38 protein-coding genes and 2 pseudogenes (2 of these 40 only partly in view) are annotated in these 57,671 nt (G+C 64.6%); 10 read left to right on the forward strand and 30 right to left on the reverse strand.

Features of this window, described 5'->3' with window-relative positions; genetic code table 11:
• The 15 genes and pseudogenes from RZV17_RS09565 to RZV17_RS09635 form a co-directional block, all read right to left on the reverse strand.
• A protein-coding gene (locus RZV17_RS09565; protein ID WP_355608895.1) for a methyl-accepting chemotaxis protein crosses the window boundary here: on the reverse strand, window positions 1–1,427 show its 5' portion. The gene continues 1,045 nt to the left of window position 1, outside the view; the window shows 1,427 of its 2,472 coding nt (coding positions 1–1,427); its start codon is at window positions 1,425–1,427; its stop codon lies off the left edge, out of view.
• 107 nt (window positions 1,428–1,534) lie between these two features.
• Window positions 1,535–3,793, reverse strand: a complete 2,259-nt coding sequence (locus RZV17_RS09570) for a methyl-accepting chemotaxis protein (protein ID WP_355608898.1) — start codon at window positions 3,791–3,793, stop codon at window positions 1,535–1,537.
• A 362-nt stretch (window positions 3,794–4,155) separates the two neighbouring features.
• Window positions 4,156–6,408, reverse strand: coding sequence for a methyl-accepting chemotaxis protein (locus RZV17_RS09575; protein ID WP_355608901.1), 2,253 nt, complete (start codon window positions 6,406–6,408; stop codon window positions 4,156–4,158).
• Between the two features lie 347 nt (window positions 6,409–6,755).
• Window positions 6,756–9,359 (reverse strand): annotated as a pseudogene (locus RZV17_RS09580) (methyl-accepting chemotaxis protein); the annotation flags it as partial.
• A gap of 196 nt (window positions 9,360–9,555) precedes the next feature.
• A complete protein-coding gene (locus RZV17_RS09585; protein ID WP_166744962.1) occupies window positions 9,556–11,733 on the reverse strand; it encodes a methyl-accepting chemotaxis protein in 2,178 nt (725 codons plus the stop codon).
• Between the two features lie 299 nt (window positions 11,734–12,032).
• Window positions 12,033–12,566: a hypothetical protein gene (locus RZV17_RS09590; protein ID WP_184372439.1), complete on the reverse strand. Its 534-nt coding sequence runs from the start codon at window positions 12,564–12,566 to the stop codon at window positions 12,033–12,035.
• 298 nt (window positions 12,567–12,864) lie between these two features.
• Window positions 12,865–15,135 (reverse strand): methyl-accepting chemotaxis protein, encoded by a 2,271-nt coding sequence (locus tag RZV17_RS09595; protein WP_355608905.1) that lies wholly within the window; start codon window positions 15,133–15,135, stop codon window positions 12,865–12,867.
• A 304-nt stretch (window positions 15,136–15,439) separates the two neighbouring features.
• Complete coding sequence (locus tag RZV17_RS09600) at window positions 15,440–17,704, reverse strand: methyl-accepting chemotaxis protein (protein WP_355608908.1); 2,265 nt, start codon at window positions 17,702–17,704, stop codon at window positions 15,440–15,442.
• Window positions 17,705–17,948: 244 nt separating this feature from the next.
• Window positions 17,949–19,952, reverse strand: a complete 2,004-nt coding sequence (locus tag RZV17_RS09605; protein ID WP_166748528.1) for a chemotaxis protein CheA — start codon at window positions 19,950–19,952, stop codon at window positions 17,949–17,951.
• Window positions 19,953–19,985: 33 nt separating this feature from the next.
• On the reverse strand, window positions 19,986–20,351 hold the full coding sequence (locus tag RZV17_RS09610) for a response regulator (protein WP_002806565.1): 366 nt from the start codon (window positions 20,349–20,351) through the stop codon (window positions 19,986–19,988).
• Window positions 20,348–20,656, reverse strand: coding sequence for a lipid asymmetry maintenance protein MlaB (locus RZV17_RS09615; RefSeq protein ID WP_039413671.1), 309 nt, complete (start codon window positions 20,654–20,656; stop codon window positions 20,348–20,350). Before RZV17_RS09615 ends, RZV17_RS09610 begins: the two co-directional genes overlap by 4 nt.
• A 97-nt stretch (window positions 20,657–20,753) precedes the next feature.
• On the reverse strand, window positions 20,754–22,049 hold the full coding sequence (locus RZV17_RS09620) for a chemotaxis protein CheW (protein WP_355608911.1): 1,296 nt from the start codon (window positions 22,047–22,049) through the stop codon (window positions 20,754–20,756).
• Window positions 22,046–22,828, reverse strand: coding sequence for a ParA family protein (locus tag RZV17_RS09625; RefSeq protein ID WP_047696185.1), 783 nt, complete (start codon window positions 22,826–22,828; stop codon window positions 22,046–22,048). Before RZV17_RS09625 ends, RZV17_RS09620 begins: the two co-directional genes overlap by 4 nt.
• Window position 22,829: 1 nt before the next feature.
• On the reverse strand, window positions 22,830–23,804 hold the full coding sequence (motD, locus tag RZV17_RS09630) for a flagellar motor protein MotD (protein WP_355608914.1): 975 nt from the start codon (window positions 23,802–23,804) through the stop codon (window positions 22,830–22,832).
• Between the two features lie 7 nt (window positions 23,805–23,811).
• Window positions 23,812–24,552, reverse strand: a complete 741-nt coding sequence (locus tag RZV17_RS09635; RefSeq protein ID WP_039565224.1) for a flagellar motor protein — start codon at window positions 24,550–24,552, stop codon at window positions 23,812–23,814.
• An 802-nt stretch (window positions 24,553–25,354) separates the two neighbouring features.
• On the opposite strand from RZV17_RS09635, the gene RZV17_RS09640 reads away from it, so the two are divergent.
• Entirely contained in the window at window positions 25,355–28,510 is a 3,156-nt protein-coding gene (locus tag RZV17_RS09640) for a TonB-dependent receptor (RefSeq protein WP_355609287.1), read from the forward strand.
• Between the two features lie 601 nt (window positions 28,511–29,111).
• Here RZV17_RS09640 and RZV17_RS09645 read toward each other — a convergent pair.
• Window positions 29,112–30,256, reverse strand: a protein-coding gene (locus tag RZV17_RS09645) for an IS3 family transposase (protein WP_184440652.1) whose coding sequence is annotated in 2 segments (ribosomal slippage) — window positions 29,112–30,019 and window positions 30,019–30,256 — 1,146 coding nt in all. Because the reading frame shifts where the segments join, the coding sequence is not laid out codon by codon here.
• Between the two features lie 235 nt (window positions 30,257–30,491).
• On the opposite strand from RZV17_RS09645, the gene RZV17_RS09650 reads away from it, so the two are divergent.
• The 9 genes from RZV17_RS09650 (at window position 30,492) to RZV17_RS09690 (ending at window position 37,463) form a co-directional block, all read left to right on the forward strand.
• Window positions 30,492–30,803, forward strand: a complete 312-nt coding sequence (locus tag RZV17_RS09650) for a helix-turn-helix domain-containing protein (RefSeq protein WP_179455313.1) — start codon at window positions 30,492–30,494, stop codon at window positions 30,801–30,803.
• Window positions 30,769–31,773: a reverse transcriptase family protein gene (locus RZV17_RS09655; protein WP_179455315.1), complete on the forward strand. Its 1,005-nt coding sequence runs from the start codon at window positions 30,769–30,771 to the stop codon at window positions 31,771–31,773. Before RZV17_RS09650 ends, RZV17_RS09655 begins: the two co-directional genes overlap by 35 nt.
• Window positions 31,774–31,976: 203 nt before the next feature.
• Window positions 31,977–33,064, forward strand: a protein-coding gene (locus RZV17_RS09660) for an IS3-like element ISXcd1 family transposase (RefSeq protein ID WP_355603727.1) whose coding sequence is annotated in 2 segments (ribosomal slippage) — window positions 31,977–32,229 and window positions 32,229–33,064 — 1,089 coding nt in all. Because the reading frame shifts where the segments join, the coding sequence is not laid out codon by codon here.
• Between the two features lie 88 nt (window positions 33,065–33,152).
• Complete coding sequence (locus RZV17_RS09665) at window positions 33,153–33,488, forward strand: SymE family type I addiction module toxin (protein ID WP_355608919.1); 336 nt, start codon at window positions 33,153–33,155, stop codon at window positions 33,486–33,488.
• Window positions 33,489–33,573: 85 nt separating this feature from the next.
• Window positions 33,574–34,191 carry a hypothetical protein gene (locus RZV17_RS09670; RefSeq protein WP_355608922.1) on the forward strand — a complete coding sequence of 206 codons (618 nt, stop codon included), beginning with the start codon at window positions 33,574–33,576 and terminating at the stop codon, window positions 34,189–34,191.
• Window positions 34,192–34,292: 101 nt separating this feature from the next.
• Window positions 34,293–34,994, forward strand: a complete 702-nt coding sequence (locus tag RZV17_RS09675; RefSeq protein ID WP_355608925.1) for a hypothetical protein — start codon at window positions 34,293–34,295, stop codon at window positions 34,992–34,994.
• Between the two features lie 104 nt (window positions 34,995–35,098).
• Window positions 35,099–36,001, forward strand: a complete 903-nt coding sequence (locus RZV17_RS09680) for an XVIPCD domain-containing protein (RefSeq protein ID WP_355609290.1) — start codon at window positions 35,099–35,101, stop codon at window positions 35,999–36,001.
• A 353-nt stretch (window positions 36,002–36,354) separates the two neighbouring features.
• Window positions 36,355–36,537, forward strand: coding sequence for a hypothetical protein (locus RZV17_RS09685; protein WP_355608928.1), 183 nt, complete (start codon window positions 36,355–36,357; stop codon window positions 36,535–36,537).
• Window positions 36,534–37,463, forward strand: a complete 930-nt coding sequence (locus RZV17_RS09690; protein ID WP_355608931.1) for a serine hydrolase domain-containing protein — start codon at window positions 36,534–36,536, stop codon at window positions 37,461–37,463. Before RZV17_RS09685 ends, RZV17_RS09690 begins: the two co-directional genes overlap by 4 nt.
• Before the next feature lie 73 nt (window positions 37,464–37,536).
• On the opposite strand, the gene RZV17_RS09695 is transcribed toward RZV17_RS09690, so the two are convergent.
• The 14 genes and pseudogenes from RZV17_RS09695 to RZV17_RS09760 all read right to left on the reverse strand — a co-directional run.
• Window positions 37,537–38,568, reverse strand: coding sequence for a DUF6624 domain-containing protein (locus RZV17_RS09695; protein ID WP_355608934.1), 1,032 nt, complete (start codon window positions 38,566–38,568; stop codon window positions 37,537–37,539).
• 307 nt (window positions 38,569–38,875) lie between these two features.
• Window positions 38,876–39,159, reverse strand: a pseudogene (locus tag RZV17_RS09700) (IS4 family transposase); the annotation flags it as partial.
• 233 nt (window positions 39,160–39,392) lie between these two features.
• Window positions 39,393–40,325: a hypothetical protein gene (locus RZV17_RS09705; RefSeq protein WP_355608937.1), complete on the reverse strand. Its 933-nt coding sequence runs from the start codon at window positions 40,323–40,325 to the stop codon at window positions 39,393–39,395.
• Entirely contained in the window at window positions 40,322–40,549 is a 228-nt protein-coding gene (locus RZV17_RS09710; RefSeq protein WP_355608940.1) for a hypothetical protein, read from the reverse strand. Before RZV17_RS09710 ends, RZV17_RS09705 begins: the two co-directional genes overlap by 4 nt.
• A 736-nt stretch (window positions 40,550–41,285) precedes the next feature.
• Entirely contained in the window at window positions 41,286–42,944 is a 1,659-nt protein-coding gene (locus tag RZV17_RS09715) for a chemotaxis protein CheA (protein WP_166750969.1), read from the reverse strand.
• A gap of 2 nt (window positions 42,945–42,946) precedes the next feature.
• A complete protein-coding gene (locus RZV17_RS09720) occupies window positions 42,947–43,573 on the reverse strand; it encodes a protein phosphatase CheZ (RefSeq protein ID WP_047696084.1) in 627 nt (208 codons plus the stop codon).
• Window positions 43,573–43,965, reverse strand: a complete 393-nt coding sequence (gene cheY / locus RZV17_RS09725) for a chemotaxis response regulator CheY (RefSeq protein ID WP_014507662.1) — start codon at window positions 43,963–43,965, stop codon at window positions 43,573–43,575. Before cheY ends, RZV17_RS09720 begins: the two co-directional genes overlap by 1 nt.
• Window positions 43,966–44,000: 35 nt before the next feature.
• Window positions 44,001–44,768: an RNA polymerase sigma factor FliA gene (locus tag RZV17_RS09730; protein WP_039414775.1), complete on the reverse strand. Its 768-nt coding sequence runs from the start codon at window positions 44,766–44,768 to the stop codon at window positions 44,001–44,003.
• A complete protein-coding gene (locus RZV17_RS09735) occupies window positions 44,765–45,649 on the reverse strand; it encodes a MinD/ParA family protein (protein WP_005996239.1) in 885 nt (294 codons plus the stop codon). Before RZV17_RS09735 ends, RZV17_RS09730 begins: the two co-directional genes overlap by 4 nt.
• Window positions 45,636–47,318 (reverse strand): flagellar biosynthesis protein FlhF, encoded by a 1,683-nt coding sequence (flhF, locus tag RZV17_RS09740; protein ID WP_355608945.1) that lies wholly within the window; start codon window positions 47,316–47,318, stop codon window positions 45,636–45,638. Before flhF ends, RZV17_RS09735 begins: the two co-directional genes overlap by 14 nt.
• A gap of 637 nt (window positions 47,319–47,955) precedes the next feature.
• Window positions 47,956–50,028, reverse strand: a complete 2,073-nt coding sequence (gene flhA / locus RZV17_RS09745; RefSeq protein ID WP_179455426.1) for a flagellar biosynthesis protein FlhA — start codon at window positions 50,026–50,028, stop codon at window positions 47,956–47,958.
• Window positions 50,029–50,045: 17 nt separating this feature from the next.
• Window positions 50,046–51,176 carry a flagellar biosynthesis protein FlhB gene (gene flhB, locus RZV17_RS09750; RefSeq protein ID WP_355608948.1) on the reverse strand — a complete coding sequence of 377 codons (1,131 nt, stop codon included), beginning with the start codon at window positions 51,174–51,176 and terminating at the stop codon, window positions 50,046–50,048.
• 293 nt (window positions 51,177–51,469) lie between these two features.
• A complete protein-coding gene (locus RZV17_RS09755; RefSeq protein WP_355608951.1) occupies window positions 51,470–54,391 on the reverse strand; it encodes a diguanylate cyclase in 2,922 nt (973 codons plus the stop codon).
• A gap of 417 nt (window positions 54,392–54,808) precedes the next feature.
• Window positions 54,809–57,671, reverse strand: the 3' portion of a protein-coding gene (locus RZV17_RS09760; RefSeq protein ID WP_355609293.1) for a diguanylate cyclase. 5 nt of this gene lie beyond the right edge of the window; 2,863 of the gene's 2,868 nt are visible here — the last part of the coding sequence; the start codon falls outside the window, past its right edge; its stop codon occupies window positions 54,809–54,811.

Here is a 57,671-nt window from a genome sequence, read left to right on the forward strand (position 1 = left end):
AGCAGCCTGATCTCGCTGTTCATTGCCCACAGATTGCGCTTGACCGTGTCCATGGTGTCGGTGAGCACGGCCTTTTCGCCGGGCAGGCGGTCCATGTCCTGACTCAGGTCGCCGATGGCGTAGCGCGACATGATCTGCGCCAGCTGCAACGTCACCGCGACATGCGAGCCGACCAGCGCATTGGTGTCGTGCACCATGGTGGCGTAGGCGCCGGGGAAGCTGTCGGCCTGCATGCGGTAGCTGATCTGGCCGGCGTCATGGCGCTGCGCCATCTCGCTCTGTGCCGCCAGCACGCGCTGCAGCTGCTCCTGCATCCTGCGCATGTTGTCGAGCAGCTGGCCGGTCTCGTCGTGGCTGGGCGCCACGATGCGCTCGTCCAGGTCGCCGCGCGCGATGTTGGCCGCCACTGCCGCGGCGCGGCGCACGTTGCGGGTGAGCCGGGACAGGGTGTACCAGCACAGCGTGGCGATCAGCAGCGCGAGCAGCGACAGCCCGGCGATGGCCTGCCACATGGCATTGCGTGCATCCGCCAGGTGCCGCTGGGACTGCCGCTGCAACGCCTGCAGCGAGGTGCTGCTGAGGTCCTGCATGGCCTGGCCAAGTGCATCCAGCGCAGCATTCCATTGCGTGTCGGCCTGGGTGTCGCTGCCGTCCAGCGCGGTGGCCAGCGCCGCCAGTGCTGCAGTGGCGCGCGTGGCTTCGGTGCGGGCCGCATCGGCCAGGGCGGGGTCGGGCTGTTCCAGCAGGCCCATTGCCTTGTCCAGCTCATGGCGGAAGCGCACGTGGTGCCGCTGCAGCTGGTTGAGCTGCTCGCGCAGCATGGCGCGGCTGTCGCCGGCCTGCGATGGATCGCTGGCCGCATCCAGGCGGGTCAGCGATTCGGTGGCATCGGGGCTGTAGATCAGCGTGGCCACCACCAGGTGGTAGCTTTCGATATACGGGGTGTAGACCAGCTGGCTGTCGTCGCGCAAGGCGTCGAGCGCAGCGAAGGCCTGTTCGCTCACGCCGGCATAGGCATTGGCGTCGGCACCGGCGAGATGGCGTTGTTGCAGCGCCAGCAGTTGTTTCTGGCTGCGTTCGAAGCCGGGCATTGCCGCCGTGGTCACAAGCAGTTGCTGCAGGTCGCGTTCGGCCCGGCTGGATGCCGCGCTGGCGGCGCTGCCGCTGTCGACATGGGCCGCATGCAGGTCGGTGATCAGGCCCAGCATCTGTCCGAGCGGGCCATAACTGCGTAATTCGTTGCTGCTGATGGTGACGCTTTCATTGAGCTTGCCGCTGTACAGCAGCACCGGAATGATCAGCCCCACCAGCGCCAGCACACCGATCGCGCCGAGTTTTCTGGCGATGGCCAGATCATCCCAGCGGCTGGTCCAGCGGCGCGGGGAAGGGGGATGGGGCTGCGGCAACTGCGCGGGCGAAGTGGTCATCGATGCGTCTCATGGGCGTACGCAGGCTATCGGCAGATACCAGTTATGCCTTGAGCCGGCCGGCATCGCTGCCGACCGGAACCGTTCAGCCAGTCCTGCTCGCTTGCTCAGAACTCCTGCCAGCTGGTGTCGTTGCTGGACGCGGTGACCACCACGCGCGGCTTGGAGGCAGCAGTGCGCCCGGCCGCGGCAACCTGCGCCTTGAGCACGGCACTCACCGCCGGCCGCGCCGGGACCGCACGCACCGGCGACGGCGGCGCCAATGCATGGCCGGTGTCGGTCTTGAACACCGCCACGGCCTCGGTCAGCCCGACCGCCTGTTCTTCCAGTGCACGCGCCGCGGCGGTGGCTTCTTCCACCAGGGCGGCGTTCTGCTGGGTGGTTTCGTCCATCTGGGTGACGGTCTGGTTGACCTGTTCGATGCCCGAGGACTGCTCCTGCGAGGCGGCGGAAATCTCGCCCATGATGTCGGTGACGCGCTGCACGCTGGAGACGATCTCGCCCATGGTCTTGCCGGCGTCGTGCACCAGCACCGAGCCGTCGGCCACGCGCTGCACCGAGTCGTCGATGAGGTCCTTGATCTCCTTGGCCGCGCCCGAGGAGCGTTGCGCCAGGGTGCGCACTTCCGAGGCCACCACCGCAAAGCCGCGGCCCTGTTCGCCGGCGCGTGCGGCTTCCACCGCTGCGTTCAAGGCCAGGATGTTGGTCTGGAACGCGATGCCGTCGATGACCGAGATGATGTCCGCGATCTTCCTGGAGGAGGCTTCGATGCCGCTCATGGTCTCGACCACCTTGCTGACGATCTCGCCACCCTGCGAGGCCACGCCGGCGGCACCAATCGCCAGCTGGTTGGCCTGGCGTGCGCTTTCGGCATTCTGTTTGACGGTGGAGGTGAGCTCTTCCATCGAGGCGGCGGTTTCTTCCAGATTGGCGGCCTGTTGCTCGGTGCGCTGGGACAGGTCCTGGTTGCCGGCGGCGATTTCGCTGGCGGCACCCTTGATCGAGATGGCCGACGCCTTGATGCCGGTGACGATCTCGGCCAGCTGCACGGCGGTGGCATTGGCATCGTCGCGCATCTGCGCAAACACCCCGTGGAAGTCGCCGCTCATGCGCGCGGTCAGGTCGCCTGCGGCAATGGACTGCAACAGACCGGATAGCGACTGCAGGTTGCCGTCGGCGGTGGACATCAAGGTGTTGAGGCTTTCCACCATGACCCGGAAATCGTACTGGAAGCGCTCGGCGTCGCCGCGTGCGCTGAAGTCGCCATTGGCCGCGGCCTGCGCCAGGTGCTTGATCTGGGTGTTCATCGCGCCCAGGTTGAGCTTGACCTGCTCCATGGTCTCGGTGAGCACGGCCTTCTCGCCGGGCAGCTTGTCCATGTCTTCGCTGAGGTCGCCAATGGCATAGCGGCCCATGATCTGCGCCAGCTTCATCTTCACCGCGATATGCGAGGCCACCAGGTTGTTGGTGTCGCTGGCCATGCGGCCGTATTCCCCCGGGAACGCATCGGCATCGATGCGGAAGCTGATCTGGCCTTCGTCGTGGCGGCGGGCCATGTCGGTCTGCGCAGCCAGCAGGTTGCGCAGCTGCTGCTGCATCTTGTGCATGGCCTTGAGCAGGCGGCCGGTTTCATCGTTGAACTTCGTATCGACGTCGTTGTCCAGCTTGCCGCCGGCAATCGATTCGGCTGCGCGGGTGGCGCGGCTCAACGGTGCGGTGAGGCTGCGGGTGATCAACAGGCCCAGGGTGCCGCTCAGCAGCACCACCAGCAGCGTGCCGCCGATCAGCAGCTTGCGCGAGTCGTCCATCGACTTCAGCGCAACAACCGATGCGTCGGCAGCCATCTTGTCCTGCAGTGCGATGTTCTCGGCGATCTTGTCCTGCCAGCCCTGCATGGCCGGCGCGGCCTTGGTGAGCAGCAAGGGCAGGGCTTCGTCGCTATGGCCGGTCATCACCAGGTCCATCACCTTGTCGTTCAACACCTTGACCTCGGCACGGCGCGCGTCGATCTCGGCGCGCAACACCTTGCCCTGGTCCGAGGGCGGCATGGCATACAGCGCTTCGCGCGCCTTGTTGTAATCGGCACGTGCCGACTGGATGATGGCGATGAACTGGCGATTCTCTTCATCGGTGGTGGGCAGCACCACATTGCGCAGCTGCATGCCGATAATGAAATTGGCGTTGATCATGTCGTTGGACAGCCGGATCTTCACCATGTTCTGGTGCACGATGTCGTCGACCAGGGCGCGTGCCGATGACAGGCCGCGATAACCGATGAAGGCAATCAGGCCGGACAGCACGATCAGCACGGCAAATGCCGCCGCCAGGCGCGGGCCTACGTTGTACCGCTGGAGTAATGCAGTCATGACAAAGTCCTGGAAGGCTCGAGATGGTAGGAGCGACCCAGTGACGCCACAGCCTGCTGCGTGACATGTCGCTAAGACGAATAACGGCGGCATTGTGCAAAGACTTTATACCTGGGTAATGGAAAATGTATAAATCAGGTCGGTGTCGTGAAAGGCTTCAAGGATGTGTCCGTTCTATATATTGGTTGAGTGGACTAATAACTGGCGAGCTCTGCAGTTGATTTAATACAGTAATTGAATGTGCTCGATATAGAAGTATTGGATTGATTGACTGCCGGGTCCGCTTTGCTGCGGATGTAGCCAATAAAAAAGCCGCGCTCCTGCGAGCGCGGCTTTGATGAAACTCGCATTGAAACTGGGGCTTAGAATTCCGCCCAATCCGACTCGCTGGACGGCGCCGCTGCAACCGCGCTACGCGCTGCAGGACGCGCCGCACGCGTTGCGACCGGCGTGCTGACCGCAGCCGGTCGCTTGGCGGTGATGTGGCGCACCACCGGCGTGGCGCGGGTCACCGCTTCCAGGTCGGCCGACAGGCGGAACAAGGCCACCGCTTCGGTGAGCTGCTGTGCCTGTTCTTCCATCGAGCGCGCGGCGGCGGTGGCTTCTTCCACCAGCGCGGCGTTCTGCTGGGTGGCCTCGTCCATGTGGGTCACGGTCTGGTTGACCTGCTCGATGCCGGCCGACTGTTCCTGCGAGGCGGCGGAGATCTCGCTCATGATGTCGGTGACGCGCTGCACCGAGGAGACGATCTCGCTCATGGTGCTGCCGGCCTGGTTCACCAGTGCCGAGCCTTCGGCCACCTTGCTCACCGAGTCGTCGATCAGGCTCTTGATTTCCTTGGCGGCACCGGCCGAACGCTGCGCCAGCGTGCGCACTTCCGAAGCCACGACCGCAAAACCGCGGCCCTGTTCGCCGGCACGCGCCGCTTCCACGGCCGCATTCAAGGCCAGGATGTTGGTCTGGAAGGCGATGCCGTCGATGACGCTGATGATCTCGGCGATCTTCTTGGACGAGGTTTCGATGCCGGACATGGTGGTGACCACCTGGCCGACCACGCTGCCGCCGTGCGATGCCACGCCTGCCGCACCAATCGCCAGCTGGTTGGCCTGACGCGCGTGTTCGGCATTTTGTTTGACGGTGGAGGTGAGCTCCTCCATCGAGGCGGCGGTTTCTTCCAGGTTGGCGGCCTGTTGTTCGGTACGCTGCGACAGATCCTGATTGCCCGCGGCGATCTCGCCGGCCGCCGTATTGATGGCCAGGGTGGAGTGCTTGATGCGGCCCACGATGTCGGTCAGGCGTTGCACGGTGGCGTTGGCATCGTCACGCAGACGCGCGAACACCCCATGGAATTCGCCGTCCATGCGTGCGGTCAGGTCGCCATCGGCCACCGCGCCCAGCAGCTGCGACAGCTTGCCCAGGTTGCGATCGCTGACTTCCATCATCGAGTTCAGATCCGCCACCATCACCGCGAAGTCGTACTTGAAGCGTGCCGCATCGCCGCGGGCGCTGAAGTCGCCAGCCGCGGCTGCCTGCGCCAGCTGCTTGATCTCGGTGTTGATCGACAACAGGCTGGCCTTGGCCGCATCCATCGCTTCGTGCAGGATCGCGCGGCTGGCCGGCAGACGGCGGGCGTCCTGGGTCAGGTCGCCTTGTGCGTACTGGTTGAGGATGCGCACCGAGTCGGTGATGGCATCCAGATGTTCGAAGATCATGGTGTTGATGCCGCCGGCCAGCGTGCCGTACACGCCGGGGAAATCTTCCGGCATGCGGTGGGTGATGTCTTCGGCCGCATGCAGGTGCGACATGCGCGCGGTCTCGTCGGAGAAGCGCCGCAGCATCAGGGTCATGCCGCCGGTGGCGTCCAGCATCTGGCCGATTTCGTCCTTGCTGGTCTTGCCGATCTGCACGCTGAGATCGCCCCGCGACACTGCCTGGATGGCGCCCAGCGCCCTGGACAGCGGGTTGGTGATGCTGCGTGCAATCAACCAGCCAAAGGTCACCGACAGGGCCGCCATCAGCAAGGTGCCGATCAGCAGCACCGCACTGGTCAGCTTGAACGAGGCGCTGCTGGCCGCAACCATGTTGGCCAGTGCAGTGGACTGCTCGGCGTACATCTTGTCGATGGTCTGGAACAGCACCTTGCGGATGTCGCCGGACTGCTTGTTCGCCAGGATCGCCGCGGCGTAGTCGGGCTGCTTGTACAGCGCACGCAGTGTCTTGTTGGCCTCGAAGTAACTTGCGCTTTCCTTGGCCAGCTTGTCGTAGCCGGCCTTCAGCGGGGAGCCGGCGCCGACCTTGGCCTCCAGTGCCTTCTGTGTCTGGAGGTAGCTGGCCTGGATCTCGTCCATGCGGGTGAGAAAGTAGGCGTAGCGCTCGGGATTATCCAGATTGACGAACTGGCCCGACTCGTAGATGCGGAATTCGCCACCGAAGGCGCGCAGTTCCGACAGCCTGCTCAGCACCGGCACGACATTTTCATTGATCAGCACGGCCTGCTGCTGCATTTGCTTCATGCGCGAGAAGCCCAACCCACCCAGCAGGGCGGTGAGCACGGCACTCAGGCAGAACGCAAACATCAGTTTGCGGCGGATGGGCCAATCGTTGAACTTGTTCATCATGTACTCCGGGCGATGCAAGGCGATGTGTGTCCTGCACGCTAACGGCCCGGGGCCCGGATTCTTTACTTTGCAAGGATGAACGCGGCGTGTTCGGCGACGCGCCGCGTGCCGATTTGCGATGAAGCGCGCCGCGAAAGACGCGGTGCGGCGTCTAACCATGCCGTGCGCGGCAGGTCATCGTGACGTCTCACACAGCGCAGCTGCCGCGCCCGTGGCCGGGCACGACAGCGGGCGGTTCAGACCCGTGGGCGCGATGGCCTGGATGCAGGGTGGGCGGCGATGGCGGTGAGCGTGGGCCTGCCGGTCGATGCGGTGGCTGGGGACGTATCGGCAAGCGTGAAGCGCGACACCGCCTGCGCGAGCTGGCCGGCCTGTTCTTCCATCGCACGCGCGGCGGCGGTGGCTTCTTCCACCAGTGCGGCGTTCTGCTGGGTGGCTTCATCCATCTGGGTGACGGTGAGGTTGACCTGCTCGATGCCGGCGGACTGCTCCTGCGAGGCGGCGGAGATCTCGCCCATGATGTCGGTGACGCGCTGCACGCTGGCCACGATCTCGGCCATGGTGGTGCCGGCCTGGTGCACCAGATGCGAGCCTTCGCTCACCTTGTGGACCGAATCGTCGATCAGGTGCTTGATCTCCTTCGCGGCGCCGGCAGAGCGCTGCGCCAGCGTGCGCACCTCCGAGGCCACCACCGCAAAGCCGCGCCCTTGTTCGCCGGCGCGCGCGGCTTCGACCGCCGCGTTCAAGGCCAGGATGTTGGTCTGGAAGGCGATGCCGTCGATCACGCTGATGATTTCAGCGATCTTCTTCGAAGAGACCTCGATGCCGGACATGGTGGTCACCACCTGCGCCACCACCGCGCCGCCATGCGCGGCGACATCGGCCGCGCCGATGGCCAGTTGGTTGGCCTGGCGCGCATGCTCGGCGTTCTGCCTGACGGTGGAGGTGAGTTCTTCCATCGAGGCAGCGGTTTCTTCCAGATTGGCGGCCTGTTGCTCGGTACGTTGCGACAGGTCGCTGTTGCCGGCAGCGATCTCGCTGGCTGCGGCATTGATCTGCGTGGCCGAGGTCTGGATACCGGAGACGATGCTGGTGAGCTGCGCCACCGTGGCATTGGCATCGTCACGCATGCGTGCAAACACGCCTGCGAACTGCCCATCCATGCGCACGCTGAGGTCGCCTTCGGCCAATGCGCTGAGCAGGCTGGAAATGCGCTCCAGTCCTTGCGAGGTGGTTTCCAGCAAGCCGTTGAGCTGACGGCCGAATTCCAGATAGAAGCCGTGCTTGTCATCCAGCGCCAGGCGCTGACCGAAGTCGCCCATCAAGGCAGACTGCACCAGTGCGGCCACTTCTTTTTGCGTGCTCACTTCGGCACTGACGTTGCGCCACAGCAGCATGCTGCCGCTGCGATGGCCGTCCGGCGCGTACAGCGGAGTCATGGTCAGGTCCAGGGTCACCGGGCCGAAGGTGTAACGCTCGGACACGGTGGACTGCAATTGCTGCAATTGCTGCGTGCGCGCCCTGCCGTCGGCGTCGGTGCCGAACACGTATTCCAGCGGCTTGCCGACCACCGCATCGGCGCTGAAACCGGCCTGGCCCTTGGCATGGAAAGCCGGTTCGCCATGCTTGAACGAGGTGTGCAGCGCTTCGGTGATGAATACCGCATTGTGGTGTTCGTCGGACAGCAGCACTTCCATCTCGGAGTGCTCCAGCGCGGTGCGGATGCGCAGGTTTTCGTTGGCAACCGCGGTGTCGCGCTCGATGCGCGCGCGCAGATCGTTCTGCATGCGCTGCATCGCGCCCATCAGCCGGCCCACTTCATCCTGGCGTTGCACGGCGATCTGGTTGTCGAGCTTGCCCGAGGCGATCGCGTCGGCCACGCCCACCGCCGACTCCAGCGGACGCACCACCTGGCGACGCAACAGCAGGAACAGCGCGCCGCTGAGCACCACCGCCGAACCCAGCCCCACCAGCAGGATCGTCCACAGCAGGCGATGCGCCTGCTGCATGATGGCCGCGTACGGCACCACCACGCCCAGCGCGAAACGTTCCTGCGCCTTGCCGATCTGCAGCGGCACATAGGCACTGACCATGCCGGCCGCGTCGGGGGTGAAATCGACCGAATCCTTGCCAGCCTTGATGGCCTCCAGCATGGTGCGGTGTCGTGCATCGGTCAGCGGCTTGCCGATGCGCGTGCTGTCGCGCGAGGACAGCACCACGCCGGCGGGCGACAGCAGCTCCACATACCCGCTGTCCATCGGGCGCAGGGCGCCCAGGCGCTGTTGCAACGCCGCCAGTGCCACGTCCACCGTCACTGCGCCCAGGTAGGTACCGTCGTGCAGGATGGGCGTGGACAAGGTGGTCATCAGCACGGTCTTGCCGCCGATCTTGTAATCGTACGGTTCGGCCACGGTCTGCCGCAGCAGGGCGCGCGGCTTGAGATTCCAGTCACCCAGGCCGGGAGTTTCGTAGTCGGTGAGCGGCTCACGCACCAGGGTGTGGCCGTCGCGTCCCCAGTAGGTCATGAAACGGCCGGTGGCGTCATGGCCCTGGGTATTGGCAAAGGCGCTGTCCTTGCCATCGAAGGCCTGCGCTTCCCACAAGGTGCCCATGCCCACCCATTCGGGATGGTCCTGCAATTGATCGTGCACCACCGCGGCGGCGGTGTCGCGGCTGATGCCACCGTTGGCGCGCTGCACCAGCAAGGTGGTGGCCAGGGATTGACCGGTGGTCAGCGCCTGACCCAGTTCGCTGCCGATCTGCTCGGCCTGGTAGCGCGCAGCGTTCTGCATCGTGGCCTGCGCCGATGTACTCAATGCGCCGCTGCTTTGCCAGTAGGTGATGGCCGCGGTCAGCCCGAAGCACAACGACGCAATGACCGCAGTGCCGAACATCAGGCGATACGCCAGGCGTCCGCCGAAACGTGAGTGCGTGGAAAGCGAAGTCATGGGTGTGGCCGCGGAGAAGGGAGAAGGCCCCGCCGGGGCGGGGAATCTGCAGGCAAAGCAGGCAGCGCACCTGCTGTTCGACCGCCGGGCAGGTACGGCTGCGATCAGAACCCGGCATGGCGCGCGCGCCGGCTGCCATCCGGACGCGCGGTGCGCGCCCACTGGAGCTCACGCGCGCGACACCCGTCGGCCGCGGCTAGTAGGCGGCCAGCGCCACGCGCTTGGGTGCGCGCGCACCCACACTGCCGTGGGAGCTGGCCGTGGTCGCCACCACCCGGAAGATCGACACCGCATCGTCCAGTTGCTGCGCCTGCTGCTGCATCGCATTGGCCGCGGCGGTGGCTTCTTCCACCAGTGCGGCGTTCTGCTGGGTGCTCTCATCCATCTGGGTGACGGTGAGATTGACCTGCTCGATGCCGGCGGACTGTTCCTGCGAAGCGGCCGAGATCTCGCTCATGATGTCGGTGACGCGTTGCACCGAGGACACGATCTCGGCCATGGTCTTGCCGGCCTGGTCCACCAGCGCCGAGCCCTGCGCGACCTTGCCGACCGAATCGTCGATCAGGTGCTTGATCTCCTTGGCCGCACCGGCAGAGCGCTGCGCCAGGGTGCGTACTTCCGAGGCCACCACCGCAAACCCACGCCCCTGTTCGCCGGCGCGTGCCGCTTCCACCGCGGCATTGAGCGCCAGGATATTGGTCTGGAACGCGATGCCGTCGATGACGCTGATGATCTCGGCGATCTTCTTCGAAGAGTGTTCGATGCCGGACATGGTCTCCACCACCTGGCTCACCACCTGGCCGCCCTGCGAGGCCACGCCGGCGGCACCGATCGCCAGCTGGTTGGCCTGGCGCGCGCTTTCGGCGTTCTGCTTGACGGTGGAGGTGAGCTCTTCCATCGAGGCGGCGGTTTCTTCCAGGTTGGCGGCCTGCTGCTCGGTGCGCTGGGACAGGTCGTTGTTGCCGGCAGCGATCTCGCTGGCCGAGCCGGTGATGGAGGCGGCGGCCTGCTGGATGCGCCCGACGATGCCGGCCAGCTGGGTGGCGGTGGTGTTGGCATCGTCACGCATGCGCGCAAACACACCGTGGAACTCGCCGTCCATGCGTGCGGTCAGGTCGCCCTCGGCCAGTGCGGTCAGCAGCTCGGACAGCTTGCCCAGATTGCGGTCGCTGACCTCCATCATGGCGTTGAGGTCGTTGATCATGCGCGCCGAATCGTGCTTGAAGCGCGCGGCATCGCCACGTTGGCTGAAATCGCCGTTGGCGGCGGCCTGCGCCAGGCGCTTGATCTCGTTATTGATCGCCAGCAGGCTGGCCTTGGCTGCATCCATGGCTTCGTGCAGCACCGCACGCGTACCCGGCAGGCGCGCCGCGTCGCGCGACAGGTCGCCCTGCGCGTATTCGTTGAGGATGCCGATGGCATCGACGATGGCATCCAGGTGCTCGAAGATCATGGTGTTGATGCCGCCCGCCAGTTCGCCGTAGACGCCCGGGAAGTCGGTCGGCATGCGGTGGGTGACGTCGTCGCCGGCGTGCATGTGCATCATCACCTTGGTCTGCGCAGAGAAGCGCTCCAGGGTATGCACCATGTCGTCGGTGGCCTTGAGCATCTGGCCGATTTCGTCATTGCCATGCTCGGCGGTACGCACGCTCAGGTCGCCGCGCGCCACGCCCTTGATCGCTGCCAGGGCACGCGAGACCGGCTCCAGGATCGAGTTGCCGATCATCCAGCCCACCAGCAGGTTGAGCAGCACCAGCACCGCACCGGCCAGCGTCACGATGCCGGTGAAGGCCAGCGCCTGCGACTGGGTGTCGTCCAGGTAGACACCGGTGCCGATCACCCAGCCCCACGGCTTGTACAGCGCCGCGTAGGAGGTCTTCTGCACCGGGTCCTTCTGCCCGGGCTTGGCCCAGGTGTAATCGACATAGCCGCCGCCGGCCTGCGCGGCGGTCACGAACGCGGGAAAGATGCGCTTGCCGTCGGGGCTGAGCACGTCGTTGAGCGGCTTGCCATTGAGATCCGGGCGGGTGGGATGCATCAGCATCACCGGCGCCTGGTCGGTGACATAGATGTAATCCACACCGCCGCGTGCACGCATGGTCGACAAGGTGTGCAGCGCAGCCTTCTTGGCGGCGTCGACGTCCATCTCGCCCTTTTGCGCGCGCTCGGCATAGCCGTTGACCACCGCGATCGCCATCTCGATCTGGCTCTTGAGGCCGTCGCGACGGGTGTCGGTGAGGTCCACGTACTGCATGCGTGCCGCGATCACGGCCAGGATGATGATGCCCAGCGCAACCAGCGCCGTCTGGGCGAGGAATTTGCGCTTGAGCGGCACATTGGCCAACGTCTTTGCGAGCGAGCTCTTGAACGTCATGACAGGTATCCAGCGAGAGGATTGTGACCGGGATAAGTCGAATAGCGACCCATTGGGAAAAATGTTGAGCATCGCGTGACGCTGTTTGTGCTAGCGCGGCGCACAGCCGGTTTTCAGCGCCATCCGGGCGCTCGAGCGTTCGACCGACGCGATGCCCCGCGCCGATGCATGCGCTCACGCGCGGCGCACCGCACATCGCACACCTCGCTCTGCAGGACAGAGCGCATGGCATGCGCAGCGTGGGGGCTGGCAGACAGCGATGCAGGGAGAGCGGCCGCCTGGCCGCACATCGGGCGAGCTCAGTGCTGCGGCGACGCGCCGACCGGGGTGATCGAGGCCTGCAGGTTCTGCAGTTCGGTCCACAGCAGCTGGCGGGTGTCGCCGGCATGGCCCAGCGCCAGGGCCTGGGCGTCGTGCAGATCGCCGTCATGCAGGGCGCGATTGGCCTGGCGGTGCTGCGCAAGATACTGGCCCAGCTGCTGCTGCACCGCTGCAAACTGGCGCGCCTGTTCGCCCTGCGGCGCGCTGGCCTGGAAGTAGCCGGCATGGCGTGCGATGCGTTGGCGCAGGTTGCCCAGACGCTCGTCGTAGGCCTGCACGCGCGCCGGGTCCTGCGCCGCGGCCAGCTGGGCACGCTGATCGTTGCGCAGCTGCACCAGGTCCACGGCAAGCGACTGCAGTGCGCTGACCGGCACGTTGTCGAGCAAGACGGACACCGGGGCGGCCGGCGCGGCGAAGGAGGGCGGCAACGACACGCCCGCGGCCAGCACGGCAACGGCAAACACGGCGCCCAGCACGTTGCGGGCAGAGCGGATGGGATTGGCGGTGTGCATGCGGGACGTCCTTCAACGATGTGCGGGCGATGTGGCCCTCAGTGCCATGTGTATCGGCCGCAGACGCTTGTGCTTGATCACCTTTCGACCAACGGCACTGCAGCGTGGTGAATTGTTGGCTTGGTGAAGTGCGCGGCGATGGAGTCCTGTGGCCGGATAGCAGAACGCCCCGGGGTGACCGGGGCGTTTCGACGGATCGTGAAGCGCCGGGTTGTGCGCTGCCTGGCGCTGTTGCGTCGGGCCGTCTCCTCAACCCAATCCCTCTCCCGGGGGGGAGAGGGGTTCAGCAGCCGTGGACTTAAAACTCGCGCCAGCTCGCATCGTTGTCGGCAGCGACTGCCAAGGCCGGCCGCTGCGCCGCGGCGGATCTGGCTGTAGGCCTGGCCGTCGCAGATCCGGGCTGCCGGGGAGCGACCGTCGAGGCGACGCTTGCCAGGTGTCGCGGGGCAGGGCGGTGCGTTGCCGCCGGCTGCGTTGCGCCGGGATGGATCTTGAAGATCGACACGGCATCGGCCAGCTGGCCGGCCTGTTCTTCCATCGCCCGCGCGGCCGCCGTGGCTTCTTCCACCAGCGCGGCATTCTGCTGGGTGGCTTCGTCCATCTGGGCTACGGTGAGGTTGACCTGTTCGATCCCGGCCGACTGTTCCTGCGAGGCGGCGGAGATCTCGCCCATGATGTCGGTGACGCGCTGCACGCTGGCCACGATTTCGCTCATGGTGGTGCCGGCCTGGTCCACCAGCGCTGCGCCTTCGGCCACCTTGCTCACCGAGTCGTCGATCAGGTGTTTGATCTCTTTCGCTGCACCGGCAGAGCGCTGCGCCAACGTGCGCACTTCCGAGGCCACCACCGCAAAGCCGCGGCCCTGGTCGCCGGCGCGCGCCGCTTCCACCGCCGCATTCAAGGCCAGGATGTTGGTCTGGAAGGCGATGCCGTCGATCACGCTGATGATGTCGGCGATCTTCCTCGACGAGATCTCGATGTCGGCCATGGTCGCCACGACCTTGTCGACCACGGCGCCGCCCTGCGAGGCGACCGCAGCGGCGCCAATGGCGAGCTGGTTGGCCTGGCGGGCACCTTCGGCATTCTGCCTGACGGTGGAGGTGAGCTCTTCCATCGAGGCAGCGGTTTCTTCCAGGTTGGCGGCCTGCTGTTCGGTGCGTTGCGACAGATCGTTGTTGCCGGCGGCAATTTCGCCGGCCGCAGTATTGATCGAAGCGGTGGCGTGCTGGATGCGTCCGACGATGCCGGACAACTGATCGGTGGTGGCGTTGGCATCATCGCGCATCTGCGCGAACACGCCATGGAACTGGCCGTGCATGCGCTCGGTCAGGTCGCCGCCGGCAATGGCCTGCAGCACCTTGGACAACGCACCCAGATTGCCGTCGGCGGTGGCCATCAACTGGTTGAGGCTCTGCACCATCGCCAGAAAATCGTGCTGAAAGCGCTGCGTATCGCCACGCACGCTGAAATCGCCATTGGCCGCGGCCTGCGCCAGCAGCTTGATTTCGTCGTTCATCGCCGAAAGATTGCGCTTGACCGCATCCATGGTGTCGCTGAGCACGGCCTTTTCGCCGGGCAGGCGGTCCATGTCCTGGCTCAGGTCACCAATGGCGTAGCGCGACATGATCTGCGCCAGCCGCATCTTCACTGCAATGTGCGATTCGACCAGGGCGTTGGTGTCGCGCACCATGCTGCCGTATTCGCCGGGGAAGGCGTCCTGGTCCATGCGGAAGCTGAGCTGGCCTGCCTCGTGCCGGCGTGCCATTTCCTGCTGTGCGGCGGCCACGGCCTTGAGCTGATCCTGCATGCCGCGCATGCTGGTCAATAATTGACCAGGCTCATCGCCGGGTTGCGGGCCGATCGGGTTGTCCAGTTCACCGTGTGCGATCGCCTCGGCGACCTGTGTGGCCTGCCGGAGCGGGCGTACCAGGCTGCGCGAGATCAGCCACGCCAGTGCGGCCGCCAGGCCGGCGGACACCAGGCCGAACGCAATCAGGGCACGGTTGGCCAGCGCGACGCTGCTCAGGATGGTGTCGGCACCGGCGGCATTCTGCTGGTTCTGCAGTTGCACCGCTGCGGCAATCGCCTTGGAGCGGCGTTCCAGCAACGGTTGCGCCTGGCCGCTCAACAGTTGCTTGGCACCGTCCAGGTTGCCCTCGCGCACCATGCCGAGCAAGCGGTTGTTGGTGGCGCGCGCCGCGGTCAGGCTGTCTTCGATGGCCTGGCGTGCGCGCATGCCGTCGGCGTCGGTGGGCAGCTGCTTGAGCGCGTCCCATAGCTGCGCGTAATGCGTGCGGTTGGCCTTGAGCTGGGCATCGACGGCGGGCAACTGCTGCGGCGTCGCCAGCATGAAGTCGCGCATGTAGCGCTCGCCAAGCATGTTGCTTTCACGCATCTGGTTGAGCAACGCGGCCTTGCGGTTGTTGACCTCGATGATGATGGAGACCTGGTTCTTGACGGTCTTGAATTCGTACAAGGCCAGGGTGGTGGAGCCGGCCAGCAGCACGATCAGCAACGCGAATGCCAACGCCAGGCGTCGCCCGACGGTCAGGGAATGCAGGAATGTCATGGTGTTCTCTTGGGGAGGGTGGGAAAGAGATACACCGGTAGCGTGCGCTAGCCTGAATTCTTAAGTCCTGATGCTGCACTGCAGCATGCTCGCGTTCAGTCGTGTGGCAAGTGCAATCAGCGCTGCAGCGGCACTCAGCGCGCGCGCGTAGGCCGCGCCCGGCGAGATGTGCGGCGTCGATGATCGGCACTCGTGGTGATGGACGAGTGGGTCACTGCATCCCCCGCAGAAACCATCAAGCCCCGGCATCGCTGCCGAGGCTTGATCGTGAAGGCTGCAATGGCCGCCGAGGCGGGTGCGGGCGTCAGAACTCGTGCCAGCTGGTGTCGCCGTTGGCAGCCGCTGCCAGGGCCGGGCGCGCCGGACGCATGGTGGCTGTCGGCGTGGCGGCCGCGGCACGCTTGTCGGCTGGCTTTTTGACGGCCTTGACCGGCGACGGAGCGGGGCGGGCCACTGCCGTCGCCACGGCGGCGGTGGGCTGAAGCTTGAAGATCGCCACCGCGTCGGACAGCTGGCCGGCCTGTTCTTCCATTGCGCGTGCGGCGGCGGTGGCTTCTTCCACCAGCGCCGCGTTCTGTTGGGTGGCTTCATCCATCTGGGTCACGGTGAGGTTGACCTGCTCGATCCCGGACGATTGCTCCTGCGAGGCGGCGGAGATCTCGCCCATGATGTCGGTGACGCGTTGCACGCTGGCCACGATGTCGGCCATGGTCTTGCCGGCCTGGTCCACCAGCGCCGAGCCTTCGGTCACCTTGCTCACCGAATCGTCGATCAGGTGCTTGATCTCCTTCGCGGCGCCGGCGCTGCGCTGCGCCAGCGTGCGCACCTCCGAGGCCACCACCGCAAACCCACGCCCCTGTTCGCCGGCACGCGCGGCTTCCACCGCCGCGTTCAACGCCAGGATGTTGGTCTGGAAGGCGATGCCGTCGATCACGCTGATGATCTCGGCGATCTTCTTCGAAGAGACTTCGATCCCGGACATGGTGGTCACCACCTGCGCCACCACGCTGCCGCCCTGCGAGGCGACCGACGCCGCGCCAATCGCCAGCTGGTTCGCCTGGCGTGCATGCTCGGCATTCTGCTTGACAGTGGAGGTGAGCTCTTCCATCGAGGCGGCGGTTTCTTCCAGGTTGGCTGCCTGCTGCTCGGTGCGCTGCGACAGATCCTGGTTGCCGGCGGCGATTTCGCTGGCGGCGGTATTGATCGAGGTGGTGGCGTGCTGGATGCGCCCGACGATGCCCGACAGCTGCTCGGTGGTGGCATTGGCGTCGTCGCGCATCTGCGCGAACACGCCATGGAACTGCCCGTGCATGCGTTCGCTCAGATCGCCGGCGGCAATGGCCTGCAGCACCTTGGACAGCGAGGCCAGGTTGGCGTCGGCGGTGGCCATCAGCTGGTTGAGGCTGTCCACCATGGCGTGGAAGTCGTACTGGAAGCGCTGCGCATCGCCGCGCACGCTGAAATCGCCGTTGGCGGCGGCCTGCGCCAGCGTCTTGATCTCGCGGTTCATCGCCGAGAGATTGGCCTTGACGGTATCCATGGTGTCGCTGAGCACGGCCTTTTCGCCGGGCAGGCGCTGCATGTCCTGGCTCAGGTCGCCGATGGCATAGCGCGACATGATCTGCGCCAGGCTGTTCTGCACAGTGACATGCGCGCCGACTAGGCTGTTGGTGTCGTGCACCATCGTGCCGAAATCGCCGGGAAATGCCTGCGGATCCATGCGATAGCTGATCTGTCCGGCGTCATGGCGTTGCGCCATCTCCGACTGGGCGGCCAGCACGGCCTGCAACTGTTGCTGCATGCCCTGCATGCTGTGCAGCAATTGCCCGGCTTCGTCGCGGCTGTCGACCTGGATGACGTTATCCAGCTTGCCCTGGGCGATGGCACCGGCCACGCGGGTCGCACGGCCGAGCGGGCCGGCGATGCTGCGGGCAATGAACCAGCCCGCAAACGCGGCCAGCAGCACCGCCAGGGTCATCGCTGCAACCATCACCTGTACCGAGCGTCGATAGGCTGCTTCGGCCTGATCGATCTCGTTGGTCATGTGTGCGGTATTGAACTTGGTGAGCTCCACCAGCTTGGCGAACAGCTCGCGCCGCGCCGGACGCGATTGCTCGTCGGACACGGTATTGGCGGTCACCAGATCGCCGGCGCGCACCGCGGCGCTGAGCGCGGCGTTGGCCTTGTAATAGTCGGCCAGGGTCAGCTTGACCGCCTCGTACAACTCGGTCTCCTTGCCCGGCGTGGTGGTCTTGGCATAGGCGCTCTGCGCGGCGTCCACGTCGGCACGCGCCTTGTCCATGCGTTCGAAATAATTCTGCACCGCCTTCGGGTCGTCGGCGTGCGCCAGCTGGGCCAGCTCGTAGGTGCGGAATTCGCCAAGCAGCGCGCGCATTTCGCTCAGCTGCTGCACTGCCGGCGCCCACACGTTGCCGATCTCGCGCAACAGGTGCGCGCTCGACTGCATGCGAGCAAGCGCAAACACGCCCAGGCTCAGGGTGATCAATGCGGTAAAGGAAAACGCCACGGCCAGCTTGCGGGCAACGGCAAGATTGCGGAACCAGTTCATAGTGGTCTTCTCGTGTTGCAGAGAACGACTGGCCTCGTGGGCGCCCGTCACCAGACGGGCCAAAGACGATGGCAGAGTCGAAAGATCCGGACAAAGGGCCAGAATCTCCGTCGGTCGTGTCGGGCCGGACGGGTGTCACTGATGCCGGCAGTCCCCATACTGCCGGCGATCGCTCCGGGTCAGGCCGCTCGGCGGCCGTCTCATGGAGCCTTGCACTGCGGCGTCCCTGCCGCAGGGTGTTGCGTTACGCGGCCTGCGGCACTTTCAGCGAGCGCACCAGGCCACCGATGTCCACGATCAGCGACACCCGGCCATCGCCGAGGATGGTGGCGCCGGAGACGCCCGGGATGCGGCGGTAGTTGTTTTCGATGTTCTTGACCACGACCTGTTGCTGGCCGAGCAGTTCGTCCACTTCCAGCGCGATTTTCTGGCCATCGCCTTCGACCACCACCACCAACGGTTCCTGCGAGGACTGCTGCCCGCCGAAGCCGTAGTAGTTGGTGAGCGACAAGATCGGCAGATACTCGCCGCGGACCCGCAACACACGGCCGTCACCGGCCATCGAGCGGATGTCTTCGGCGGCCGGCTGCAGGGCTTCGAGCACATACGCCAGCGGCAGGATCAGGGTTTCGCCAGCCACCGACACGGTCATGCCGTCCAGGATGGCCAGGGTCAGCGGCAGACGGATCAGCACGCGGGTGCCGCTGCCGGCATTGCTTTCCAGCTGCACTTCGCCGCCCAGGCCCTGGATGTTGCGGCGGACCACGTCCATGCCCACGCCACGCCCGGACAGGTCGGTGACCGCATCGGCGGTGGAGAAGCCGGGTGCGAAGATCAGGTCCCACACCTGCGAATCGGTCGGGTTGTCCGGCACGGCAATGCCGCGTTCGGCGGCTTTTTCCAGGATCTTGGCGCGGTTGAGGCCACGGCCGTCGTCGCTGACCTCGATCACGATGTGGCCGCCCTGATGCGAGGCCGCCAGCGTGATGGTGCCGGTCTCGTCCTTGCCGGAGGCGCGACGCGCATCGGGCATTTCCAGACCGTGGTCGATCGAGTTGCGCACCAGGTGGACGAGCGGGTCGGCGATCTTTTCGATCAGGCCCTTGTCCAGTTCCGTGCCTTCGCCGATCGTGCGCAGGCGCACCTGCTTGCCGAGACGGCTGGACAGGTCGCGCACCAGCCGCGGGAAGCGACGGAACACCGCATCGACGGGCAGCATGCGCACGCCGATGACCGCTTCCTGCAGGTCACGGGTATTGCGTTCGAGCAGATCCAGGCCGGCAAACAGACGCTCGGCATGCGCCGGGTCCAGGCCGGTGGAGACCTGCTTGAGCATGGCCTGGGTAATGACGAGTTCGCCGACCAGGTTGATCAGCGCATCGACCTTGTCGACGCTGACGCGGATCGAGCTTTCCGCTTCGGCAGCTGCGGCCTTGGCCGGCGTTGCGGCAGCAGCGGCCACCGGTTCGGCGGCAGCGGCCGGAGCTGCGGCGGCCACCGGTGCGGCCGGCGCGTCCACGGCCAGGCTCGGCGGCGGGCCGGGCACCGCCATCGGGCGGATGTCCAGTTCGCAGTCGTCCACGACCCAGGCAAAGGTGTCTTCGATCTTGCTGCGCGGGATCTTGCCGATCAGGCCCAGATCCCACGCCAGATAGGCTTCCAACGGGTCGATGTTTTCAAAGCCGGGCATGCGCTCCAGGCGTGCGGCAATCTGCAGCGGGCCCAGATGCTCCAGCTCGCGGATGATGCGCAGCGGATCGTTGCCGCTCATGAACAGCGACGGCGCAGGGGTGAAGCCGATGTGCCAGGCTTCGGGCTCTTCTTCCTTCGGCTTGGCAACCGCGGCGGCTGCCGGGGCTTCGCCGGCCAGCACCGCGTTCAGGCGCGTGTGCACGGCCTTGACCGCGGCCGGGTCGGCCGGCGTGCCGTGTTCGGCTTCGCGCAGCAAGGCGCGCAGCACGTCGACCGAGCCGAGCATGGCATCGACCGCATTGGGTTCGAGCTGGCGCTTGTTGGAGCGCAACTCGTCCAGCAGCGTCTCCAGCACGTGGGTCAGGCCGGCCACGGCCTCGAACCCGAACGTGGCAGCGCCGCCCTTGATGGAGTGCGCGGCACGGAACACCGAGTTGATGATTTCCGGGTCGCGGTTGCCCTCTTCAAGGGACAGCAGCCCGGCCTCCATCGCATCGAGCCCTTCGCGGCTTTCCTCGAAAAAGGTGGCGTGGAAACGTTGCAGGTCCATGCTCATGGGCGTGAAATCCGAAAGTGAAGCGAAAAGGAATTAACCCAGAACCTTCTGGACGGTGGCGATCAGCTGTTCCGGATTGAACGGCTTGACCAGCCAGCCGGTGGCACCGGCCGCCTTGCCTTCGGACTTCTTGTCGGCCGCCGACTCGGTGGTGAGCATCAGCATCGGGGTGAACTTGTAGTCCGGCAGCTGGCGCAGCTCGCGAATCAGCGAGATGCCGTCCATGTTGGGCATGTTGACGTCGGTGACCACCGCATTGAAGCGCTGGCCCTTCGCGCGGCCCAGCGCAACGGCGCCGTCTTCGGCTTCTTCGACGGCAAAGCCGGCAGAGGTGAGGGCGAAAGAGACCATCTGGCGCATCGACGCCGAATCGTCCACCACCAAGATACGTGCGCTCATGCGGCGTTCTCCACAGATTTCAGGTTGTCATTGGATGCGGAAAGCCCCAGTGCGTCGGTGACGCCGAGCAGACGTGCCGCATCTCTAAAAGTGTCGTTGCAGCCATCGAACTCGGTGTGCAGACCGGCCTGGCGGCGGCTCTGCACAAAGGCGCAGAGCAACTGCACGCTGGCGGTGTGGATACGCCGGACTTCACCGGCATCAAGCACCAGGTCGCCGTCCTGGGTAAGGAATCCGGCAAGCTTCTGCTTGAGGTCGGCGCTGGTCTCGATGCCGAGATCCTCACCCAATGTCACTGTGCTCATTGTTGCTCCGAACGGATGGTTCTATGCGTACTAACGGCGGAAGGCGGAAAAGCTTTAACGGTGAATCGGCAACACGCCAGATTGTGCAAGCTGCGTATCAATGCAGCAGGTGCGTGGCATCGAGCAGGATCATCGGCTGATGACCCAGGCGCGCGACACCGCGGAACAGGTTGTTGGAAATGCGGCACAGGCGGGCGTTGTCCGGCGGCTCGATCTGCTGATCGGTCAGGCTGGTGACATCTTCCACGGCCGACACGCGCAGGCCCATGGTTTCGCCGTTTTCTTCCAGCACCACCACACGCGTTTGCAGGTCCATGTCCACCGGCGTGGAGCCCAAATGGATGCCCAGGTCGATCACCGGCACCACCTGGCCACGCAGGTTCATGATGCCGAGCATCGCGCTCGGCGTGCCGCGCAGCGGCAGCAACGGGACCGGTAGTACCACTTCCTGCACCTTGAGCAGTTCCAGCGCATAGGTCTGTTCGCCGCAGCGCAGACGCAGCCAGCGGGTGCTGCGTTCGCTGGCGCGGCGTTCGGCGTGGATCGTGTCGGCCTGGCCGGGGGCCAGCAGCGCCTGCAGGCCTTGCGGATAGACCGGGCCGGGTGCGGCGCGCGGCGGTGCCGGCGCTGCACGCGGGATGGGTGCCGGCGCGGGCGTGGGTGCAACGGCAGGTGCGGCGTCCAGCCCGAACGCCGGGTCGGCATCCATTTCTGCGAGCAGGTCGGCAGTGAGCAGATCGACCGCGGAGCCCGGCGCGCCGAAGGCAGGATCGGCATCCATTTCGGCCATCAGATCGGCCGTGCTCATGAACGCGCTGGGGGCCGCCTCGGCAAAAGCCGGGTCGGCATCCATCTCGGCCAGGAAATCGGCAGCGATGTCGGCGGCACTGGGGCCGGCAACCACCGGCGGACCGAAGGCCGGGTCGGCGTCCATCTCCGCCAGGAAGTCGGCAGCGATGTCGGCGGCACTGGGGCCGGCAACCACCGGCGGACCGAAGGCCGGGTCGGCGTCCATCTCGGCCAGGAAATCGGCGGCGATGTCGGCGGCACTGGGGCCGGCGATCACCGGCGGACCGAAGGCCGGGTCGGCGTCCATCTCGGCCAGGAAATCGGCAGCGATGTCGGCGGCGCTGGGCGCGGCAACCACGGGCGCACCGAAGGCCGGATCCGAATGCATGTCGGCCAGCAGGTCGGCGGCGATCACCTCCGGGGTGGAGGTGATGGCCACCGGTGCGTCGGCCAGGGCCACGGTGTCTTCGTCGCTCGCGGCCAGCATCACCGGCGGCTCGGCCGCACTGGCCACTGCCACGGCGGCGGGCGCTTCCACGCCGGCATCGTGCAGCAGGCCTTCCAGATAGTCGTCCAGCTCACCGTTGGCGGTGTGGTTGCTCATGCGGCTTGCTCCATACGCATCGCGTCATCGGCCAGCACCCATTCCAGCGCGCGGCGATAGGCGGACAGGCCGCGGCCCTGATAGTCGCCACCGGTGGCCGGGACGGTCAGTGCAGCGGCATTGCAGATTCGGGTGTCCACCGGCACCGCGTCTTCCCAGACGACCGGGCCGTAGGTGGCCTGCATTTCCTTGAGCGTCTCGGTACCGGCGCGGGTGCGGCGGTCGAACAGGGTCGGCAGGATCGACACCGGCAACTCGCGGCGGCGCGAACGCTGCACCATGTCGGCTGTGCGCACCATGCTGGCCAGGCCATGCAGCGCGAGCGGCTCGGCCTGGGTGGGCACTACCACGCGGTCGCAAGCGGCCAATGCATTGATCATCAGCAGGCCGAGCGTGGGCGGGCAGTCGAGCAGGATGTAATCGTGCTGGCCGGCGTGGCGGGTCATGGCGTTCTGCAATGCCAGGCCCAGGCCGGGCTGGTTGGCGCTGCGGCGTTCCAGCGTGGCCAGTGCGGCCTGGGCGCAGACATACGACAGACCGGGGATGCTGCTGTCGTGCGCCAGGCTGGCCAGGTCGCTGGGCGGGGTGCCGAACAGGTCCAGCACCCCGCGCGGCGGCGGGTCGATCGCCACGCCGAACGCGCGGGTGAGCGAGGAGTGCGGATCGAGGTCGATCAACAACACCCGGTGGCCGAGCGCAGCCAGGCCGCGACCCAGTGCCAGCGTCGTGGTGGTCTTGCCGACGCCGCCCTTTTGGTTGGCGATTGCCCAGATACGCATCTCACTGCACTCCTTGAATTACGGCGGGGACGGAACTTGTGCCGCTTTCGGTGGTGACGGCCGTTTGGCCGCCGTCAGACTTGGGTAGCTTTGGCGCCCCGGCGGCGGTCGCATGCAACTGCGATGGCGGATCGGGTGCGAGTGAGCCAGCTGAGTCAGCGAGGATGATCAACACCACACGCCGGTTCGCATTCCGTCCCGCCTCGGTTGAGTTATCGGCACGTGCGCGGAATTCTCCATAGCCCACCATCGCCAATCGTTGCGGGGCGATGCCATCGTCGGCAAACAGGTGCACCACGCTGGCCGCGCGCGCGGCCGACAGCTCCCAGTTGGACGGAAATTGCGCGGTGGCGATGGGCTGGTTGTCGGTGTAGCCCTCCACACGCACGCCATTGGGCGCATCGCGCAGCACCGCCGCAAGCGTGGACATGGTGCCGCGCGCACCGCCGGCCAGGGTGGCCGAGCCGGTGCCGAACAGGATGTCGCTGTTGATCTCCACCTCGATCCACAGATCGTTGCGGCGAATGGTGATGAGTTGCTTGTCGATCAGCGGCGCCAGCGTCTTGCCCAGTTGCTGGGCCACCGCATCCATCTGGCGCTGCGCACGCGCCAGCTGCGCCTGGTTGCGCAACGACACCGGCATGCGCATCTGCGCGGCCATCGACGGCAGCAGGGTGGGGTCGGTGGGGCCGTTGGAGGCGGCCATCGGCGCGCCGGCCTTGATCACCGAGGGGCGGTCGTAATCGGCGCCCAGGGTCTGGGTCTTGCCGATCTGCACCGGGCTGGCGGCAGTGGACGAGCCGCCGAAAGCGGTGGTCAGCGCCTGCGCCATGACCTTGTACTTGCCCTCGTTGAGCGAGGAGATTGCGTACATCACCACGAAGAACGCCAGCAGCAGCGTCATCAGATCGGCATACGGAATCGCCCACGCTTCGTGGTTGCCATGGTCTTCGTGATGTTTGCGACGGCGGGCCATGACGGGACTAATGCAAGTATCCGGCCAATTTCGACTCGATGTTGCGCGGGTTCTCGCCCTGGGCGATCGCGATCAGGCCTTCGATCGCCATTTCGCGCTCGTTGGTGCTGCAGTGGATGACGCTCTTGAGCTTGGCGGCAACCGGCAGGAACAGCAGATTGGCCGAGGCGATGCCGTAGATGGTGGCGGTGAACGCCGCTGCGATGCCATGGCCGAGCATGGCCGGGTCGGCCAGGTTCTTCATCACCGCCATCAGCCCCAGCACCGCGCCGATGATGCCCAACGTGGGCGCATAGATGCCCATGCCTTCGAACACCTTGGCCGCGGCAAGATCCTGACGCTCCTGGTTGTCCACTTCGATCTCGAGCATGTGGCGCATGGCTTCGGGCTCCACGCCATCCACCAGCATCTGCAGCCCCTTGCGCAGGAAAGCGTCGCTCTGGCGCGGCAGCTGGTCTTCCAGGCCCAGCAGGCCCTGGCGACGCGCGATGTTGCTCCATTCCACGATCCGCGCAACAAGCTGCGGCCGGTCGCTGGCCGGCGGCTGCACCACCCAGCGCAGGATCTTGAACGCGCGCCGGAAAACTGCCGGCGAGGTATGCAGCAGGATCGCCGCCACGGTGCCGACGATCACGATCACGAAGGCAGCCGGCGACCACAGCGACGAAATGCCGGCGCCCTTCAATACGCTGCCGCCGACGATCGCCACGATCGCCAGCACCAGTCCGATGATGCTGAGTCTGTCCATGCATGCGGTATCGGCCCAAGCGCGGCGGACTTGATAGATGCGCCTGGTTGGGGCGCCAGAAAGTTGTCGTCCCGGGGGATGGGTCTTCAGTTGCCGGCTTCGCGGGCGGTGTGCACGGCCGGGGATCGGTTCCCCGGTCGGAAAGGTCTCAACGAACTCAGTGATACCCAGCGTTAGCCCTGCTTTAGCAGAGCAGAGCAAACGCACCGCCTGCGCGGGGTTGAGCCCCTCTCCTGCGGGAGAGGGGTTGGGGTGAGGGTACGTCCAGGCGCAGCTTTCGGTCTCTGGCTTCGCTGAGGAGCACGAGCGCTGCCGGGAGACGTCTCTTCGGCTCCCCAAACATGCTTTATGACTCGCCATCACGGCACATCCCTGGGATGGCGATGGCAGCCAAGTGGCGTGTGGTGGGCGGTGTTCTGGCGTGCGCCAACACGCATGTCGGCCGTGTCTCGCGTTGAGCTCGGTTGCGAATGAAGGGAGGAGTGCAGTCGTTTCGGTAAACCGCTTGCGTCTGGTTGCGGGCGAGGCGTTTTGCTGTCCGTGATCGCGTTGCTGCAGGCAGGCTGTACCGTGCACCGCTCAAGCGTGACAAGCCTTTCGCACATCGTGGATGCCCCACGACGCCGCGGGCCTGCTGCGCGGCAGAATGCGTTGCTGCATGGGCTGTGGTACTTAGTTTCCCACTGCATTAGAACGATCTAATTGCGTCCGCGCAGAAGCGGACGCAAGAGGAGGGGGCCGGGTCGCTGCAACGGCGCCGGATATGTCTGTGTCACTTCGCGCGGCGTTCCTGTCCGATCGTTTGGATCGACGCAAATCCGCCGAATCCGATCACCTTTGGGAGAGCATGATCGAAATGAACTGCATGCCATTCGCACGCAACCGCAGCACGCTGTCCGCCGGTATCGCCATCGTCTTGTTCGCGAGCGCCGCCTCTACCACCGCTGCCGCCCAGCAGGCCGACGTCACGCCGGCGTCCACCGGCCAGGCCGAGGTGCAGGCCACGGACCTGGACGCGGTGACGGTGACCGGCTACCGCTACGCGATCGAAAAAAGCCTGGAGCAGAAGCGCAACGCCAACGCCGTGGTCGATGTGATCACCGCCGAGGACGTGGGCAAGTTCCCCGACAAGAACGTGGCCGATGCGCTGCAGCGCGTGCCCGGCGTGGTCATCAGCCGTGACGGCGGTGAAGGCAAGAACGTCAGCGTGCGCGGCCTGTCCTCGGAGCTGGTGCTGACCGAATTGAACGGCAACTACATCGCCACCGCCGAGTCCAATGGCGACCCGACGCGCTCGTTCAACTACACCTTGCTGCCGTCGAACCTGCTGGGTAGCGCCGAGCTGTACAAGACCCCGGAAGCGCGCATCGACGAAGGCGGCATCGGCGGCACGGTGATCCTGCAGACGCGGCGCCCGCTGGAACTGGAGCCACATTCCGGCTTCGTCTCTGCCGAGGGCACCTGGTCCGATACCAGCAAGAAGACCGACGGCCAGTTCTCCGGTTCTTACTCTTGGCACGACCAGGACAACCGCTTCGGTGTCTTCGTTGGCTACACGCAGCAGAAGCGCACCGCACGTACGCTCGATGCCAGCACCGAGAGCTGGCAGTGGTACGGGCGCGACGAAGTCGGCCCGGCGGTCGACGTGAACGGCAATCCGTCGGACTTCAATGCCAACTGGTGGGGCGGTACCGGTTTCTGGAACCAGGACGGCAATTACTCCACCGGTTTCATGATGCCGACGGCTGTCAGCCTGGACGCCAAGCGCGAGGAGCGCGAGCGCAAGGGCGGGCAACTGACCTTGCAGTTCAAGCCCACCGACGACCTGACCCTGACCGCGAACTACTTCCGCTTCGACCTGTCGCAGGACTCGCAGACCAATACCATCAAGATTCCCGAGTGGAACATCGCGCGCTACTTCGGCGACGGCAACTGGCGCGGCGGGCGCCTGCTCGACCGGCTGCAGTTCGATCCCAGCGGCACGATTGTCACTGGCGCCGCCTATAGCCTGCGTCCGGGCAAGACCTATTATTGCAGCGAGGCGCAGGCCGCCGCGGCCGGCCTGCCTCCGGGCGGCTGGGGTTCGGACGACTGCACGGTGCCGACGCCGCAGATCACCGGCAGCTACAACATCGAAAAATCGCAATCGCAGACGGTGGACCTGGGCGGCGAATGGCGTGGCGAGCAGGTGGACGTGGCCTTCAAGGCCGGCCGCACCTGGGCCAAGGGCGGGCCGGAGCTGCAGTTTTCCCTGCCGATCAAGCCGCGCCTGCAGAACGCCGACGGCAGCTGGACCAATGGCAACTTCGCCAGCGCCTGGGACCTGACCGGCACCCCAAGCATGACCTTCTCGCCGGAGCTGATGCAGAACCTGCGCGACGGCATCCTGCAGGTCGACCTGGGCTCGACCGGTTCGTCCTGGACCCGCAACACCAATCAGCAGCAGTACGCGCAGATCGATACCACCTGGCATTTCGATGGCGAGGTCCTCGACTCGCTGCAGTTCGGCATCAAGCGTCGCGACGGCGGCATCCACCGCAATACCGGCAACAACTACTGGGTGTGCCCGGGCACCGACCCGGGCGACTACGACAACCGCTATTGGAACGGGCGCTGCAATGCCATCGCCACGCAGTTCTCGCCGGGGCTGCTGTTCGCGCAGGACAACCTGGCCGGTGGCGTCAACGCCAGCGCGTTCCCGGCGATCAACTTCCCGGGCTACATCGGCTACTTGAACCAAACCTACGGCGCGATGCAGACCCGCAGCGAAGACAACTTCGTCTACAACGTCGACGAGGAGATCTATTCCACCTACCTGCAACTCAACTTCCACACCGAGCGTCTGCGTGGCAACGTCGGCGTGCGGGTGGCGCGTACCGGCCAGCGTGCCGATTCCACCGACAAGGTGACCGCCTACAACGACTACTTCTTCGACGGTGCCGACGGCAATCCGCTGGCCTGCCAGCAGGGCGCCGCCATGCCCGGCGGCGCCCCGGCCGACACCTATTGCGGGACCGAAGGCTACTGGCGTTTGTCCGACAGCGTGCAACGCACCGAGTCGTTCGTGGTCAGTGGGCTGGACCGCAACTACACCGACGTGCTGCCGAGTTTCAACCTGGCCTACGACCTGACCGAGAACCTGCTGCTGCGCGCGGCAGCCGCCAAGGTGATCGCACGTCCCAGCTACAACGACATCGCCGCGCCTGGCAGCCTGGAGTTTTACAGTCCCGAGTACGTGGCCGACCGGCGCCTGACCGGCGGTGCCAGCGAGCAGGGCTGGTACGGCTCGGGCAGCAACAAGAACCTGGAGCCGTACAAGGCCAACCAGTTCGACCTGGGGCTGGAATGGTATTTCCAGCCGGGCTCGGTGGCAGGTGTGGGACTGTTCCGCAAGAACGTGGAGAACTTTGCGGTCGACGTCATCAGCGACGTGAACATGATGGTCGACGGGCAACCGGTCACCGTGCAGAACTACAGCACCCAGGCCGGCGGCCAGGATGCAGTCTCGCAGGGTGTGGAGTTGTACGCGCAGCACACGCTGCCATTCGGTCTCGGTGTGCAGTTCAACTACACCTACAACGATGCCAGCAAGGCAGCGGTGCGGCTGGAAGACGGTACCGAGGCCGGCAAGACCTCCATGCCGGGCAGCGCCAGAAACCAGACCAACCTCACCGTGTTCTACGAAACCGACAGCCTGCTGCTGCGCGCCTCGTACAACCGTCGCGGCGAGCTGGTGCAAGGCCTGGTCAATGGCCTGAATGTCTTTGAGGAGCCGTACTACCAGATCGACGTGAACGCGGCCTACAACATCACCCCCGCGCTCAGCCTTACTGCCTCGGTGCTGAACCTGACCAAGCAGGAGTCCCGCTCGCACCTGGGCGAAGACACCCGCGCCCGCTTCTATACCGGCGGATACGCAGGTCGGCTGGCGTACCTGGGATTGACCTACAAGTTCTAGGCGCTAGTGTGTCGCGCCCATGCCTGCCGCGTGGCGGTATGGGCGCGATGGTTTGGCGGCCGCCCGGCTGCAGTGGAAGTGAACTGTTATTTCGATGAAGCAGAACGGGTGCAGGGGGGGCATATGCATCGAAGCCCTGTGCAGCAAGGCTTACAGCCCATTCGGAAATTAAGGCACGGCGAATCGCAACACAGCCGCAACATAAAAAATGAGCGCTCGCTGAATAAAGTTTACGACACAATGTCGCTCTAAGCGACATTGGGCCAAATGGCTGATATTCTGACTCCGTCATCGCGGGGAGCAAAAATCCGTGCCATGGTGTGAGTAGGCAACTACTCGAGGGCGAACAGCCCAAAACACCCCGAGCGACGCGTCGGCGGCCGGCAACGGTCGGGACCGTCGGGAAGGGTCAGGTGGCTGCGGCAACGGCTCGCAGCCATAGATTGGAGGAGGGTAGTAACTGGCGTTTCCCCATTCCCGATGTAGCAACGGAGCCTCTCCACCCCGGGGAGGTGCATCGAGGAAACCAACATGGCTTCACCTGTTGAAAGGAAAGATGATAAGCGCCAGCTGCTTGATACACCCAGAGTTCCGTAGACACTCAAGACCCTCGTTGCGCATAGCGCCGTTCAAACTCTACAGGGGACAGGTCACCAGTTGAACCGTGGCGGCGGTTGGGGTTGTAGAACATCTCGATGTAGTCGAATACCTCGGCGCGTGCGGCGTCCTTAGTGGGATAAATCCGTCGCCTGATCCGCTCGCGTTTGAGCAGGCCGAAGAAGCTCTCCACGGGTGCGTTGTCGTGGCAGTTGCCACGCCGACTCATGCTGCACACCAAGCCATGGGACGCCAGGAAACTCTGCCAGTCATCGCTGGTGTAGACAGACCCTTGGTCCGAGTGAACCAGGCAACCAGCGTTGGGTTTGCGCCGCCACACCGCAGACAACAAGGCCTGCACGACCAACTCGGTGTCGGCCCGATCGCGCATCGCCCAGCCGACGACCTGCCTGGAAAACAGATCGATCACCACAGCCAGGTACATCCAGCCTTCGTGCGTGCGAATGAAGGTGAAATCACTCGCCCAGGCCATGTCCGGCTCAGTCACGTCGAACTGTCGGTCCAGCAGGTTGGCCGCCGCCTTGCACGGCATTCCGCCATGGAAGCGCGGTTTGCGACCATAGCCTACCTGGGCACGCAATCCCGCGGCGCGCATCAATCGATGCACACGATGGCGACTGCAACGCTCACCCAGATCGCGTAGGTCCTTGGCGATCTTGCGATGCCCATACACACTGCCGCTGGCCAGCCAGTGGTGCTTGATTAGTCCAAGCAACCGATCATCTTCCTTGGCACGCTCACTGTCGGGCGCCTTTAGCCACGCGTAGTATCCAGCCCGGTTCACCCGCAACACCCGGCACATCGCACACACCCTGAACTCCCCGCAGTGGGCTTGCATGAAGGCGTACTTTGCCTTTACCCCTTGGCAAAGTACGCGGCGGCCTTTTTTAGGATGTCGCGCTCCTCGGTCACTCGACGCAACTCGGCCTTCAGGCGCCGAACCTCGGCGCTCTGGTCCACCTCGGCGCGCTGTACCACGCCGGGCTTGCCGAACTTGCGCAACCAGGCGTACAGGCTGTGCGTCGTGACACCCAGCCGCTCGGCGACTTCTGCCACCTTGAACCCACGATCAGTCACTTGCCGGACCGCCTCGATCTTGAACTCATCCGTATACCGCTTGCTGCTCATAGACACCTCCGAATCGACCATTTTCCATGGCCATGAGATGTCTAGGAAACCCTGGGCGTATCAGCTACTGAAATGGTTCAAACGGGTTTTTTGCGGCCCTTGGTTGTTCCGGCTCTTAATGATCGTGTGGAAGGTGTATGACCATTTTGATCGTTGAGCGCGGCGCGGGAAGTTCGGACCCTAAGACCTATCAGTAGCACCCTCCTTTTTATCTACCCATGCAGGAAGAGAGGAAATGCTCCACAAGGCTTTAAAAACGGTCCGCGAGGTTCACCGTATGCAACAAGGTGAGCTAGCGGAACGCCTAGGCATATCTCGGTCACACCTTTCGGAGATCGAATCTGGGAAGAAGGCCGCTTCCGTGGAGCTTCTTCAGAAGTTTGCAGAGGTCTTCGACGTGCCTGCCTCAACGTTCCTGAGCTTCGCCGAAGCCATCGAAGGCCCCTCGGAGCGACGACAGAAGAATGCTAAGAGATTGATGAAAGTTCTGGAATGGACACTGGATACCCAAAATGACGCTTCCACGGAAAAGCGCGAATCGATATGAAGTCACGTCTTCGGCTTTCTTTCGGCTACCTACGCTGAAGGCACTCGCAAGGTTGCTTCAATGGGAAGGCTCACCAAGCGCGCTCCGAGCTCTGTGCAAACGGCCTGACAACTTCACCGAGTTCCCTCGAATTCATCCCCGAACCAAGAAAGAACGCCTGATTCAAGCGCCATCTGAGGTCGTTAAGCCGCTTCAGAAGCGACTTAACGTGCTGCTAAAACAGGTCCGCGTGCCCGACTATCTTCACTCAGGGATCCCAAAGCGCTCCCACCTCTCCAACTCTGAGAGCCACATGCGGGCGGAAGGTGCAACCGTAACGGTGGATGTCTCCGACTTCTACCCAAGCATCACGCGTCAACGTGTCTTTAGGCTTTTCAGAAATGTCTTCGAATGCCCCGGGGATGTGGCGGATGCGATGGCTGACTTGGTCTGCTATCAAGGGAAGTTGGCAACTGGCTCCCCGGCCAGCGTGCTTGTCTCTTTTTGGGCCTGCCGTGACATGTTTGACCTAATCGCCCAGCGTGTGACCGCTCAGGGAGGCACGTTCACGCTCTACGTGGATGATGTCGCCATCACTGGGGACACAATCGGACACGGCGATATCCAGTGGCTGGATCGTTTGCTGAGAAGGTTCGGTTTTAGCTCGAAAGTTGAGAAGGCAAAACTGTTTCGGAAGACCCGCGCCAAGGTCGTCACGGGCCGAGCGTTTCGGCATGGCATCAGTCGAGCTCCGAACAAAAAGCACAAGGAGATGCATGAGGCGCGGGCAGAGATTGAGAGCGGTCGGGCAACCATCAAGGACAAACGTGGATTGGTAGGTCAGCTCGAAAACATAGGAAATCTCGATCAAGAACGCGGAATAAGCTTGAAGGCGGAGGCCAAGAAGCTACGAAGCACGCTACCTCCTCCGAGGCGTAGACGTCGAGCCATTCCCAGGCCAGTCAAGACCGGGCCGGACGTTACAACGTGAGTGACCAAAGCATCGTCCGAACTCCCTGTCCACGATGCGGTGGGGAACGCTCTTGTGATCTTTTGCATAACCTGATCGAAGAGAGCGACGACCATAGTCATCCGGAGCATCCAATGTGGGGAGGCGCGAGCCATGGTAATCCCCCCACAGGTTAGCTGACGCCAGAAGTGGAATTTTCTCGTACCCTTTTCCGAGGAGGTTCCATGAAGACATCCCGCTTCACCGACAGCCAGATCATTGCCGTCCTCAAGCAGGCCGAGGCCGGCACGCCCGTGCCGGAGTTGTGCCGGGAACACGGCATCAGCTCGGCGACGTTCTACAAGTGGCGCAGCAAGTTCGGCGGCATGGACGCATCGCTGATGTCCCAGCTCAGGGAGCTGCAGGACGAGAACCGGCGCCTGAAGAAGATGTACGCCGATGCCCAGCTCAGCGCCGACCTGCTGAAGGAGGCGATGGCAAAAAAATGGTGAGGCCATCTCAACGCCGGGAGATGGCCCGATGGGCCGTAGATGGTGGCCACACGAACATCCGGCATGCCTGCCGGACCTTTGCGGTGAGCGAGACCTGCTTTCGCTATCAAGCCAAGGCCAGCGAGGAGAACGCCCGGATTGCCGATTGGCTGGTGCGGTTGACCACAACCTCTCGTGATTGGGGGTTCGGCCTGTGCTTTCTGCACCTGCGCAACGTGAAGGGCTTTGGCTGGAATCACAAGCGGGTGTACCGCATCTATCGGGAGCTGGAGTTGAACCTGCGGATCAAGCCGAAGAAGCGGCTGGTGCGCGAGCGGCCAGAGCCGTTGGCGGTGCCGGAGACGATCAACCAGGTCTGGTCGATGGATTTCATGCACGACCAGCTGGCCGACGGCCGCAGCTTCCGGTTGTTCAATGTGCTCGATGACTTCAACCGTGAGGGTCTGGGCATCGAGGTCGACTTATCGCTGCCATCGGCCCGGGTGATCCGCTCGTTGGAACAGATCATTGACTGGCGCGGCAAGCCAAACGCCATTCGCTGCGACAACGGCCCGGAGTACATCAGCGGCGCGCTGCTAGCTTGGGCACAGCAGCGCGGGATTCGGATCGAGCACATCCAGCCAGGCAAGCCGCAGCAGAATGCCTATGTCGAACGTTACAACCGCACCGTCCGCTACGCCTGGCTGGCCACAACGTTGTTCGACACCATCGAGCAGGTTCAGGACAAGGCCACGCGCTGGCTATGGACGTACAACCATGAGCGCCCCAACATGGCGCTCGGCGGTATCACGCCAGCAATGAAATTGGCGATGGCCGCCTAGCTCCACTTTTGGCGAACGCTCAAAGCGGGGGGATTACCCCAGCGCACGGCCCGCCCGCACGCGTACGCGTCCCACGCCGCCCAAGCGGGTGCAGTGGGTTGTTGTGGAACCCGACCGCACCAAGCTGCCACCGATGCTGCCACCCGACCCGGACGCCTCCCCGCAAGGCCCCGGCACGCTACGCGCACCCCGCCGCGCACGCCGCCCGCGCCAATGCACCGTCAGCTACACCCATTACCCCGGCGCCCATGACCGCGCCGGCGACCAGCACGTGCCGCACGTCCGCCTCAGCGGCCTGTGGCTGGAACAACTGGGCTTTGCCATCGGCACCAAACTACGCATCACCGCCAGCGAAGGGCAGCTGCTGATGGAGGTGTTGCCGCCGGTGGAGGTGCCGGCCAAGGCGCGCAGCGTGCGGCGATGATGCTGCGGGTGACAGAGACCTGCGATTGACCTCAGTGCCGCATGCCACTAGCGTCACAGCGACATCAGCGCACTACGGACGCTTCATGATCGCGCGCCCCCTCTACGCCTTGCTCGCCACCCTCGCTCTTGGCGCATGCGCCCACACAGCGGCCACCCCAGCCCCGGCAACCGTCACGGAGACATCCGCCCTGAGTTCATCCAGCCCTGCCACTGTGCCGCCTGACAAGCCCACTGCGGAGGGTTTGCTTGGCCACCTGCTTGCGTTGATCAAAGGCAGCCAGACCATTTCCGACTTCACTCCCGAGCGTCTGAAGTCGGCAATGGGGCAGGTCGTTCAATTCGTAAAAAACGATGAACGCCTATACCGTGCTTTTGGCCGGCTCACCAAAGAATGGAGCTACGGCTTTGGTGTTGATGAAACCAAACTCGATGGACGCTGGTTTGAATTCCGTTTTGATCGCAATGTGGCCGGTGCATCGCCTTCAATGACCGAGATCTGTCGTCTGGACTTCGACCGCTTCACCCAGCAGCTTGAGCTGATGGGATTTGCGCGCGAGCGCAACATCGTCGAGGACGGGCGCTGGATGAGTGATTTCTTTACGCGCCCAGGAATGCGAGTAGAGGTCTTTCCACGAGGCGAAGCTGCGGAACCGCAAGAGTTGGTAGCGCACAAATGCGTCGAATGGGTCTATATCCGATAAGCTGAGGTAGCGGACATGTCACTCAGCCCTGGAGTTGTCAGGCCTCATAAAGCAATGCGTGCATAGGGTATTGGGGGTACTTGAGAGGCGTGCATGACACGATGACATTGAAAAACTGTCAAAATTCCTCCTGCAGCACCCACACTCATTGGAGAAAGGCCGTGCCCCTTGCAAACGATCCAATGCGCTTTGCACTCACGGCATTGATTGCCTGCCTGATGGCTGGCTGCAGCCTGCAACCGCCGCCTGCAAACGTGCCTATCGCAAAGGAGCAGATAGAGATGAGAACGGTCGTCCCGTTGGTACGGAGTTTGACCCCACATGATCGTGGGCCTACAGAGCTGGAATTTGATGTGCCCGCACTGCCCGACGACGCGACTCCTCCCGTTTTCATCGGTGTGCGGATCACCGGTGTCGATCCAACTGCCGTCTCCCAAAGTGCTGACAGGCTGATTAGCGCTGGTGTTTCGGCCGAGCTCCACTTGGAACGTATTGAACCATCCGGTCCGGTCTCCGTGGAATTGCAGCGTAGTCAGCGTGTGGGAGTAGGGCAGCAGGCGTCCATTCCCTTGTCAGCTGATGGTATGGCTCCTGGTCTGTTCGCTTTTGATGCGGACGGTACGACGCTGCAGGACGCCGGTTTGTCTACTGAACAGACCGCGTCCAGGGAGTTGGCGTTCGGCTATAGCAATGCTGTCCAGCCAGGCCGTTATCGGCTCAAACTGCGCTTTGATCAGAACGCCGAGGCGCTGGTTGCGGCTAATGCTCAACTTCTTGTCGCTTACACCTACAAAGGAAAGTGAGGGGAATGAGCATGGATGATCATGAAAAGCGCTATGCAGTCACTGTCTACGTCGCTGCCGCAGGTACGCCGTTGATGGCCGGAGGCACATCCTTCGGTGGCCATATGTACTACTCGATTGACGACGGAACGACTGTTAAAAGTTATGGGTTCTCGCCCATCAAGCATGGCGAGGCTAGCGGGCCAGGAAAAGTTTCGTTCAATGACGTCGATACCTACCAAAAACCATATTACTCACGCACGATGGAGATCGATAAAGCGCAGTATGAAAAGCTGGAGGCCTTCGGCGCGGCCCCTGCTAAGCACGGGTTCAATATGGAATATCACGGTGCTAGAAACAGTTGTATCGACTTCACATGGGATGCGCTCAATCACGCTGGACTGCACCGGAAGACAAAAGATGGAGTTGATAAAAGCTTTGAGGGGGATATCAGGCCCGTAGAAAATGTAGATGATATCAAGAGCATTCCTGCTCCTATGCCTAAAAGTGAGTTGAATAAGGAGCACAACAATCCGAAGCCCAAGCAGGAACTTTGGCAGAAGGTGATTGGTGAGGCGCAGCCGCCCGGTGAGCAGGTATCTCCACTACAGGAAGCAACACAGCTCGCGAGAGTGCTGCCAACAGATCCGCTGCATCACCAAGCAGAAGAAGCCGTTCGCCGCCTTGAGCAAGGTCTCGGCCGCGAGTACGACGACAACAGCGCACGGCTGGCAGCGAGCAGCGCGTATTTAGCCAAAGAGAACGGGCTGTCGCGAATCGATCATGTCGTGCTGAGCGAGAACACCAAGTCCGTGCGGCAGGGCGAGAACGTCTTCGTTGTGGAAGGTGCGTTGAACGATCCCGCTCACAAGATGGCGCATATGAAGACGAGCGATGCGATTGCGCAGCCCGTCGAGCAATCCTTGGCGCAATTACAGGCCTTGGGCGAAACTCAGCGCCAACAGCAATCCCAGCAGCAAGAGCAACAGCGAGAGCAGTCGATTGCCCCTCAACACCGGATGGTGTGAGGGCTAGTGAAATAACGGATCGAAATAACGGTTCCAGGTTCACTTCCACGGCAGCCAAAAGAGCGGGGTAAGATTCACTAAAGAAATTCAACCTGACCCTGAGCTTTGGACCCGTTATTCGACAAATAGATGCCATTGTTGAATGGCCGGGATTGGTGGAATGCGGAAAGGCTGGTTTCGAAGCAGCTAAAGCGATTCTCGCCGCTTAGCCGTATCACCAAACCGGCGAGAGATTTCTGTCTTGCGAGGTGGCGACACCATACAACGTCGCGTATTCGGACAGGAAGCATCCGTCCGAACAGGGTGATACCCTCTGCATGGCTCAAACGCTGATGTTGGAGTGAGGAGTAAAAATGGTCGCCTCAATTAAACGCCGCACTGTTTTGGCTGCGGCATTATCCATGGCCCTGCCGATGCGTAGCTTTGCCAAACCCGGAATTGAAGCTGATAGCGTGTCCTCGGCCCTTCGCCGTCGCGTAGCCGAGGAAAAGCAGGGCACCGGGCCGTATTGGGGGTGGTACGCGCAGGCGAATTGAAGACCTTCCACTACGGAACGGTTGGCCTAGGTAAACTCCAACAGCCGAATGATCGGTCAGTATTTCAGATCGCCTCGCTAACCAAGATATTCACGGCACTATTACTTGCTGACTGCGTTCAACGGGGTGAAGTGAATCTCGTCGATCCACTATCAATGTACATTGCAGTTCCTCCCGCCACCTTCGACGGGAATGAAATCACGCTTCTCGATTTAGCCACTCATACGAGTGGGCTACCACTTCGGCCATCCAGTCGCACCGGCCTCAGTCAAGGCAACCCCTATGCCGGCTACACCGAGAGCGATCTTTGTGCTGATTTAGGTCGTGTCCATCTCACGCGCTTACCGGGGTCGAGTTTTGAATACTCGAATTTTGACTACGCGTTATTGGGTTACGCGTTGTCACATCGCCTTGGCAAAACGTATGCTGACCTCTTGCGAGCTCGCATTCTTGAACCGCTTCGTATGGACGAGACTACGCTTACTCTATCAACGGCGATGCAGCACCGGGAAATTTGGGGTTACGATGCGGACTTCCACTCGGCTCAACCCTGGGAATTTGGTGCGCTTGCGCCGGCAGGCGGCCTTTTTTCGACGGTGAGGGATCTGTCGAAATTCATGACACTTTGGACAAACAAAGAAAGCGGTCCCCTCTCGCGGGCGGCATCAATGATGCTGACCGTAGATAGGCCGGGCGATAATACCGATACCAGAATGGGTATCGGCTGGCGGAAGGTCCATCCGGATGGCCAGAGTATAGCTTGGAGCAATGGAAATGGCGGCGGCGTTCGTAGCTTCATGGGCTTCAACGCCGACACGCGCGTCGCCACAATCGCGTTTATCAACAGAACATCGGGTCTTGGAGTTGATGATATTGCGCTTGGGATGCTTGCGCCAGCTGGCTCGCATGTTCCCCCGTTTTTCTAAAACCCCATAACGGTTCCAGGTTCATTTCTTTCACCATCCGGACTACAGCCTCAGGGCATCCCAAGCTCCCGCATCATGGTGCCGCAGTGCAACTCGGAAAGTCCTTGAGATAATCTGCGAGCGAATCCATCCCTACGCTCGTGCGCAGCGCGTCCACATCACCGCTGCCATCAAGCGGTTGCGCCACACGCTTTCCGTCGACGCACGTCACCTGCGTGCCGTAACGCTGCCTGCCGGTCAACTTAAGCATCACCCGATCATGTAGGAAAGCATACTGACGGGGCAGGGCACGACCCTCGTAACTCCGTTGCAAGGCCTGCAGCGCGTTGTACTGCAGCTCAGGGCGATGGTCGCCGTGCTGCACGAGCGCCCACAGTTGCTGCTGCATGTCCTCGCTGATCCTCGGCGGCGCAGGCCAACCTCCATAGCGGGCAATCTGCTCCTGGGCGTACAGGATATTGCTGTCGTCCAGCAAGCGCAGGTCCGCCTCGAGCGCAAATGCATATAAGGCAAACGTGGGAGTGCCGATCGCCTCCTCACCATGACCCGGTAGCGAATCAAAAGCGTATCTCAACACTTGATCTTGTGCGAATCGACGCCCAAGCTCCTTGGCATCCTTGGTGGCCGAATCCGCGTCGTCACGGACTTTGTGAATGGCATCGACCGCGGTTGCGACTTGCCGGTACGTAGCCACATAGGGCTGCGCCTGCCGCGCGGCAGTAACAAACGCGTCCAATGAAGCAACATCAGCTGCCGTGGCTTCGGCGCTGACTACCAGCGCGCATCGATGGTTGCCATAGCATCTGCGGGGCAGCGCCGACGCATCTACGCCACGGTCCGCAAACGCTTCTCGCAGACGTTGTGTCTCCGACTCGCTTGCCGGACCTCGCGCCCACGCGAGCAGCGAATCCCATTGCGTACGCTCGGCCGCGTCGGCGGAGAACCGAGGAGCAACCCATTGCAGCGATGCAAGATCAACCACCGCATCCGACGGGACCTGATCCAGCAGGACGGGCGCAGCGGCGGTAGCGCTGACGGGCAGACTGCTGCCGGTCAGCATCACGACCACACCCATGCGTAACAATAACGACGTTCCATCATTCATGTCACAAACCGTAAGGGAGGGCGTGCTCGGTCAGGCATCCGCATCGTCAACGGCGATGTTGCTTAAGTTTGCCTCTGCGGCTGCATAGCGGGTCCGCGACGTGGTGCACCAGATACGGCATTGAGCTGTGCATCGGTCGGTTCGCGTGCAGGTTATTGCTCAGCAGGCGGAAAGACCCGGTCGTACCATGCTGCTTCGATTCTTGCTTGGACATCGGGAGGACCTCCTTGGGTTGAGAGCCATCCACGAAAACTGGCTCCGGACTTCCCTATCATCTCCTAAAGAAGTGAACCTGGAACCGTTATTTGATCACGATCACCGGCTGCGCCCCGCGCAATAGCCGATGTGCCATGTCCCGCTCGATCACCGATCGCTCGGCGTACAACGTGCGATTGCCCAGCAGACGATCGCAGGCCTTGAGGGTGCACGTACCCGCGTCGCCCTGGGCCACGCGCGTGCGATGTCGATCAGCGTCAGCCGGCCTCCATGCACCAGCGCTTCAACGGCGCGCACCAAGGCGCGCTGGCGTAATGCATGCATCCCGGAGAGTGAGTTAGACAGGCACTTCTGCAATACTTCGCTGGCGCACATGGTCGGCACTCTTCTCTGGCTTAGTCACCTTGAAGCGTGGTCACCTTGAAGCGTGCCCCATGCGCGCGTCTTCTTCAACATACTGATGCGCCAAGTGCTTGATCTCGTAGGAAGAAATGTGGGGATACCTCAGAACCGGGTAGCCTCAGCAATCGGGAGGGAGCGCTACGAAAGGAATCGTCAAATAAAACCACTGCGCCGAGGGCGAAACGCAGGGATCCGACTGCTCCACATCACTGCATTTCTAGCTCCAATAGCATGTACTTCTCGCGTACCACTTCCCCATTCCGTCTCACCCTGTTAACTCTCACCTTCGCGACCGCATCTTGGTTCACACACTCGCGATTGAATCGCAGCAGCTCTTCAGTCGTATAGGACCTTACGATCTTACCGCGAATTGCTACACCGTCAGTTTGCCGGCGAAACTCGAACTGATGAGCGTCCGGCAAGGTGCCCGACAGTTGCCCATGAATGAACTCATCGCGCTCCTCTACTGAGGTGGACTGAGCACGCTCCGCCGCGCGGGAGACAGCCTCCGGGCCAAAAGAATTATCTCTGTCACCAGCAACGACCCTGAGCGTAGCGCCATTACTTTTCATCAAGTCGAAAAACTCCCTGGCTGTGCTCAGGACTCGCTGATCAATGTCCTCTACTGCGGTCCTATACTCTTCTTCATCGGGTTCGCCAAAGGCACTAAGCATCCTCGAAGTCTCTTCGACCGCCTGCTTTAAAGGGGCATCAAGCATCTCTGCTTGGTCTTGGATCTCCTCCAGCAGGAAGCCAAATGAGCCTCGGACCACATTTGTAATGTGCAGCGACGATGCGCCCTTATTTGGCACCACTCCACGCTGGCCGAGCCTTCCAGCCTCATGTGCCATCACCTTAGCAATGATGTCTTGAAATTTAGCTACGGCAGATCCACCGAACTCTGTCTCTATCCCGCGGGTACCTATAACTGGGCGACCGCCAAAGAACAGCGCCGCTGAAGCGCCCTCAATATCGGGCGCCTCTTCCATCCTCGCGAGGGAAGCTTGCAGCTCGCCCAGGCGAGCCTCAAGGCTAAACTTAGCCATCACGTCTTCGTCAGTCAGCTGATCAAGCAGCGAGGTAACAGCTGCAATGTCGGCTTGCGTAAAATCCCTCTCTAACTTCTTGAGGCTGCTCACGGGCTTACCCCTTGGCTCGATACCAATGGCGCCGGCCCAAGGACTGCTTGCGCCGCATTGTCGTCAGCAATATCAGCTAGTCCTACTTGAAGCATGCCCTTCCATATGTCATCACCACGCCTATGAGAGAACAGTCCAAGGTAATACCGGGTGAAATTCACCAGTCCAATCGGACTCGCATTCATATCCGTAAAGAAGGCATCGAGTTTGTAAGTAGTCTTCACGAGTCTACGCTCGAAAACCCCCCTGTTTGCGTACATTAGCCGCGCCAGTTCTTTGGCAGTCAGAGCCGTCTGCGGCCGGAACAAGAAGCTTAGAAGATCCAGATCATTGGGCTCTTTTTGCTCTAGAAAGCTTCCATCCAACCATTGAAAACCCTGATCGAACCCCAGCGCTCTGAGCGCGGCTCTGTGATCAAGCCAGCCACGCAGTATTTCTCTTCGTCGCTCAGTATGACCTAGGGTAGTCACTACCTCGAGCGCAGACACCGCGTAAGGCGACATGTCTTCTGGCTGCCCGCCTGGGCCGTTCGCACCAACATAGGGCGGAAGAACGCCATTGAGTCCGAAGTGTGGGATTGGCATAAGGCCCTAGGCTCTCCAGAGTAAGCACGGTATCCGTTCCTAGCTCAGGTCGGCCGTGGCAATACGCTCCACGTGGCTGCCTTCGCCTGCCCTTTACAGTACGGCAACTTAGTGCCCAACGAAAGCGCGGTGGGGAGGTAGCCCAGAAATATCAGTTCCAGGTTCACTTCCACGGCAGCCTGACCGTCGCCAGACCATCGCGCCCATGCCTGCGCGCGTAGCGACATAGATCAACAGCGATGCTGGTAGTGAAACGACAACGACCGCAGTACGCGGCCGTTGTCGTTAGATCAGGCAAACCAGGATCGTCTTGACGATTCCCGATTCCCGATTCCCGATTCCCGAATCCCGAATCCCGAATCCCGAATCCCCAACCTCAATGATCGCTGGAACGCAGCCCATCCACATCCAGGATCAGCGCCATGCGGCCGTCGCCGATCAGGGTGGCGCCGGCGTAGCCGGGCAGGCCGCGCAGGGCACGGGGCAGGGGCTTGATCACCACTTCCTCGCGGCCGCGGACCTGGTCCACCACCAGGCCGAAGCGGGTTTCGCCGGCCTGCAGCAGCACCACCGTCAATAGCGGCGGTTGTTCGGCCGGCACGCCCAGCCAGCGGCGCAGGTCGATCAGCGGCAAGGTGTGCGAGCGGCGGTCCAGCACGGCGCGGCCGTCGAACCAGCCCAGCGAGGTCTGTGGGGCGTGCAGCACTTCCACCACGCGGGCCAGCGGCAAGGCATAGACGGCTTCGCCGGCCTGCACCAGCAGGGTCGGCAAGATGGCCAGCGTCAGTGGCACGCGGATCATGAAGCGGCTGCCGCGGCCCAGTTCGGACTGGATCTGGATCTGCCCGCTGAGTTCGCGGATACGCGATTGCACCACGTCCATGCCCACGCCGCGGCCGGAGATGTCGGTCACCTCGGCCTTGGTCGAAAAGCCCGGCATGAAGATCAGATGCAGGCACTCGTCGGTGCTCAGGCGGGCCGCGGCCTCGGCGTCGATCAGGCCCTTGCCGCGCGCGATCTCGCGCAGCCGCTCCGGGTCGATGCCGGCACCGTCGTCCTGGATTTCGATGCTGACGTAGTCGCCTTCCTGCTGCGCCGACAGGCGCACATGGCCGCTGCGCGGCTTGCCGGTGGCTTCGCGCAGGGCAGGCGATTCGATGCCGTGGTCGATGGCGTTGCGCACCAGGTGCACCAGGGGATCGGCCAGGGCTTCGACAAGATTACGATCGAGCTCGGTTTCGGCGCCGATTAGTTCCAGTTCCACTTCCTTGGACAGGGTGCGCGCGACGTCGCGGGCCACCTTGGGGAAACGCGAAAACACCTTGCTCACCGGCTGCATGCGGGTACGCATCACCGCGGTCTGCAGGCGCGCGGTGGCGATGTCGAGCGTGCTGACGGCACGGTCGAGTTCTTCGTCGCGCAGGCGGGTGCGCAAGGTCTTCAGACGGTTGCGCGAGAGCACCAGCTCGCCGATCAGATTGACGATGGCATCCAGGCGCTTGGTGTCCACGCGCACGGTCTGCTCGGCTTCCGCGCCACCCTTGGCCGCGCCTTTGCCGGCCGCCTTGGGAGCGGGCGCATGCGCATCGTCGGCATGTGCGGCAGTCGCCGGTTTGGCAGTGGCTGCCTTGGGCGCGGCCTTGACCGCCGGCGGGCCGCTCTTGGCATCGAACTGCGCGATCAGCGTGGCCGGTGCATGCGGTACGGTTTCGCCAGAGCCCATCGCATCCAGCATGGCCTGCAGATAGTCCAGCGATTGCTGCGCGGCGTCGAAGTGATGCGCCTGCAGCACGGCCTGGCCCGAGCGCGCCATGCCGAGGGTTTCTTCAGCGGCGTGGCAGAGCTCCACCATGGGCTTGATCGCCAGGAAGCCGGCGCCGCCCTTGAGCGTGTGGAAGCCGCGGAACACCGCATTGAGCTGGTCGGCCTCGTCTGGCGCCTGTTCCAGCGACACCAGCTGTTCGCCGAGGCGATCCAGGATTTCCTGGGCCTCGACGATGAAATCGGCAGCAATATCGTCTGGAACGGCACTCATGGTTACAACCCCAATCCGGACAGCAAATCGTCGGCGTCGTCCTGCGACACGGCGTGACGGTCCAGGCCCTTGATCGCAGGACCGGCAAGACCGCCGTCGTCTTTCTTCGGCTCGGGATTCTTCGGCGGCAGGCCGAGCGCACCGAAGCCCTCGTGCACGCGGCGCACGATGCCGGCCACGCGGCGGATGATCTGGCCGCTGAGGTCCTGATAGCTTTGCGCCAGCGACAGCTCGGTGAGGTTGTGGCGCATCTTGTCCATCAGCGCGCCCTGGTCCTGATTGAGGCCGCCATCGCGCAGCTGGTTGGCCAGCACGCGGCATTCCTCGACCAGGTCCAGCGTGCGGTGGCTGGCCTTTTCGGTCATCTCCACCACGTGATCCAGGCGCGAGCAGGCATCGTCCAGCTCACCGGCTTCTTCGGGCACGGTGGGCAGCTCGCCCAGCGCCTGGCCAAGTTCGCGGGCAAGCCGGCTCAGGCTCTGCATCATCGGGCGCGTGCGCAGGGCGGCGAGGTGGTCGACCTCGCGCCGCCAGGCGACCTGGTCACCGCTTTCCAGTGCATCGAGTGCGCCTTGCAGGCGCTCGATCAACGCGGCACGTTCGGCATCGGTTTCCACGGTGGCGTTCATCAGGCGGTCGCCGCCAGACGTTCGAACACCTTGCCCAGCTTTTCTTCCAGCGTCTGCGCGGTAAACGGCTTGATGATGTAGCCGTTGACGCCGCACTGGGCCGCTTCGATGATCTGCTCGCGCTTGGCTTCGGCGGTCACCATCATCACCGGCAGGTGCTTGAGCTTGGCGTCGGCGCGGATGTTGCGCAGCAGGTCGATGCCGGTCATGCCGGGCATGTTCCAGTCCGTCACCACGAAGTCGAACGGGCCCGCGCGCAACGCGGCCAGCGCGCTGTTGCCGTCTTCGGCCTCTGCGGTATTGGTGAAGCCGAGATCCGCCAACAGATTCTTGACGATGCGTCGCATCGTCGAGAAGTCGTCCACGATCAGGATCCGCATGTTCTTGTTCACATCAAGCTCCTAACACGAAAAATTACGCGAAAAATTCAGTCGTCGACTTCGACGCCGGCATCGGCCAGTTCGAAGACCTTGAGGCGGCCACGCAAACGCACCACCGCCTGGCCATGGATCTGGCACACGCGCGATTCGCTGACGCCCAGCACGGCGCCGATTTCCTTCAGGTTCAATTCCTGTTCGTAGTACAGCGACAGCACCAGCTGCTCGCGCTCGGGCAACTGGCCGATGGCCTTGCCCAGCTCGCGGCCGAATTCGCCACGCTCCATCATCTGCTGCGGATTGGGGCCACCCTTGGCGGTGGTGTCCAGCTCGCCGTGATCTTCGATGCGCGATTCCAGGCTCAGCACCTGGCCACGTGCGGCGTCTTCCATCAGGCGCAGGTAGTCGGGCAGCGGCATTTCCATGGCGGCGGCCACTTCGGTGGCGGCGGCGGCGCGGCCGGTGTTCTGCTCGATCTTGCGCACGGCAGCAGCGGCGTCACGGGCGCGGCGGTGCACCGAACGCGGCACCCAGTCGCCCCGGCGGATCTCGTCGATCATCGAGCCGCGGATGCGGATCGAGGCATAGGTTTCGAACGAGGCACCCTGGTCGGAGTCGTAGCTGCGCGAGGCTTCGATCAGGCCGATCATGCCGGCCTGGATCAGGTCGTCCACTTCCACGCTGGCCGGCAGGCGCGCGGCCAGATGGTGGGCAATGCGGCGGACCAGGTCGGCGTGCTGGGTCACCACGTCGTTGGCGTTGTTGCGCTGCACGGCGCGGTACTGCGCGCTGGCCGTGGTGGCGGTAGCGGTGCTCATGCGGCCACTCCCCGTTGGATGATGCGTTCGACAAAGAACTCGACGTTGCCGCGCGGCACGGTGGGTGCCTGCCAGCGCGAGGTACGGCGTGCGATTTCGGCAATCGCCTGCGCCGACGGACTGGACGGGTAGGCCTTGATGACGGGTTGCTGACGCTGCACCGACAGGCGCAGCCAGTCGTCCTGCGGCACGTGGCCGAGATAGTTCAGCGAGACGTCGCCAAGGAACTTTTCGCAGACCCGGGAGAGCTTGTCGTACAGCAGGCGGCCTTCATTGGGGTCGCGCACCATGTTGGCGATGATCTGCAGGCGGTCCACGCCGCGTTCGCGCGAGAGCACCTTGATCAGCGCGTAGGCGTCGGTGATCGAGGCCGGCTCGTCGCAGACCACCACCACGGTGTCCTGGGCGGCCTGGCAGAAGGTCAGCACGCTGTCGGTGATGCCGGCGGCGGTATCGATGACCATCACGTCCAGGTCGCGTTCCAGTTCGGAGAACACGTTGACCAGGCCGATGTGCTGGGCCGGGGCCAGTTCGGCCATGTGGCGGCGACCGGACGCGGCCGGCACCACCAGCACGCCGCCGGGGCCTTCGATGATCACTTCATCGAGCGTGCAACGGCCGGCGATCAGGTCGGCCAGGGTGTACTTGGGCGAGAGTCCCAAGACCACATCCAGGTTGGCCAGGCCAAGGTCGGCGTCGAGCAGCAGGGTGCGCTTGCCCATGTCGGCAAGCGCCACGGCCAGGTTGGCGGAGATGTTGGTTTTACCCACGCCACCCTTGCCACCGGTCACGGCAATGGTGCGCACCGGGCCCAAAGGCTCGGGACGGGTCGCCGACAGGGGGAAGGCGTTGGTCAGCTTGGCGTATTCACGCGACTGCATGGTTGTGCTCCGGAGTACAGGGCTTATCGGCAGCGCGCCGCAAATCTTCAAGACGAAGAACGAGACTGGCGGCATTGGCGCGGTGCAGGTCGTCGGGGACCCGCTGTCCGTCAGTCACCCAGGTGATGGGCATTTGGTGGTCGACCACCACCGACAAGGCGCTGCCGAAGCGGCCGGTCTCGTCGAGTTTGGTCAGCACCACGCCTTGGGGCTTGGCGTGGGCGAAGCGGCGCACGACCTCGTCGAGGTCGGCGAAATGGGAGTTGGCGGGCAGCACCAGCAGCGAGGTGACCTGCTGGGCGGCGCGCAGCCAGTTCAGCTGGGCGGCCAGGGCACGGTCGCGCTGGCCCATGCCAGCGGTGTCGATCAGCACCAGCTTGTAGTCGCGCAGACGCTCCAGCAGTTCCAGCAGGCTTTCGGCGCTATCGGCCTCGTGCACGGCGATGCCGAGCTGACGGCCGTAGCTGTGCAGCTGTTCGCGGCCACCGACGCGCAAGGTGTCGGTGGTGACCAGGGCCACGTCGCGCGGGGCGTGCTGGGCGGCGAAGCGCTGCGCCAGCTTGGCGATGGTGGTGGTCTTGCCGGCGCCGGTCGGGCCGACCAGGGCGATCACGCCGCCACGTTCCAGCGGGTCGACCGGGGCCACCGGCAGGCGCTTGGACAACAGGCCCAGCATCAGCCCGCGGCCACGGTGCAATTCGGTATCGGCCGGGATCTGCATGGCGATGTCGCGGGTCAGACCGGCGTCGAAGCCGTAGTCGTCCATCAGCTCCAGGGCCTGCGCACGCACCGGGGAGCCGCGCAGGCGCTCGTCGGTGAGGCGGTTCATTTCGCGCTCGATCATCTGCCGCATCAGCGCCAGTTCGCCGCGCAGCTGCTTGAGTTCTTCATCGTTCTGCGCGACCGGCGCCGCAGCCACCGGCACCGCGGCCAGCGCGGCGGGGGCAACGACGATCGGCGGCAGCGCAGCCGGCGGCAGGATCTGCGGCAGGGCGTCGTCCAGATCGAAGTCGGCCTCATCGGCGAAGGCGTCGTCGTCCTGGCCATGTGCGGCGTAGGCCGGGGCGGCGGCAGCGATCGGAGCCGGAGCCGGGCTCGGAGCGGTCTGCAGCGCCGGGCGCTGGACCGGGGCGGTGGTCAGGAAGTCGGCGAACAGCTGTTCCGGCACCGCCGACAGCGCATGGTCCTGACGCTGCGCCACCGGGGCAGCCAGCTCCTGCACGGCCGGCATCGGCGCGGCGCTGCGGATCGGGGCGGCCACCGGGGCCTGACGCGGCACGCTGACCGGCTGGCGCAGGGCCATGGCGGCGATCATCTCTTCAGCGGCGCTGGCAACGCGCTGGCGGTGGCTCATGCCGGCCTCGGCGGCTGGCTTCAGCGGAGCATGCACCGGCGCGGCGGGGCGGGCCGCCGGCTGGGCCGGGGCCTGCTGCACCGGAGCCTGCTGCACGGGCGCCTGCTGGGCGGGCGCGGCGCTGGCCGGGGTCTCGGCGCGGGCGGTTTCAAGGGCGCGCTGCACCAGTTCTTCGTCGTAATTGCTGGCCGCGACGATTTCGATGCCTTCGGCGGTGCGGCGGTTGGACAGGATCACCGCATCCGGGCCGTGCTCGTCACGCACCATGCGGAATGCGGTGCGCATGTCCGGGGCAACAAAGCGTTTGATCTTCATGCCACGTGCCTCCAGGAACGGGACCCGCCGGACGCCGGACGGGTGCGCGATGAATGTGGGTGTGTTGCCAGCGTCATGAGTTGCATGTCCCGTTTGTGTTCCAAGTCCTGCCATCCGCCCCGCAGCGGTGGAGCTGTCTGCGGTCTCGCCAGAGCTAATGCATGTGGTGTGCCAAAACCGCAGTGCTGGATTTCTGGCGCTCGATCAGGAGGGTTGCGCGTGCGGCGGCTGCCTCTGCTGCCCCCATCCGCCCTTCGGGCACCTTCCCCCGCAGGCGGGGGAAGGGAGGCGTTTGCAGGCAGGGGAAGCAGGCGTTGGTGGAGCGCCGCTGCAGCGCTGGCAACCCGTTGCCTTCTCCCGCGGGCGGGAGAAGGTGGCGCGCAGCGCCGGATGAGGGGCGGTTGGTGCCGTGCGAGTCCTACCTGCGGGAATATCGCCAGACTGCTGCCCCCATCCGCCCTTCGGGCACCTTCCCCCGCAGGCGGGGGAAGGGAGGCATTTACAGGCGGGGAAGGGAGGCGTTTGCAGGCAGGGGAAGGAGGCGTTGGTGGAACGCCGCTGCAGCGCTGGCAACCCGTTGCCTTCTCCCGCGGGCGGGAGAAGGTGGCGCGCAGCGCCGGATGAGGGCCGTTGGTCTTTAGCTGATGGTGCCGACCAGCTTCAGGCGCTTGTCTTCCGGCACTTCGCTGTAGGCCAGCACCGACAGGCTGGGCACGCTGTGGCGGACCAGGCGGGCCAGCGCCGCGCGTACCTGGCCGGGGACCAGCACCACCGCCGGTTCGTTGCGGGCTTCCTGCTTGCCCACGCAATCGGCCAGGCTCTGGTGCAGGCGCTCGGCCAGGCCGGGTTCCAGTGCCACGCCGTTGCCGTGGGTGGATTCCTGCAGCACGCGCTCCAGCTGCGGGGCCAGGGTGAACACCGGCAGTTCGGCGGACATGCCGGCGATCTCCTGCACGATGAAGCGGCCCAGCGAGGTGCGTACCGCTGCGGTGAGGGTGGCCGGGTCCTGGCTGTGCGGGGCGTGCTCGACCAGCGCTTCGACGATCTTGCGCAGCTGGCGTACCGGGATGCGCTCGATCAGCAGGTTCTGCAGCACGCGCACCACCACCGACAGCGGCAGCGCCTTGGGGGTGAGGTCCTCGACCATCTTGGGCGCGGTCTTGGCCAGGGTTGCCAGCAACTGCTGCACTTCTTCGTGGCCGAGCAGTTCCGGGGCGTGTTCGCGGATCAGGTGCGACAGATGGGTGGCCACCACGGTGGCCGGGTCGACCACGGTGTAGCCCATCGATTCGGCATAGGCGCGCTGATGCGGCTGGATCCAGGTGGCGTCCAGGCCGAACGCCGGGTCCTTGCCGGGAATGCCGTCGAGCTGGCCGAGCGCACCGCCCGGGTCCAGCGCCAGCTCGCGGTCGGGGTAGATTTCGGCGGTGGCCACCGGCACGCCGTGCACCAGCAGCCGATACGCATTGGCCGACAACTCCAGGTTGTCGCGGATATGCACCGGCGGCACCAGGAAACCGATGTCCTGGGTGAGCTTGCGGCGCACGCCCTTGATGCGCGCCATCAATTCGCCGCCCTGGTGCTTGTCCACCAGCGGGATCAGCCGGTAGCCCACTTCCAGCCCCAGCGGGTCGATCGGGCGCAGTTCGTCCCAGCTCAGTTCCGCGCTGGCCTGGGCGGCAGTGGCCGCCGCAGCCGCCTGCGGGTCGGCGGCCGCATCCCCTGCCGCCGGCGCCACCAGGCTGCGCTTGTACATTTTCCAGGCGATCACGCCCAGGATCAGGCCCAGCGTCAAAAACGCGACGTTCGGCATGCCCGGCACCAGGCCGACCAGGCCCAGGATGGCCGCGGCCACCGCCAGTGCGCGATGCTGGCCGAACACCTGGCTAATCATTGCCCCGCGCATGTCCTGCGCCCGCGAGGCGCGGGTCACCAGCAAGGCCACCGAGGACGACACCAGCAAGGCCGGCAGCTGCGCCACCAATCCGTCGCCGATCGACAGCAGGGTGTAGGTGGACGCGGCATCCACGAAGCTCATGCCGTGCTGGAACATGCCGACGGCCATGCCGCCGATGAGGTTGATGAACAGGATCAGGATGGCGGCGATGGCGTCGCCGCGGATGAACTTGTTGGCACCGTCCATCGCGCCGTAGAAGTCGGCTTCCTCGCGCACTTCCTCGCGGCGGGCCTTGGCTTCCTCACGCGTCAGCAAACCGGCGTTGAGGTCGGCGTCGATGGCCATCTGCTTGCCGGGCATGGCGTCCAGGATGAAGCGCGCGGTCACTTCCGACACGCGCCCGGCACCCTTGGTGATGACCACGAAGTTGATGATGGTCAGGATCGCGAACACCACGATACCCACGGCGTAGTTGCCGCCGATCACGAACTGGCCGAACGCCTCGATCACCTTGCCGGCGGCGGCGTGGCCGTCCTGGCCGTTGATCAGGATCACGCGGCTGGAGGCCACGTTCAGCGCCAGCCGCAGCATCGTGGTCATCAACAGCACGATGGGGAAAATGGTGAATTCCAGCGGGCGCTGCACGTACACCACCGCCAGCAGCACCATCAGGGAGATGGCGATGTTGAAGGTGAACAGCGCGTCCAGCACCGGCGCGGCCAGCGGCACCATCAGCATGGCCAGCATGGCCATCAGGGCCAGCGGGGCACCCAGGCCGTTACGCAGCAACTCCATGACGCGGCGGGCGTTCATCGGGGCGGGTTGGGCGCTCATGCGCTGGCCCCCTTGCCGAACTCATCCACTTCGAGCGAGGGCAGTTCCGGCATCGGGCCGCCATTCCACCCGCGCAACTGGTAGACGTAGGACAGGGCCTGGGCCACGACCGAATAGAGTCTCACGGGAATTTCCTTGCCGATTTGGGCTTCCCTATACAAGGCGCGTGCCAAAGGCGGGGCGGTGACGATCGCCACCCGGTGCTGTTCGCAGGCTTCGCGGATGCGGAAGGCCATTTCGTCCACGCCCTTGGCCACCACGATCGGCGCGCGCATCTTGCCGCCCTCGTACTTGAGCGCCACCGCGTAGTGGGTCGGATTCATCAGCACCACGTCGGCCTTGGGCACTGCTTCCATCATCTGGCGCTGCGACATCTGCATCTGCATCTGGCGGATGCGGCCCTTGACCTCCGGGCTGCCCTCGCTTTCCTTCATCTCGCGCTTGATCTCTTCGCGGGTCATCTTCAGCTTCCGCAGCCAGTTCCACTTCTGGTACGGCGCGTCGATGGCCGCCAGCAGCACCAAGGCGCCTGCGGTGTAGAACAGCAGGCTCTTGGTGAAGTCCAGGCCGTTGCCCACCGCCTGTTCCAGCGGCTGGTTCACCAGCGCACGCAGGCCGGGCAGGCTCTTGGAGATGCACAGCCAGGCGGCCAGGCCGACGAACAGCAGGCGCAGCACCGACTTGACCAGCTCGGCCAGGCTGTTGCTGCCCCACATGCGCTTGATCCCGTTCATCGGGTTGAGCTTGGTGAGGTCGGGCATGATCGCCTTGCTGGAAAAATGCAGGCCGCTCATCATCAGCGGCCCGGCCAGCCCGGCCAGCAGGCACACGCCGATCAGCGGCAGCATCACCCACAGCAACTGCAGCAGCAGGTCGCCGAAATGGCCGAACAGGGCCATCGGGTTTTCGCGCATCCTGGGGTCGGGGCTGAGTGCGGTCTTCATCCAGACCGCCGCGCCATCGCCAATGCCGCCGGCCAGTGCCATCAACCCGAACACGCCGGCGCCAAACACCGCGGCGGTGGACAGCTCGCGCGATTGCGGGAAGTTGCCCTGTTCGCGGGCCTCGCGCAGGCGTTTTTCGGTGGGAAGCTCTGTACGCTCGCCGCCGTCTTCGGACTCGGACATGGGGATGCCGGTGGGGGATTACGCCCTCCGATGCAAGCGGCATTCCAGAACCGCGACCGCCAGCCCCGGACGCCGGCAGCGACACAGCGTGCCAAGCCTGCAGGCGGCGATCGTCCTGGACCGTGATCGTCCTGGACCGTTCACCCGTTCCCCCGTTCCCCCGTTCCCCCGTTCCCCCGTTCACCCGCTTTGCCGCTTTGCCGCCAGCTCGCCCAGCGGCCGAGCACGGGCGCGCGCAACGCACCGACGCGCCCCACGGAGAGCCTGGGTCCCCGGTGCATGGGGGCGCGCGCTCAGGCCACCGAAATCTCGGGCTCTTCCGGCTCGATACGGTTGCGGCCGTGGCGCTTGGCCCGATACAAGGCCTCGTCCGCACGCGCCAGCAGGGTGGCGGCGGTGTCGCCGACGCGGTACCACGCCACGCCGATCGAGCAGGTCACCTGCAGCGCGCGCGCAGCGCCCACCTCGTAGGGCGACAGGCTGATCGCCTCGTGGATGGCGCGCAGCCGATGCTGGCCCTGACGGGTCATGCCGGGCAGCAGCAACAGCAGTTCTTCGCCGCCGTACCGGCCCACCTTGTCCGAATCGCGCAGGCAGGCGGTAAGCCGCGCGCCCACCTTGGCCAGCACCGCATCGCCGACCAGGTGGCCGTGTTCGTCGTTGACCTGCTTGAAGTGGTCCAGGTCGATCAACACCACCGCCAACGGGTGTTCTGCATGCGCGCAGGCCTGCAGTTCCTCGCCCATGGCCTCGAGAATGCCGGAGCGGTTGAGCAGGCCGGTGAGCGCGTCGTGGCTGGCCTTCAGCGCCAGCGCGGCGCGTGCGCTTTCCAGCTCGTGCTTCTCGCGTTCGAGCTGATAGGTGCGCTCGGCCACCAGCTCGGCCAGCATGCGCTCGCGCGCCATCAGATGACGGTGGCGCCAGCTCCACAGCCCGATCAGCAGGCCGCTGCCGATCAGCAGGTACAAGGCAATCGCAGGCGGGCTGCGCCACCACAGCGGCGCCACCGCAAAGGCCAGGTCCACGACCGGCGAGGCGGTGCGCCGATAGCGGTCCAGCACCTGCACCTGCAGGCGGAAGTGCCCGGACGGCAGCGGCGGTTGGTCGATCGACAGGTCGTCACTCTGGATCCATTCGTCGTGCAGGCCGAGCAGGCGATAGCGCACGGTCAGCCGGCTCGGGTCGTCGTAGACCTCCATCGTGGACAGTTCGATATGCAGCGGTTTGTCGCTCCAGCCCAGCAGCTGCCCGCTGCGGATCGGGACGCCGCCGCGGCTGACGCTGTCGATCCGCACGCTGGGCTGGCGATCGTCGAACAGCCGCGCCGGGTCGGCCAGGTGGCTGACGCCGCGCGCGGTGCCGATCCACACCGAACCATCCGGATCCTCGGCGAACGCCGCTTCGGACACGTCGTCCCAGATCAGCCCCTGCGATTGCGACAGATGCGCCCAGCGCTCGCCGTCATAGACCTCCACGCCACGCGCATGGCCCACCCAGATCCGGCCCACGCTGTCGCCGCGCAACAGGTACACACCCACATCGCGCAGGGCGTCGTCACTGATGGCCTGCAGGTCCACGCCGTCGGCCAGCACCCTGCCGTGCCAGACGCCGGGGCGGTAGAACGCCAGCCACACTTCGCCGCTGTCGCTGATATGGAACTTGCTTACCCACGGCTCGGCATCGCCACCGTTGACCTTCACCGGCACCTTGGCCCAGTGCGCGCCGCGCAGCCGGAACAGCCCATTGGCGCTGGACACCCACAGCGTGCCGTCGGCGGTCTGCTGGATATCGGTGTAGGCAATGGCGGGCATGCCGGCAACTGGCTGCAGCGCGCCACCCTCGAGCGGGCGCTCGATCACGAACAGTCCGCCGGCGGTGAGGATCCATAGCCGGCCCTGCCGATCCAGGAGCAGGCGTCTGGCGGTGCGCGGGAGTTTGGCCACCTCGGCGTTGCGACCATCGGGCCAGAAGCGCTGCAGGTGGCCGGCCGAGTTGAGCGTCCACAGGCTGCCGTCGCTGCTGCGCTGCATGCCCACGATCTGGATGCCGGCTTGCGGCAGCGCCGGTGCAAAGCGCCCGCCCGGGTGCGCCTGCCGTCCCACGCCGTGCTCGTTGCCCACCAGCAAGGCGTGCTGCGCATCGCGTGCAATGGACCAGGTCGGGGCGGGCGGCATGCCCTGGGTGGCGTCCCAGTTCTCGATCCATTCGTAGCCGGCCCAACGCACCAGGCCTTCGCCGTCCACGGTCATCCAGAGGTCGCCGTCGCGGTCGACCACGATCGCATCGCTGCTGCCCGGTGGCAGCCCGTTGTCGGCGCCGAAGGTCCGCCAGCGGCCGTGTTCCCAGCGCACCAGGCCATCGTTGCGGCGCACCAGCACGCGTCCTTCGCGATCCATCACCAGCGGTGCCTGTCGTCCGACCGTGCTGCCGTCCAGCAGCGGCAGCGGGCGCACTCGGAAGCGGTCGTCACCCGGCGCGCGGTGGAGCAGGGTCCCGGCGCCACGGGCCCACAGCCCGCCGTCGCGATCGCGCAGCACGCTGGACCAGCGATCCTCCGGCACGCCCTGGTCGGGGCCATAGACCTGCACCCGGCGTTGCGCGTCGATGGCGCACAGCTTGCGCGCACACCCCACCCACAGGGTGTCGCCCTCCACCGACAGACTCATCGCCTTGGACAGTTCCGGCACCCGCACCCGCGTGGCGGTGTCCAGCAGGTAGTCGCTATGCCACTTGCCGTTGCTGCGCGGGCGCAGCACCTCCAGTTCGCCGCCGTTGAGCATCACCGTGCCCCACGACGGGCTGGCCAGCAGCATGCCGTCCTGCAGATGCTCGGCCTCGTCGCGGGCAAGCTTGCGGAAGCCATGTTCGTCGCCGACGAACAGCGCCTGGAACCCGGCAACCCACAGGCGACCGTCCGGCGCTTCGCTCATGGCGGTGATCGGTTCGTTACGCAGGCCGTCCAGCGGAACCTGCTGGAAGATGCGGCCGTTGTAGCGATACAGGCCGCTCTCGGTGCATACCCACAGCAGGGTATGGCGGGTCTGCAACAGGCAGGTGCCGGCCAGGCCGAGCAGGCCCTGATCGTGGGCATAACGCCGAATGCTGGCGCTCTGCGCACCGGCCAGCTCCGCAAACGACAGCAGGGCCAACAGCAGCACCGCAGCCAACGGTGGCACTCGGCCTGACGACCTCGATTGGCGGTGCAAGAACCCCACGGGCGTTTCGATCTCCCACGCATCCAAGCGTGTGGTCCGCGCCATCGCGCGGACGTCTCACGCTTGCCATTGATGGCCCCATCCCAGGCCACGATCTATCGACTAGCGGCTGTGCATGCGACTTACTTTAATTGCATTAAGTAATCGATCGATGCGGTGAATCAGCGGGCCGGACCGTGCCGCAGTCCTGTCGTGGAACGGCCGAGACCAGCGTCAATGCACGATCTGGATCGCGGTCAAGGCTGCAGCGCAAAGCTGGGCGCCGGGGCGGCGGCGCTGGCGCGGAGCGTCCATCCCGCTGCTGGGCAACCAGAGCGCCCTGCGCCGGATTGGCCCTTGTGGCCGTGCTGGTGCACACGCGATATCGGCGCACACGCCGGCCCTGCGCAGCGCTGCCGCGGCGCTGCACCGGTCGGATCAGTCGAGATGACCGGCCGGTGCGACAGGGCGCACCGGCCCATGGTCGTAATCGATGCGATTGCGGCCGCTGCGCTTGGCGGCGTACAGCGCTGCATCGGCGCGGGCCAGCAATTGTTCGAGGGTTTCGCCGGGCTGGAACCAGGCCACGCCGATCGAGCAGGTGACATGCAGCCAGCCGCCATCGATGGGGTAGTCGCCGCAGATGCCGCGGTGCAGGGCATCCAGCCGATGCGTGGCCTCCTGCGTCAGCCCCGGCATCAGCGCCAGCAATTCCTCGCCGCCGTAACGGCCGATGCGGTCCTCGCCACGCACCAGCGTATCCATCCGCCGGCCCACCCCGGCCAGCACCGCATCGCCGGCCAGGTGGCCATGCTGGTCGTTGACCAGCTTGAAATGGTCCAGGTCGATCAGCACCACCGCCAACGGCCGCGCCGTCGCATCGGCGCGTTCCAGCAGGTCGCGCAGGGCCGCCAGGATGCCGGCGCGGTTGAGCAGGCCGGTGAGTTCGTCGTGGGTGGCCTTGAGCGCGAGCGCGGCACGGGCCGATTCCAGATCGCGCTTGTCCTGCTCCAGCTCGGCGGTGCGTTCGGCCACCAGCTGCTCCAGCTCGCGCTTGCGGCGCAGCAGTTTGGCGGTACGCCAGCGCAACAGCACGATCACCGCTGCAATGGCCAGCACCCCATAGCCGATCAGTGCGGGGATGCCGCGCCACCAGGGTGGGCGCAGCACGAAGTGGAACCGCGCCACGGCGCTTGCGCTGCGTTGATAGGCATCCAGCGCCTGCACCTCGAGCGTGTAACGGCCCGGTGGCAGCAGTGGGTAGGTGAGATGGCTGAGCGAGGTGGTGGTCCAGCGCGCCTGATGGCCTTCCACGCGATAGCGGAAACTGATCCGCTCGGCGCCGCCTTCGACGCCAGGCGTGCGAAGCTCGATGTCCAGCGGCGTTTCGGACCAGTCCAGCGCGCTGCCGGCCCGGACGATCTGGGTGCCGCGACGGACCTGGCCGATCTCGACCTTGAGCGCCTGTGCCGCAAACAACCGCTGCGGGTCGCGCAGATGGCTGAGCCCTCTGCTGCTGCCGATCCAGATGCTGCCGTCGTCGTCTTCCAGAAACGCATTGGACGAAAGGTCGTCCCACAGCAGGCCTTCTGCACGGGTGATGCGCGACCAACGTCCCTGCTGGTACAGATCCAGCCCCTGGCTGCTGCCCACCCATAGCCGTCCCTTGCGATCGTGACGCAGGATGAATGGCATCACCCTGGACAACAACGGGTCGTCCACCGCCTGGACCGGCAGGCTGCCATCGGCCTGCAGGCGGCCATGCCATAGCCCGGTTTCGCGCAATGACAGCCAGATTTCGCCATCGGGTGCGAAATCGATCTGGTACATGTCCTGCGTGGGCAACGTGCCGGTGACCGGCACGTGCACCCATGTCGTGCCGTCACGCCGGTACAGACCATCGCCGGTGGCGGCCCACAGGCGGCCTTGGGGGTCCAAGTCGATGTCACCAATGAACCTGGTCGCCATCGCCGGATCGGACACCAGCGTGTAAGGCGGGCTGGCTTGGCCGTGCCCGAGCCCGCGCGAGGTCGCAATCCAGACCGAACCGGTGGCATCGAACAGGATCTTGTAGCCCGGCCGCGGCAGATCCATCACCTGCCGGGTCAATCCGGTGACTGGATCGCGCCGCGCGATGGCGCCGGAGTAGTACGACACCCAGGCCGCGCCGTCCGGTGCCACCGCGATGTTCAGCGTCTGCGACAACGGCTTGCCATCCTCCAGCCGCCACGGCTGCGCACGCACGGCGTGTCGCGCGAGCAGGTTGGCACCGCCGTCGGCGCCTACTGCGAGCGTGCCGTCGGGCAGGCGCTGCATCGACCAGATGGGCGCCGACGCCATGCCCTGTGCTTCGGTGAGATGCTCGATGTTGCCGTAGCCGAGCAGGCGCTGCAGCCCGGTCCCGCGCGTGCCGATCCACAAGGTCCCGGTGCTCTGGAACAGCAGCGGGCCAACCATCGCATCCAGCTGCAGGCCCTGATCGGTGCCGATATCGGTCCAATGCGAACCGTCCCAACGCACCAGGCCGTGATCCGACCGCGTCAGCATGCGGCCATGCGCGTCTTCCACCATCGTGGTGGCGCCGGACATGGTTTCGAAGCTGTTGTGCGGATTGGCCGGGCGCTCCTGGAAACGGGAGGCGCCCGGTTCGCGCGACACCATGATGCCGCCGCCGCGCAACCACAGCCGGCCGCCACGCTCGCGAAAGATCACGCGCCACCGCCTGGCCGGTACGCCATCGGCGTCGGACAAGGTTTCGACCACGGTGCCATTGGCGTCCAGACGACAGACGCCGGCATTGCAGGACACCCACAGGAACCGGCCATCGGCCAGCAGGGTAGGGCCGGTCTTCAACACGGTGCCATCGCGCGTTTGCAGTGTCAGCGTCTGCACCTGCCAGGAACCGTCGGCAGCCGGCGTCAGCGCCAGCAGCGCGCCATCACTGATGACCGCCACGCCGTTGCGGTAGCGCGCGATCACGTTGCCCGCATCGGCCCTGATGCGCTTGCCCTCCTTCAACACCTGCACGAACCGCTCGCCGCTGCGCACGAAGACGCCATTGGCGGTGGCAACCCACAGCCGCCCTGCATCGTCCAGCGTCAGCGCGCGCGTATAGCGGGCATCCAGCCCGCTCTCCCGCTCGACCGGAATGAAGCGGTCGCGTTCGAAGCGGTGCAGCGCCAGCTCGGTCGCCACCCACACCTCGCCGCGCCGGTCTTCGACCAGCCCGTTGATGGTCATGCCCTGCAAGCCGTCTGCCTGCCCGTAATCGCGAAGGCTGTAACTCTGTGCGTGCGCGCCG

Origin of the sequence: Xanthomonas cannabis (assembly GCF_040616535.1) — a bacterium.
GTDB lineage: Bacteria > Pseudomonadota > Gammaproteobacteria > Xanthomonadales > Xanthomonadaceae > Xanthomonas > Xanthomonas cannabis.

Excerpts from the sequence above, each read along its gene's own strand:
- RZV17_RS09735 (WP_005996239.1), bottom strand. The coding sequence starts at position 45,649 with ATGCAGTCGCGTGAATACGCCAAGCTGACCAACGCCTTCCCCCTGTCG.
- flhF (WP_355608945.1), bottom strand. The coding sequence starts at position 47,318 with ATGAAGATCAAACGCTTTGTTGCCCCGGACATGCGCACCGCATTCCGC.
- RZV17_RS09610 (WP_002806565.1), bottom strand. The coding sequence starts at position 20,351 with ATGAGCGCACGTATCTTGGTGGTGGACGATTCGGCGTCGATGCGCCAG.
- RZV17_RS09615 (WP_039413671.1), bottom strand. The coding sequence starts at position 20,656 with ATGAGCACAGTGACATTGGGTGAGGATCTCGGCATCGAGACCAGCGCC.
- RZV17_RS09585 (WP_166744962.1), bottom strand. The coding sequence starts at position 11,733 with ATGACGTTCAAGAGCTCGCTCGCAAAGACGTTGGCCAATGTGCCGCTC.
- RZV17_RS09570 (WP_355608898.1), bottom strand. The coding sequence starts at position 3,793 with ATGACTGCATTACTCCAGCGGTACAACGTAGGCCCGCGCCTGGCGGCG.
- RZV17_RS09575 (WP_355608901.1), bottom strand. The coding sequence starts at position 6,408 with ATGAACAAGTTCAACGATTGGCCCATCCGCCGCAAACTGATGTTTGCG.
- RZV17_RS09670 (WP_355608922.1), top strand. The coding sequence starts at position 33,574 with ATGATCGCGCGCCCCCTCTACGCCTTGCTCGCCACCCTCGCTCTTGGC.
- RZV17_RS09650 (WP_179455313.1), top strand. The coding sequence starts at position 30,492 with ATGCTCCACAAGGCTTTAAAAACGGTCCGCGAGGTTCACCGTATGCAA.
- flhB (WP_355608948.1), bottom strand. The coding sequence starts at position 51,176 with ATGTCCGAGTCCGAAGACGGCGGCGAGCGTACAGAGCTTCCCACCGAA.
- RZV17_RS09730 (WP_039414775.1), bottom strand. The coding sequence starts at position 44,768 with ATGAGCACCGCTACCGCCACCACGGCCAGCGCGCAGTACCGCGCCGTG.
- RZV17_RS09625 (WP_047696185.1), bottom strand. The coding sequence starts at position 22,828 with ATGCGTATCTGGGCAATCGCCAACCAAAAGGGCGGCGTCGGCAAGACC.
- RZV17_RS09715 (WP_166750969.1), bottom strand. The coding sequence starts at position 42,944 with ATGAGTGCCGTTCCAGACGATATTGCTGCCGATTTCATCGTCGAGGCC.
- RZV17_RS09590 (WP_184372439.1), bottom strand. The coding sequence starts at position 12,566 with ATGCACACCGCCAATCCCATCCGCTCTGCCCGCAACGTGCTGGGCGCC.
- RZV17_RS09720 (WP_047696084.1), bottom strand. The coding sequence starts at position 43,573 with ATGAACGCCACCGTGGAAACCGATGCCGAACGTGCCGCGTTGATCGAG.
- RZV17_RS09620 (WP_355608911.1), bottom strand. The coding sequence starts at position 22,049 with ATGAGCAACCACACCGCCAACGGTGAGCTGGACGACTATCTGGAAGGC.
- RZV17_RS09675 (WP_355608925.1), top strand. The coding sequence starts at position 34,293 with ATGACATTGAAAAACTGTCAAAATTCCTCCTGCAGCACCCACACTCAT.
- RZV17_RS09605 (WP_166748528.1), bottom strand. The coding sequence starts at position 19,952 with ATGAGCATGGACCTGCAACGTTTCCACGCCACCTTTTTCGAGGAAAGC.
- flhA (WP_179455426.1), bottom strand. The coding sequence starts at position 50,028 with ATGAACGCCCGCCGCGTCATGGAGTTGCTGCGTAACGGCCTGGGTGCC.
- RZV17_RS09680 (WP_355609290.1), top strand. The coding sequence starts at position 35,099 with ATGTACTACTCGATTGACGACGGAACGACTGTTAAAAGTTATGGGTTC.
- RZV17_RS09635 (WP_039565224.1), bottom strand. The coding sequence starts at position 24,552 with ATGGACAGACTCAGCATCATCGGACTGGTGCTGGCGATCGTGGCGATC.
- RZV17_RS09595 (WP_355608905.1), bottom strand. The coding sequence starts at position 15,135 with ATGACATTCCTGCATTCCCTGACCGTCGGGCGACGCCTGGCGTTGGCA.
- RZV17_RS09695 (WP_355608934.1), bottom strand. The coding sequence starts at position 38,568 with ATGAATGATGGAACGTCGTTATTGTTACGCATGGGTGTGGTCGTGATG.
- RZV17_RS09685 (WP_355608928.1), top strand. The coding sequence starts at position 36,355 with ATGGTCGCCTCAATTAAACGCCGCACTGTTTTGGCTGCGGCATTATCC.
- motD (WP_355608914.1), bottom strand. The coding sequence starts at position 23,804 with ATGGCCCGCCGTCGCAAACATCACGAAGACCATGGCAACCACGAAGCG.
- RZV17_RS09600 (WP_355608908.1), bottom strand. The coding sequence starts at position 17,704 with ATGAACTGGTTCCGCAATCTTGCCGTTGCCCGCAAGCTGGCCGTGGCG.
- RZV17_RS09655 (WP_179455315.1), top strand. The coding sequence starts at position 30,769 with ATGACGCTTCCACGGAAAAGCGCGAATCGATATGAAGTCACGTCTTCG.